The sequence below is a fragment of the Aliiglaciecola sp. NS0011-25 genome (assembly GCF_040370605.1).
GTDB classification, from domain to species: domain Bacteria; phylum Pseudomonadota; class Gammaproteobacteria; order Enterobacterales; family Alteromonadaceae; genus Aliiglaciecola; species Aliiglaciecola lipolytica_A.
The window spans coordinates 1-57,671 of record NZ_BAABWR010000006.1 but is presented as its reverse complement, the minus strand read 5'-3'; the positions used below and the strand labels follow the sequence as shown (position 1 = coordinate 57,671).

Here is a 57,671-nt window from a genome sequence, read left to right as displayed (position 1 = left end):
TAAACGAGTGCGTCCCCGTAGCTCTCTGAAACGACCTAACAATGACAACAACCGAGCTTGAACAATGGAGAGCTCTTGGGTTACACGGGAAAAACTGTGTTGTAAGGTAACAACTAACAAGTGACGTAATTCACGATTACTGGCAGCAATTTCACTAAGCTCATCAAATTGGAACATTTCCAATTCGCCCAATAACTCGGATACTTGCGATTGTGCCAACTGATTTTCACGGATCTTGGCATCAATGGAAGATACGTAACCAAACTCATTGTTGATTCGACTAAACAGCACTCTCACATTATTTTCCAGTGATTCGGTCAACGCATAAACATGCTCAGTTAAATCTGAAAGATGCGCATTGGCTTCGGTAAATCGTTGATGTTGTAACGCTTCTTTATAATGGTCAGCTAAAGTTTTAAGCCCCTTCAGCGCTGAGCCAATATTGGCGTCTATTTGACGATTTCGTTCATCATGTAAACTGCCTTCGAGTAATTGTCGTACCACATTTTTCAGACGCAAATCTGCGTCAGCGTCAGGACGCCATAAAATCCCCATTTGCACTAAACTGTCGATAACTTTCGGGCTGAATTTGGTTTCATCCACAGTTCCCGACAAATAAACCTGCATCAGAAGATCAGCATGTCTACTTAGCGCATTAAGCAGCTTTACTCCGGCCTGATGTAGATTTTGGTTCATATCAGGCTTCCCTGCTGCACTGCGCTTTCTGCCTGCTCAGACAACGACAATGATTCGGTTTCGTCGATAAATTTAATCACTTCATATAGGTATTCCACTTTACCAGTGGCAATGAAGATTTGTTTGTCTTGATTAGGTCGTAGCATATATCCCAAATCGGTTAGACGCTTAAACACCTGTTTAACCTGGCCATCGACCGATACGCTGGTAGAACCAAACAATTTGTAATGGGAAATTTTGGCTAATTGCTCAGCAAAAGCTGGGGTATCTTCAATGGTCAGTTGGATTTCAGCTAATCGAATAGCCGTTCCCTGCGTGACGGGCACATCAGTTCCACTGGCCTGCTGAACTAACAATAACCATTCAACCAAGGGCACTAAATGACTGGATATATCCTGAAATTGACCAGTTAGTACTTTGCGTTCATTATCGCCCAAGGTTTGATAAGCAGCGTAAAAAACATCTCCTTCTGCGGCGCTGGCCAACGTGCGGTTCAACATATTCAACTGGGTTTCAATTTTATCGCTATTGCCTGAGGTTTTTAGGAATCGCCAAGCATCTTCATCACTGACCTGACAGATAAACGCCCCAGATAACAAACTTTCTAGAATGCGGCCTTGTTCGCTAATCATGGGGTAACTCCTTGCTCAGTTTGTTTACGTTTTTGGATATGTTCGGCTATAGCACTGATTTTAGGTTGAACCACCTGTAGTTTTCGTGTGGTTTTATCAATCAAATAGCGATTATCAAACAGGGTTAATACTTCCGATTCAGGGTTAGGGAATGCGCCAACCACAGAGATGTTATTATTCTGGCAAGCATCAAAAATTTTCTTCACATTACTTTGGTGCAAAGTCCCCAATTCATCGATAGGCCAGTGAATAGTGGCATCTGCATCCCCCCGTAATAATCGAGTGAAGGCTAATAGGAATTTACATAAAATTAAGTACGCCATACCATGACTGGAAGACTCATTTAATTGACGGTCCGTTCGAATAACCAGATTGGAATTACCCTCTTTGATGTGCAACTCGATATCTAATAATTTACTGATCCCGCCACTTAATGCGGCGCGACCAAGAATATCCAAGACTTTACGCATGCTCAGCGCATATTCATCATCTGGCAGCTCAACGGCACCACTTTTCATCCAAGCCTGATAAAGCTTATTAAATTGGGCTAACTCAGGCCAAAACTCTAATTCTGAAATACGCGAGCGAATTTTTACGGCTGAATCAGAGACACCATCGAGAAACAATTCTTCATCGACTTCTTTACTAATTCGTTTACTTTGGCTGGCGATACGTTTATCGATATCTTCCAGCACATTATAATATTGGGTTAAGTCGGCACCAAATATTCGACCTTGTTCTCGTAATCCGTGGAGTTTTTGTGGAACCACTTCATTTAATAACTGGGCCAAATGCACCACCATTCTGCGGTGATCAATATTGCGAATTCCTTGGTCATTCACCACCGCACATTCATCTCTGGAGCGCTCCCAAATATCGGCTAAGCCGGTGCCCGATTGCGCAGCAATAAGCTGGTCAAAGTGTTCCACATACACCTTGATATCACCCAATAAACGATCTCTGGTTTGCAGTAATTCTTGTCCTTCAGATATACGCTGTCCAATATTTACCGTATCCGGTTTAGCCGACTTGCTTGATGGACTGTTTTGATCCGCTTTAACCAGTCTGAGTTTACCTAAACTGCGATTGATGCTCTGTACATCAATATGCTGCTCTCGTGCAGTTCGCAAATCTTGCTCTAGCTGAGCTTGTTGGTCTTTACTTTTCTGACGCTGTTGTTTGAAATCAGCTTGTTTCTGATTTAACAAACGTTCTGCTTTGCTTGCGGCTTTTTTGGCCGCTGTTAAGTTTTGCTGCCAAGTTACTTTATAGCCAACAAAATAAGTGTCGTACCAACGTTGGTAATCTTTCACTTTGTGACGGTGAGTGTCTGTGTAAGTGATATCTTTTTGCAATTGTTTGATACGTTTTTGCAAGGTGCCGATATCGTCAACATCAACGCCTCGGTTATTCAGCTCGTCTTCTTTCCACTGCTCAATTTTTTGTTTGTCTTCCGCGGCGACTTGTTTGGCTTTTTTGATATGGCTGTCGACAATAGATATTTTAGTTTGAATATCTTGGATAAGCTGTTGCCAATGGAATTGATGCTCAGTTTCGGCTTCTCGCTGCTGATCTTTGACTTCAGCAATGGCTTCAGCGTGTTGCGTCTTGCACTTTGATTGCTCAGTTTGGATATTGCTCAAGCGTTTCTTATTTTGTAACTTACGCTGGGATAAAGCATGAGCATATTCTTGCTGAACCTGATCTTTATCTTGTTGCGCCCGTCTGCGAGTCGCTTCAGCGGTTTTGCAGGCGCTTTCGGTTTTCGCTTGAGCCAGTTCTTTATTACGAACCTCTTCACTGGCCTTGGCTAAATCAAGTTCAGCTTCATTTTGATTAGCAATGGCTTGGTCAAGAATTTGTTGAACATCGCTGAGTTTTTGCTGAAGTTGAACTTCAGTTTCTGCAAATTCCGACATATCAACTGCATGTAAATCCAGTTTAATCCCAAAAATGCTAGTAGAGTCGTCGCCTACACTTGGTTTTAAATCTTTGCGTTTAAATAGCTCTGGATGCAAGACCTTACCAAGGTTATCTTGCCAATCTGGTCGCTCTTTGCGGAGAAATTCCAATAAACTGTTTTCACCTGGATAAAGAATACCTTCGATTTTGTCTAACTGGTGCTGCGCTTCTAATTGACTGCGACGGGTTTCTTCAAGGACTGCATTCGCTTTAACCCGCAATTGACTTGCCTGAACAAATTCTTGTTGTGCTTTTCGATGTTTCTCTCGAGCTGCATCCTCAGCGATACCGGCTTCTTTTAAGGTGGCATCAAGAATATCTAACTGACTTTGTTCAAACTCGTCGAACCCTGCATTTTTAAGGGCAGCAGTTATTTCGGTATACTGTGTTTTGAGCTCATCCGCTCTTTGTCGATACTCTGATTCAACACTGCTAAGCTGACCTTGATAGTCATCTCGGATCTGCTGTAATTTAAGCTGTTCCTGACTTTTTTGTTCAGACAACTTATCTTGTAAAAGGCTTTTCTCTTCAGAATACCCCTCAAGCTCTTCATTTAATTTTTCACTGATTTGCGCTACCCGTTTATTGAAACTGGCTTCAACATCTTGATGTTTCTCAGTCAGCAGGGTATATCGGGTTGATGATGTCTCTAATTCGCTTTCCCATTGCGGCAGTTGTTGTAAATTGCTCTGTAGGGTTTCAATATCCTGCGATTGCCAATCATCATATTCGCTTTCTATCTGCTCCAAATCGGATTCTAATTTTTCCGAGTCGGCCTTGGCCACTGAAAGCGCCTGATTCAACTCATCTCTTTGTTGAGTCCAATCTGATTCAAGTTTTTTACTGGATAGTTGAATTTCATCTAATTCGCGCTCAAAATCCAGCACATGGGCGGCTAACGCGCTGGTATCTACCGCGAACTGCTGTTGTAATTCTGAGAGACGATATTCCGTCTGATTAAGTTGATGGTCGGCTTGCTCCAATTTAGCAAACTCAGGGCGTATCGCATCAAACTCTTTAATCAGATGGCACTCTTTAATCCAATCTTCGACTCTATTTCTACTCAAACTGGAACTCGGTGGCTGCACACCATCTTCTTCTAGAATAGCGGCAATCATGGCTTTAATGGTTTCCATTTTGCCTTCTTTAGAATGCACAGCTTTGGCTAGTTTTTCGATGTGTCTAAGGTGATTAGCCTGTTCACATAAACTGAATATTCGAGCATATCCCAGTAACTCACGGCTATTGGTGCTGTCGTTTAAAACACCTCTATCATTTTGTAATACCGCTTTAAATTCTTTGGTATTGAGCAGGTTTGTAACTAAAATATTGGCGCGTTTTAAACTACGAGCCAGTTCATTCATAGTCACACTGCTATGCTCGCCAGCTTTGTTTTTATATAAATAGTCGTTTAATTCGAAAGGTTTTCCGATAAATCGGTAATTCACACCATTTCCAGAAGATGCCAAGACTGCTTGACACAAATCCCCTTCATTGCGAGCGTATTCGTAAACAATAAAGCTCGATTCTCTGGGTAAATACCACTTTTCGAAACTATCTCGTGTAGAGGGTACAACTCGGCTTGGATATTCTCCGTAAAACACAGGAATCAATCGTTGTAACGTGGTTTTGCCAGAGGCATTGGTTCCACAAATATTGGTATGACCGTTTAATTTTAATTCCACTACACCTGGAAGGTGTGTGTCGATGAGAATAATGCGATGTAACCCAGGCATAAACATCCTAATTTATAATTATGATTGAGACAGCTAACTCGGGATTCAAATGCTTAAATGAAGGTAACTTGGAGAAGCAGGTGTAGAATTCCGTACAGCCGCTGATTTTAGCGAGGTTTAATTCAATTTAACACCCTAAATATCAGTATTTATCGGCCAAACTAGGGTTATTATTCGCTAATCCTAAAAACCAATTTGTAAGTGCTTGATTTAGCGTCGTCATAAATAGTATTTTATAATTTTGCGGGTTGATTATTTACCGTCCAACCACTAAATAAAATTTTTTTAAATTATTTGAATATAAAAAGATGAAAATCTGGTCTTATCCTCTAGGCTTATAGAAACAGTATTAAAAGGATTTTAAGTTAACTATGTTTGGATTATTCAAAGCAAATCCGATTAAAAAGCTACGCAAGCAATACGATCAAAAATTAGCTCGAGCGATGCAAGCACAGCAGGAAGGAAATCTTCGAGATTACGCAAAATACAATAGCGAAGCTGAAGCTTTGTTTGAGAAAATTGAAGAATTTGAAATGAACTATAAATGAGTTTGAAAATATTCCATTCTTAAACTCAAAAAGATGAAAATAGGGTTGGCGCAAACAAGTTGATAACCGATTAAGCTTATGCGCCTTTATCGATTTTCTAATAGCACGATTTGCAGATAAACCTTATAGAGATAAATGCACCACTAAGGTTGAATGATTGATGCTAAAACCTCCCCCAGTCATCGTTGTAAAATTAACTTCTTATATTAAGCTCTGCGGCTAGCGAGTTGCCCAGAGCTTTCCCCTGACTCGCTTAGACTAAAGTGCAATCTCCACTTGGCAATAGACTGGTATAATGGCGGTGAAATTACATAGTTAAGTTATAATTTGTTGTAGCGATGCCAATTTAGAGGTTTTTATGATTAGAATAGTTTTTTGCTGGTTGTTACTAGCAATTTCAAGTACTGGCTTTGCTCAAGATGGCGATGCGAGTGCAGCAGCAGAACCCTTAGATCCGGCATATGAAGGTGTGCATGGCATGGTGGTATTTAATCATGCGTCCTCATTATATGTTTCTAATCTTCCAAGTTACAGAAAACCCCATAACGTCCAGTTGATTTATAAACTTATTCCCAAAGACTCCGCGCTAGTATATTTAGTCAGAGATGCAGATTTGGTTACCATCAAACCAGAATCGTTTAATATTGAAAGATTAATCCGTGGCGAATCTGTAAGTGTTAAAGCTGACGTTTATATCGGCAATTATAAACAAGGTGGGAGTTTAACTTATGAACAAATGGACTTAACCTTCAGTGAACAAAAGTACGTTAGAGTCCTAAAGGATTTAGGGGAACCCAATAACCGACAAAAGTACGATATTGTGGAACTAGGATACAATAGTCGTGCTTTGATCCACCAAATTCAAGGTGCTCCAAGCTACGATCATCTTATTTTGTTGTTCGAAAATATCAGTTGCATCACTGATGTGAACGCTAAAAGCAGTGTACCAGAGCAAGACATGCTAAATTATCGTTTGAGTTTTTGTGGCTCAATGAAACCCATTTATTACCATTCAGAACCCTTTTCAGAAAGCTCATCATCAGACCCCAAATAGGCTATTCGTAAAATTGTGCTCTGCAGCCGAGTTTATCGGCTCAGAGCACTATTTAAAAACTACAGGGCTGCGGCAGGATAATCGATATAACCCACACTATCGTGAGTGTAGAAGGTTTTGGGATCCGGTTCTGCTAAGGCGATACCATGTTTAAATCGATAAGGTAAATCTGGATTAGCAATAAAGGCTGAACCGAAGGCAACAGCGGCTAAATCACCTTGCTCCACTGCTTGCTCAGCCTCAGTGAAATCATACCCCATGTTACCAATTAAGTTGCCGTCATAAACTTTGCTCGCGGCTGCTATTACGTTACCTTGTTGTGCTTGCTGAAAGTCAGCGCGCATTACATGTAGATAAGCCAGGTTATAGTCATCTAATCGTTTTGCTAAATAAGCAGTCAGGCCTTCTGGATCGCTGTCGCGCATACTGTTAAAGCTGTTAATTGGTGAAATTCTTAAACCAACATTTCCACTTTCCCAAACATTGGTCACTGCATCTATCACTTCAAATAACAGGCGACTGCGATTTTCCATACTGCCGCCATATTGATCGGTGCGAGTGTTAGCACTGTCACGCAAAAATTCATCAATTAAATATCCATTTGCGCCATGTATTTCAACGCCGTCAAAACCAGCGGCCTTGGCGTTAATCGCCGCTTTAGCAAAACCTTCAACGATATTTGCGATTTCTTGCAAACTAAGTGCTTGGGGAAGGACGTAATCTTTTTTCCCTTGTGGGGTATGGACATAACCATCAATGGCTAATGCACTTGGTGCTACTGGCGTACGGCCATTGTTCAATACAGGATGACAAGCTCTGCCGCCGTGCCATAGTTGTAATACTATTTTGCCACCGTTTTGATGCACAGCATCAGTGACCTTTCTCCAGGCGACCACTTGCTCATCAGAATGTATTCCTGGCTCTCGGTAAAAAGCGGAGTTTCCAGACATTGCCATTGTTGCTTCGGCGATAATCAGTCCTGCTCCAGCTCGTTGGGCATAATAAGTAGCCATTAGCTCAGTCGGCACATTTTCTTCAGTCGCTCTGCATCTCGTCAGTGGCGCCATTACCACTCGATTTTCTAAACTAATATTGCCAAGTTTTAGTGGCTCAAATAATGCTGACATCATTTTTCCTTAATTGTTAACTACATATAGGAACGGGTTTTAACTAGTATTGGATTAAAAAAACTGAATTCAAGAGCATCATCTGAAGTTGTTTATACCCTAAGTATTTGCAATTTGATGTAATTGACTACACTGTTAATCTGTAACTTGAGGCGGCAAGAGTAATTAAATGAGTCGGGTAAACTATACAAAACACTTTGGCGACAAAACCCAAGGTCCTTTGCAACACACACTTTTATTGAGTCTTGTTGAAAAACCACTGCTCGATCCTCCCTTATCAGAACAGGATCGAGAGCAATCTTTGCTTGTGACCAGTATGGCTAAAAAGAACACACCAATGGTCTGTGGATTTTTAGGCAACTCAGAATTCAATAAAGGTTTATTGTTGGCTAATATTGCATATCAGACGAAAAACAAAGTGTTGTTGGTGACCCAAGAACTTTTCAACAATCTCTTTACCTCAGATTTAGCTAAACTTATCGCACAAACCCAGCAACAAAATGCCATTATTTATTTTGACCTCGCTGACGACTTGATCAATGACAACATTGATTACGCCGATACGGACGAACCAATTAACCTAGACTTACTGTTTAGCGTCATTGAAAAATACCAAGGCTTAGTGATATTTTCGTTAACCCAAATTGAAAGTGCAGAGCGCCTCAAGGCTAGGCATATCAGCGTATTAACTACACATTAACGTTTGTAACCCGGTGCCAAGGCGGTATTTTCTACGCCCATTAATGCTTCTGGATTGGCTAGTGCCAATTGGCACCCTTGACCAATAAATTTATGCCCTTGAGAGCAATCAACTTGCCACTGTCTTAATAGGTAGGCAGCCAATGCTGACCTCACTTTTACCCGTAACTTTCCTTCTACCATGGCATAGTCTAGTTGAATGGCTTTTGGATGTTTAATACTGGGGTGAGCCACTAACACTAACTCGATTTGATGATTCCACTGTTCATCAAATTTCCTAGCCTCTAAGGTATTGATGTCTTGTGCTAATGCATTAACAAAGGTAAATCGAGTACACACAAAATCTCTAAAACTTTGATGTTTCCGATCGTAGGCTCTTACATGCCATCGATGACCGTTATTAACAATAGCGTGAGGCACAATAACTCGGGTTGACTCGCCAGAACTGATTGAAACATAACCGCATTCAATAGGCTGCTTAATGTGAATTGCGCGCATCAAGGCGGCAATAATATTTTGATCAGGATGAATTAAACGCACGGCATCAAAACACTGTTCAGACGGTTGTACGCCATTCGAAATTCCATTGCCAAAGCCGCGACTCAAGGATGTTAAAATCACTTCAGGGTCATGTTTAAAAACGGGTTTAAATTGCTTTGTACGGTGATAACTTTTGGTTTGATGGACAAGAATAAGATTATTCGGAGCAAGGGCTTTGTAAGCACTAAAATCTCGTGTCGATGCCGCTAGACCCGTTTTAAAACGCTGAATTAAGTCAGTGCGCGCTACGTGTCCAAAATACTGTAAACTAAAATCAATAAAAGCTAAACGCTCTTTTTGACCATGATTCATAGTGTCTAATTCATTTTCCATCTTGTTAGTTCCGGTAACGTTTTTTTCAACTATAAGGACTTCCACAAAAGATTGCAATCAAATTGATGGCATCTTTTTGATTTTAATTTACTGATATTTACTTGAGAAAGGACTAAATAAAAAAAAGTTGAAAACTTTTTAAACTTTTTGGTGGTTTTGCGCGTCATACATAATGACAGCGTAGTGAACTGTTGAATCTCCCCGGGCCGTGAGCAGTAAATGCTAACGGCTTTTTTATTGGCCAATGACTTTTTTATTGCCCCTGTTTCATTGATTAGGCTTATCGGTTTAAGTTTACTGGTTAATATCAACAGGTTTTAGCGGACATTGAATTAAGACTGAAGTCGCTTGGAAACATAGGATAAACAAAGATTTAATTGCTCAGCGATTAAATCAAAATGAGCAAAGTCCTCTTCGCTGAAGTAACTTGCTTTGTCAAAAAATTGCGCACTTATCATCCCCACTACTTTCGAATTTACTTTTACTGGCGATAAACACAGTAAGCCATTTTCAATAAACTGTTCTGATTCAAAAGTCAGATAATCACGCCATTTAATATCCTGATAATTTTCGATAAACACAGTTTCGGCATGCTGAATGGCATAACTCATAATGTTCTGTGAGTCGGTTAAAGGAAATGAACAGTGGAATCGCACCGCCTCCCCTTCACTGTCGACACTCTGCCTACATTCAATTTGACGCTTATCTTGACTAAACACCCAAAAACCACAGCGATGAAAATGAAATATTTGTGATAATAATTGTAAGGTATGGGTAAGGAATTCATTGATGCTACGACTGGTTCTCGTCAGCGCATTTAATGATTTGATGCTGATGATTAATTGCTCTTCGATGGTCAAATTAGCAAGTTCTACAGGGGCTGGTAATCCGCCAAAATCCTTCTGCTTGGGCAAAGGTTTAATATAACTTTCCAAAGCAGATGCGTTGTAAGATGCAAGCAACTCAACTGCCAGTTTGCGTGTGGACTCAATCTTAAGTTTTAGTCTATGTTCATCCACATTGATCAGTGCACAAATGTCTTTGATTAGATGATCAAATTTCGCCCTATTCTTAGGCGGAGAACCAATCGCTTCACTGAGTTGATTGGATAAGCTAATGATATTCATCTCTTTGGTGCGACTTTGTGGCTGATTTAACGATTTGATCAGCAACTCCCCCAAGTTCCAGGTGCGAGCAAGCCCTACGCTCAAATCTTTAAATTTAATCCCTGCCGTGGATGCGCAATATTGCTCAAATGCTATTTTTGGCATACCCGCTTTTTGGATCAACTGACGTGTAAGAGGATTGCCGGTACTCCAAAATGACGTTTCGCCTATGTTGTACATCATGGCCGCTAAATACACTTCTTCTTGGGTACTTTCATCGTATTCAGGCACCATCATTTTAGCCAGCAATCCAGCAAAAAATGCATTTGCCATTAATTTCATTAGCCTTTCGTAGACCGCTGGCGAAAGATGTTTGCTATTCAACAAACCTTCCAACACCTTGGCAGTTAAACAAATGTTTTTAACTGATTGAATACCTAGAAATATTGCAGCACGAGAGACAGTAGTCACCCGTTTCACCGGCGAACGACTCGAACTGTTAGCCACTTTTAATAAGCTGGAAGATAACGCCTGATCGTGCAGTATGACTTTACTGAGGCTGGGAATAGATGATCTATCATCATTTGAGAACTTATCTAAAATTCCGGCAATGGATGTAATTGCTGGTAACTCTTCTTTGGCAAGTAACGCTACCCACTGATCTGACGTCAGCTTTGACTTTTCACGCATATATAGTTCCAAACAGCAAAACGAAGCGGAAACACCTTGTCCAAACGATTGCCAAATTAACCATTAAGTCATCAATAACTTAATTACATTTTTATTACACGCCCGAGTATATCAGTGAAATAACGATTGTCTGCACCTTTGTACAGCTTTGTTTTGAACGACTAACGCTTAATCTCATAGAACAAGCAATTTAGTTAGGCAAAATTACCACTTTTTAGTCAAAAAACATCGAATGCGAACATAATAAAAAACACATCCAATTGATTTCATTAACTTTTTTATTTGGAATAAATGTTGCTCTAATTGCTATTAAGCGAAATGACAAGTGTTAGAAAAATCAATAATGTAAATCCCCCCGTTACTGTGGTTGGGGTTAAAAGGAGAATATAGATGTTTACTTTTTTATGTGGCTTAATAATTTTTTGTTTATGGTTAATCCCCATTGTGGCCATTGCCACATCAAACCGCACCTGCGGAGGCGAAAAAGCTGCATGGTTATTAGCTGTTATATTTATTTCCTGGTTTGCGTGGATATTTTATCTATTGTTAGCACCACTCAAATCTCCCCGCTATGGTGCTTAATTCAGCTAACTAAATCATTACCATTGGCATAACGATACACCTCGACTGGCCCTCTGCGAACAATCCACGGCAGAAGGTTGGTCGAACCAAGCTTATCCAATTTGCACTTTCAATTGTCTTTCCACAAATTACATCCATTCTAAGCTCTTACCGAGATTCCTAATACGACAATATAAAAACGGATCCAATCGAACAACCACACATTGTCGACAATATTAAGATTTAATGTTGAATTAATGTCCATATAGGTCTATATTGTCGACATTACAGATAATATGAAGAAAAATTTTTGGTCAATTTTTTATCAGAATCACCGGTTACATCAGCGGATAAAACCTTTTTCCAACTTCGCAAAGATATTGTTGAAGGAGATATCCAACCTGGTAGCAAGCTGAGTGAAACAGAATTGTCGACAAAGTATGCGGTCAGTCGAGCTGTGGTTCGTGAAGCGATTAACCGCTTGGAAACCTGCCATTTAGTTGAACGCAAAGCAAATGTTGGTGCCAGGGTTGTTTCGTTGACGCCTGAAGGGTTAATTCAGTTGTATCAAGTACGAGAGTCTCTTGAAGGAATGGCAGCCCGCTTGGCTGCTACCAATATGACTGACCAAGAAGTGAACGAGCTCGAATCTTTACTTTCTGAACACTTTCAAGAAGTAAAAGAAGGACAGTCATATTATCAAGAAGCGGGTGACGTAGACTTCCATTACCGGATTATTGTTGGCAGCAAAAATGAACATCTAATTTCAATGCTCATCAATGGCATTTATCACCTGGTTCGCATGTATCGAGTGCAATTAGGTATGGCAGGACCAAGAGTCTCTACAGCGTTTGATGAACATAAACACATTGTTCAAGCGATAGCTAATCGCGATGGAGAATTAGCTGAAATGTTAATGCGCCGACACATTTTGTATTCCAAAAATAATATTGAAAAGAAATTGCAGTAACGTAACTAACCTGAACTCGGAATAAGACGTCGTAACTCAAAATATATTATTCCCACTTCAGGTTTACAAACTTCACCGATTGTTAAACAGAGGAAATTATGACTCCAGGCAAAAAATTCAGACAAGCATTGATTGACAACAAACCACTACAAATTGTTGGCACTATCAACGCGTATTCGGCCATGATGGCAAAGCAAATTGGTCATAAGGCTATTTATTTATCTGGTGGTGGTGTGGCAAACGCTTCTTACGGCCTACCCGACCTCGGCATGACGTCTCTTAACGATGTGATCGTTGATGTGCAACGCATTACTGCAGCCTGTGACCTACCACTATTGGTAGATATTGATACCGGTTGGGGTGGCGCATTCAACATCGCCAAAACCATAAGAGATATGGAAAAAGCTGGAGCAGCAGCGGTCCATATGGAAGATCAGGTCGCACAAAAACGTTGTGGACATAGACCAAACAAAGAGATTGTTTCCATTGAAGAAATGACTGATCGGATTATAGCAGCTGTAGATGCCCGTACCGACCCTGACTTTTTCATTATGGCTCGTACAGACTCTTTTGCACAGGAAGGTTTAGAGGCAGCAATCGAACGTGCTAAAGCCTATGTTGCGGCCGGAGCTGATGGCATTTTTGCAGAAGCAATTCAAACCGAAGAGCATTACCGCGCTTTCTCAGAAGCTTTAGACGTGCCTATTTTAGCCAACATCACAGAATTTGGTAAAACTGAGTTGTGGAATAAAGAGCAACTCGCGCAGTGGGGAGCCGATATGGTGCTTTACCCGTTGAGTGCCTTTAGAGCGATGAATAAAGCAGCAGAAACCGTCTACACTTCAATACTAAAAGATGGTGACCAAAAAGCCGTTGTAGATAGCATGCAAACTCGCATGGATCTTTATGATTATCTTGGTTATCACGATTATGAGCAGAAATTAGATAGTCTTTTCTCTCAAGGTAAAAATAAATAACCCTATATTTTTCATTTATAAAACAGGACTCTATCATGGTTGACAAAAAACTAAGTGGTGCGGGCCTTCGCGGTCAAAGCGCAGGAGAAACCGCATTGTGCACGGTAGGTAAATCAGGATCTGGTTTAACTTATCGCGGTTACGATGTATCTGATTTAGCAGATAACGCCACCTTTGAAGAAGTAGCTTATTTATTGTTTAAAGGGGAACTCCCCACTGAAACTCAACTGGCAGATTATAAAGCCAGATTGCTGTTAAAGCGTGATTTGCCTGACGCCTTAAAAGCAGTGTTAAAGTTAATCCCTGCTGATACTCATCCTATGGATGTGATGCGCACCGGTTGTTCATTTTTAGGTAACTTAGAGCCTGAAGATGATTTTAGTCAACAACAAGATAGTGCGGATCGTTTGTTAGCCGCCTTCCCTGCAATAATGTGTTATTGGTATCGCTACAGTCATGACAATGTGGAAATTGAATGTACCACTAATCAAGATTCAATCGCCGGTCATTTTTTGAAGTTATTAACAGATCAAGATCCGTCTGAACTTCATCGCCGAGTGATGGACGTGTCGCTAATTTTGTATGCAGAACATGAGTTTAATGCTTCTACCTTTACGGCTCGCGTCTGTGCATCAACCTTATCAGATATGTTCTCATGTATTACCGGCGCGATTGGCACATTGCGTGGTCCATTACATGGTGGTGCCAATGAAGCAGCCATGGATATGATTCAAAAATTCAGTTCGCCTGAAGATGCCAAAGCTAAAATGGCTGAAATGTTGGCCAACAAAGAAAAAATCATGGGCTTCGGTCATGCAATATATCGTGAATCCGATCCTCGTAATGTGATCATCAAATCTTGGTCTGAAAAACTCGGTAAAGAGTTTGGCGATTCCAGCTTGTACGACATCTCAGTAGCTTGTGAAGAGTTTATGTGGGATAGCAAAAAGCTGTTCTGTAATGCCGACTTCTTCCACGCTTCGGCCTATCATTTCATGGGGATCCCAACTAAATTGTTTACCCCGATTTTTGTATGCTCTCGCTTAACAGGTTGGGCTGCACATGTGATGGAACAAAGATCAAATAACCGCATCATTAGACCAAGTGCGGATTATATCGGCGAAGAGCCACGTAAAGTGACTCCGATTAAACAACGATAGAACTTTCCTTTTCCAGGCAATCAATAAGTGGGCATTCCTAATGCCCACTCTACTCACGCAATAGCAAGGTAGAAAAATATGAATACTCAATACAGAAAACGCCTTCCTGGTTCCAAACTTGATTTTTTTGACACCCGTGAAGCTGTAGACGCAATCAAACCAGGGGCGTATGACACCCTTCCCTACACTTCCCGTGTATTAGCAGAAAATTTAGTTCGTAGATGTGAGCCTGAAAAACTTAATGCTGCACTAGAACAGATAATCGAACGTAAACAAGATCTTGATTTCCCGTGGTATCCAGCGCGAGTAGTGTGTCACGATATCTTGGGTCAAACCGCATTGGTAGATTTAGCCGGACTCCGTGACGCTATTGCGTTAAAAGGTGGCGATCCTTCTAAAGTAAACCCTGTGGTCCCAACTCAATTGATAGTTGACCACTCTTTGGCTGTGGAGCATGCAGGTTTTGAACCTGACGCCTTTGAACAAAACCGCGCCATTGAAGATCGTAGAAACGAAGACCGCTTTCACTTTATTAACTGGACCAAAACAGCCTTTAAGAATATTGATGTGATTCCGCCAGGTAACGGCATTATGCACCAAATTAATTTGGAAAAAATGTCGCCTGTTGTGCATGCCAGAGACGGCGTAGCTTTCCCTGACACACTTGTTGGAACAGATAGCCACACTCCTCACGTTGATGCCTTAGGTGTAATTGCATTAGGTGTCGGCGGACTGGAAGCCGAAAGTGTGATGTTAGGCCGTGCATCTTACATGCGTCTGCCAGATATTATTGGCGTAGAGCTTACCGGTAAACGTCAACCTGGTATCACTGCCACCGATATTGTTTTAGCGATTACCGAATTCTTGCGTAAAGAGCGTGTGGTTTCCTCATACTTAGAGTTCTTCGGCGAAGGAGCATCGGATTTAACCCTTGGCGATCGTGCGACTATCTCTAATATGACCCCAGAATTTGGCGCATCTGCAGCGATGTTTTATATCGATGACAAAACCATCGATTATCTTAAACTAACAGGTCGGGACGATGCACAAGTACAACTTGTGGAAAACTATGCCAAACAAGCGGGTTTGTGGGCAGACACATTAAAAAATGCTAAATACGAACGTGTATTAACCTTTAACTTGTCCTCAGTTGGTCGCAATATTGCGGGCCCTTCTAATCCACACCGCCGTGTATCTACTGCTGATTTAGCGGCACAAGGAATATCAGGTATTGTTGAGCACGACGGTGACTTAATGCCTGATGGCGCTGTCATCATTGCTGCAATTACAAGTTGTACCAATACCAGTAATCCTCGCAATGTTATCGCAGCAGGACTGGTTGCCAGAAATGCCAACAAACTTGGACTCACTCGCAAGCCATGGGTAAAAACCTCTTTAGCACCGGGCTCAAAAGCGGTTCAGTTGTACTTGGAAGATGCCAAGCTACTGCCTGAACTTGAGCAGTTAGGCTTTGGTATTGTTGGTTTTGCATGTACAACTTGTAACGGTATGAGTGGAGCCTTGGATCCTAAAATTCAAAAAGAACTTATCGACCGTGATTTATATTCCACAGCGGTACTTTCTGGAAATCGTAACTTCGATGGCCGTATTCATCCTTATGCAAAACAAGCGTTCCTAGCGTCTCCGCCGCTAGTGGTAGCTTATGCTATTGCCGGTACGATTCGATTTGATATCGAAAAAGATGTGCTCGGAACTGATGCTCAAGGTAATCCGATTACCTTAAAAGATATTTGGCCAAGCGATGAAGAAATCGATGCCATTGTTGCCAGCAGCGTAAAACCAGAACAATTTAAGAAAGTGTATGATCCCATGTTTGATTTGACTGTGGATTATGGCGAAGATATTGATCCGCTATACGAATGGCGTCCTAAGAGTACTTATATCCGTCGCCCTCCATATTGGGAAGGTGCCTTGGCGGCAGAGCGCACAATGAAAGGCATGCGCGCTTTGGCAGTACTTGGTGACAACATAACAACAGATCACCTTTCACCTTCTAATGCGATTTTAGCAGACAGTGCAGCCGGAGAGTATTTGTTATCAATGGATGTTCCCGAAGTTGATTTTAACTCCTATGCTACTCACAGGGGCGACCATTTAACTGCGCAAAGAGCAACGTTTGCTAACCCTAAGTTGTTAAATGAAATGGTGATCGAAAACGGTGAAGTGAAACAAGGTTCGTTAACTCGTCTTGAGCCTGAAGGTCAAACCGTGCGGATGTGGGAAGCCATTGAAACCTACATGCAACGCAAACAACCATTAATTATTATTGCCGGAGCTGACTACGGGCAAGGCTCATCTCGAGACTGGGCTGCCAAAGGGGTGCGTTTAGCTGGTGTAGAAGTCATAGTGGCTGAAGGGTTTGAGCGTATTCACCGAACCAACTTAATTGGAATGGGTGTGTTACCGCTAGAATTCGAAGCTGGCACGACTCGTAAAACACTGAATATCGATGGCAGTGAGCTTTTCGATGTGAAAGGCGAGCGTCAACCTGGTGCTTCACTAACCTTGATAATAACCCGTACTAGCGGTGAAACCATAGAAGTCCCAGTAAATTGCCGTTTAGACACAGCAGAAGAAGTGTCTATTTATGAAGCCGGTGGCGTATTGCAACGTTTCGCTCAAGACTTTTTGGAGTCAGAAGGACAAGCTCAATGAGTGGCTTTGCTCAACAAATAAAGGTTGCCGCCACCTATATGCGCGGCGGAACGAGTAAAGGCGTGTTTTTTAACCTTGCAGATCTGCCTGAGCAAGCGCAAACAGCTGGCGCTTATCGCGACGCCTTGTTGCTACGTACTATTGGTAGCCCAGATCCCTACGGCAAACAAACCGATGGAATGGGGGGCGCGACCTCTAGTACCAGCAAGACCGTGATTGTGTCAAAAAGCCAACAAGCTGATCATGATGTTGACTATTTGTTTGGCCAAGTGGCAATCGACAAAGCCTTTGTAGATTGGTCTGGAAACTGCGGTAACTTGTCTGCAGCAGTAGGACCTTTCGCGATTCACGCTGGTTTAATACCTGCCGAGAAGCTGGTTAAAAACGGGTCTGTTACGATTAAAATTTGGCAGGTTAATATCCAAAAAACCATTATCGCTCATGTACCAATGTGTGATGGTCAAGTGCAAGAACTCGGAGATTTTGAGTTAGACGGGGTTACCTTCCCTGCCGCTGAAATACCTGTTGAGTTTATTGATCCTGCCGATGGTGAAGGTGACATGTTCCCTACCGGTAAGGTGTCTGAAATATTGGATGTTCCAGGTGTGGGTAAGCTCAATGCAACACTTATCAATGCTGGAATACCTACGATATTTTTGAATGCTCAAGAGTTAGGTTATCAAGGCACTGAATTGCAAGAGGTGATCAACAGCAATAGCGATGCATTGGTTAAGTTCGAAACAATTCGTGCTCACGGCGCACTTAAAATGGGCTTGATTGATTCCCTTGAACAAGCCGCACAACGGCAACATACGCCAAAGGTCGCTTTTGTGGCTCCAGCAGCTGATTATCTGGCCTCAAGTGGGAAAACAGTGGCAAAATCGGAAATCGATTTGTCGGTTCGAGCGCTTTCCATGGGCAAACTTCACCATGCGATGATGGGCACAGCCGCAGTAGCAATTGGCACGGCCGCAGCCATTCCTGGCACCTTAGTCAATCTTGCCGCTGGCGGCGGTGAGCTTGAATCTGTATGTTTTGGTCACCCATCAGGCACATTGCGCGTAGGTGCAAAAGCGGTGCTTAATCAGGGTAAATGGCAAGTTGAAAAAGCCGTTATGAGTCGCAGTGCTAGGATCTTAATGGAAGGCTGGATTAGAGTACCTGAACCAAGCCTTTAATTTACCTTAAACTAAAATCATAACTAAAATAAAAACGGTCAACTAAGTTGGCCGTTTTTTGTTATCTGGATATTAAAAAGTTAAACGCGTCTTGTAGTTCAATGTCAATTCTGAATTAATAGCAGCTTGTCAGATTTCAGCCACCAGCTTATAAATTGATTTTAATGATTGAATTATTTTCCTACACATTGAGTTACCAGCAACTTGGCTTGCTATTTTTAGTCGCATTTTTTATCGGTATGGCAAAAGCTGGTGTGCACGGAATTTCAATGTTCGCGGTGCCAATTCTAGCACTTATTTTTGGTGGCAAAGCCTCTTCGGGATTGATGTTACCGATGTTAATTATGGCCGATCTATTCGCCGTAAAATATTATCACCGCCACGCCAACTGGAGTTTCTTGATTAAGTTATTTCCTTCTGCGGCAATAGGCGTGCTCATCGCCACGCTAATCGGTAATAGCATTGATGACCAAGTGTTTAAGCAAGTCATGGGATTCATCATAATCGCCAGCCTTGGGATTATGCTTTGGATGGAAACCATTAATAAGGAAAAAATACCTGACTACTTATGGTTTGCAATTTTAATGGGCACCCTAGGTGGTATTACAACTATGATTGGCAATCTGGCCGGTTCAGTGATGGCGCTGTATTTATTGAGTATGCGTTTACCTAAAAATGAATATATTGGCACTGCCGCATGGTTCTTTTTGATCATCAACTTATTTAAAGTTCCCTTTCACATCTGGTCGTGGGAAACCATTAGCGTTAATTCGTTTGCATTAAATTTGCTTGGTTTGCCGTTCATCGCGCTAGGAATTTATTTGGGTATTCAAATCGTCAAACGAGTACCTGACAAACAATATCGCTGGTTGGTGATTGCCGTTACAGGATTAGCTGCTGGATTTATGCTGATTTAAATAAGCTAACGCCAATTCGGTTTGTTTCTGCATATACTCATTACGTTTGTAATGTTCAGTCGCCCAGCCACTCAAAAAGCGTTCAAAATCGGCCCATGCTAGCGGGTACAAGACCCGCCATTGCTCTTCGAGTAATCCAAAATTGCAATTTACTTGATAGTGAAGCAGCGCCTTTTTAAAGTGACTAAAATAATCATTTAAAAGAGTTTCGGCATGCTTAAATAAACCATCTTGATAAAAACAACTACCTAAGAAATACGCCAAATCCTTTACCCCAACGCCACGACCAACGTACTGGAAATCCACAGCAGCCAAGTCATCTTTGTGAGCAGAGAAACAAAAATTGGCCAGTTTAGCGTCACCATGTAGTAGCGTTTGGTAGCTAGCCGAGTTAAGTTGCTGATCGAGCCCAGTCGCTGCTTCTTTTAGTCGTCCTTCTGGCATTTTTTGATATTCATCAGGGCGCGTTTTAAGATGCCAATAGGTGCCAATAGGCCAAAGTTCAGGGGTGGCATTATTTAAAAATCGAGCATGGAAGTAGGCTAACCAACGCACACCTAGTTTCACCAAATCTAGCGGTGCATCATCACATCTATAGGTAAATCCACTGGCATCCAGATCTTCCATTATTAACCAACGTATCTGTTGATTTTGACCCGAGGCAATACACTTAGGAATGCGACTATATTGATCTGTTAGCCCGCTGTAGCTGTCATAAAAAATTTGTTCGTTTTGGTATGAATCTAATTTACGAAGATGAGAAATAGAGGTGTTCCAACCTCTTGGATGTGCAGATTCAGAGTTGGGATTTACGACCTTTACCACATAATTGCGCTGCCTAGTGGGGATATTGTAGCGTGCAATTTCACCATACCCACTCCATAGAGTTTGAATAGATTCTACTTTATGCAGGTTTTGGTCTTGAAAATACCCTTTCAATATTTCCAATAGCGCACTGTGATAACTTTGATCCATACTAGATTCAACACTTTAATTTTAGAGTAGACTTTAACCCATGCTGTATCGATGGTTGCACATCAGCAATATGCGTTCTACTCTTGGCGAATAAGAATTAAGGACAAAGATATGACAACACCCTCACTATTTCCACATTTATTAACCCCGTTAGATCTTGGTTTCACCACATTAAAAAATCGAACGTTAATGGGTTCAATGCACCTTGGACTTGAGGAAGAAAAAGGCGGTTTTGAGAAACTAGCGGCATTTTACGCCAAGCGCGCTGAGGGGGGAGTTGGATTAATAGTGACAGGCGGTGTGAGTCCTAACATAGCGGGTTGGCTCGCCCCATTTGCAGGACGGATGAGCAGCCGCCGGCACGCTAAAAAACATAAAGTCGTGACCGATGCTGTGCACGCCCACGGCGGAAAAATTTGTATGCAAATATTGCATTCAGGTCGTTATGGTTACCATCCGTTGAATGTATCGGCCTCAGCAGTGAAAGCCCCTATTTCACCATTCAAACCTCGCTCACTTTCCTCAAAAGGTGTGTACAACACCATTAAGGATTACGCCAATTGTGCCAGTTACGCGCAATTAGCAGGTTATGATGGCGTTGAGATTATGGGCTCTGAAGGATACCTGATAAACCAGTTTTTCTGTGAACGCACCAATCATCGCGACGATGAATGGGGTGGAAGTCTCGAAAATAGGGCCCGTTTGGCTATCGAGACCGTAAAGCAAACTCGTCAAAAAGTGGGTGAAAACTTCATCATAATATATCGACTTTCAATGATTGATTTAGTCGAAGGCGGGGCTCCTTGGGAAGAGGTGGTGTATTTAGCCAAGGAAATTGAAAAAGCCGGAGCAACACTAATCAATACCGGAATTGGTTGGCACGAAGCGCGAATCCCCACAATTTCAACTTCAGTTCCAAGAGCGGCATTCACTTGGGTGACAAAACGCCTAAAATCCGAGGTTAGCATCCCACTTATCACCACTAACAGGATCAATACACCAGAGGTTGCAGAAGCAGTGTTAGCCGATGGTGATGCAGATATGGTGTCCATGGCCAGACCATTTTTAGCCGATCCTGACTTTGTGGCTAAAGCTATGCGCAATGAATCCGATCAAATCAATACCTGTATAGCTTGCAACCAAGCTTGTTTGGACCATGCCTTTGCACAAAAAAGAGCTAGCTGCTTAGTTAATCCCCAAGCCTGCTATGAGACAGAACTGATTTTTAAAACCGTGGCAGAACCTAAAAAACTTGCAGTTATTGGAGCAGGACCTGCCGGCCTAGCCTTTGCCACTTATGCCGCAGAGCGCGGTCATCAGGTGCATTTATTTGAAAAATCCGCACAGATTGGCGGTCAATTCAATTACGCTAAACAAATTCCTGGTAAAGAAGAGTTTTACGAAACACTGCGCTATTACGCACGAAAAATTGAAGTTTTAGGGGTGAAATTGCACCTCAATACAACGGCTAATGCAGTGATGTTAAAGGAGCAAGGCTTTAATGAAATAATCATGGCTACTGGCATCAAACCCCGTCAGCTAGACATTCCCGGTATCGATCATCCTAGTGTCATGAGTTATTTAGATGTGCTGCGAGATCACAAATCGGTAGGCAAACGAGTGGCTATTGTTGGTGCTGGAGGTATTGGTTTTGATGTAGCTGAATACTTAGTAGAACACGAACATCTAACCACTGATTTGGATAAATGGCTGACTCACTGGGGAATTGATAAAAGTTATGCGAATCCGGGCGCGTTAATGCCGCCCCAGATCACGCCAACAGATAAGGAGGTTTATTTACTGCAACGTAAGGAATCAAAAGTTGGTGCGAATTTAGGTAAAACAACCGGATGGATCCACCGCACTTCCCTTGCCCATCACAACGTCAATATGATCAATTCAGTGAGCTATGAAAAAATTGACGACCAAGGGTTTCATATCAAGATTGGCGACAAACCTAAACTTTTGGCAGTCGACAACATTATAATTTGTGCTGGTCAGTTGCCATTCCGTGATTTAGAAGAAAGTTTGTTAGCAGCAGGAATGACAGTCCATGTGATTGGTGGTGCAGATGTTGCGGCAGAGCTCGATGCCAAACGTGCAATTAGACAAGGAGCAGAGCTAGCCGCTGCTATATAAATTCAGCATTTTCCCATGGGCAAAAGCCCATGCTACACACAGGCAATTGAATTGCTAACCTTGTAGGTGGGTGCTTTAGCCCCGCGCTATTGATATCCATGGGCTAAAGCCCATGCTACAAACAGGTAATTGAATTTCTAACCTTGTAGGTGGGCGCTTTAGCCCCGCGCTCTATTGATATCTAGGCCGTGCAACGGGAGCAAGAGCAGGCTCAATAAACTCCAGCGGCCTTGAATAACTGTAAATGCACTTTGACTAAGGCATCGATATCTCGCTGATATCCGCCGCCAATGACAGCGGCAACGGGAAGCCCTTTTTGTTCACACAGGTCGAAAACTAACTTATCTCGGGTATACACACCTTGGGTGCTGATACACAAATGCCCTAAATCATCGTTTTCATGCACATCCACCCCAGCGTCATAAATCACGGCATCAGGTTGGAAACTGTTAAGCGCAAGATTTAAAGCACAGTCGACAGTGTCTAAGTACTCAGCATCTGTTGTTCCTTTAGGCAATGGAAAATCGTAATCCGAAACTTGTTTTCGATGGGGAAAGTTCTTTTCGCCATGAATAGAGACAGTTTTAACATTGGCATTTCGTTCCGCCAATTTTGCCGTGCCATCGCCTTGGTGCACATCACAATCAAATATCAAAACCCGATCTACATCTGGATGTTGCAGCATATTTAGTGCACTTAGATACAAATCATTGACCATGCAGAAACCTGAGCCAAAATTGGCGAACGCGTGATGATAACCACCTGTTAGGTTTATTGCCTTGCCTGCGTCTAACGCAAGTTGACTGGTTAAGATAGTGCCGCCAACGGCGGTCAGAGTGCGTTTAATCAATTGTTCTGACCAAGGAAACCCAATTCGCCGCATTGCTTTAGCATCAAGGGTGCCGGTAGTTAGTTGCTGCACATATAAGGGGTTTAAAACCGATTTTAAACTTTCAACATTGACAGCTTGAGGTTGATGAAAGCAAGATTCAGATACACCAACTTGACGTAACGCTGTATAAATTTCCTGATACTTTTGAATCGGAAATCGGTGTCTAACCGGTAAATCTAGAATTGAATAAATAGGGTGGAATACCAGTGGGATCATAGACGTCCAATATATAAAGTTAACCTAAGCGCAGTTTGAATTTTACTGCTCAGTCTGCTTATTCACCATCACTCGATATACAATGAATAGAATAATGGCAGCAACAATTGATGTGGCGGCCAAGCCAGATGGCTCTTTCATCATCTGTAGCGCGCCCTCTCCAAAAAATACCGCACTTAAACCTAAAGGCATAATACCTACTGTAGAACCAAATGCGTACTTCCAGATATTGATATCTAAAGAGCCCCCAATGATACTTGTGACAGTAAACGGAGGAGTGGGTGCTAACCTTAGTGCAAGAACAGCCCAAGCACCTTTATCATCCATTTTATTTTTAACTTTGTCTAAACTATTACTGATTTTTTCGCCAAACACTTCCACACCGATAAATTTACCGACGCCATAGCCGCTCAAACTTGCCAATAAAAAACCCGGTATGCAAATCAATAAACTTATCCAAATATTAAAAACCAAACCAACCGCAAACGCCATTAGTGGGATTGGAATGAGTAAACTTCCACCAATAAAAAAGATCCCCAGAAAAATCAACGCAGTCGCGAAGTTTTGCGGCACACTACTGGTTAAATCAGTGATCTTGTCGATACTCAAATAGTCCCCTAAAGGTGTCAAAAAGTATGCTGCTGTAAGCGCGGCTAAAATAAAAACAACCGACGCTAATTTAATCCCATTACTTTTTTTCATCTTAGCAATCCTCTTTGTTGTTTGTATCTCTGGCCTGTTCAACTAGCCATTGGAAAATGCTTCTGTGCGCTTTCATATAAAACAAGTATTCCGGATGCCACTGCACCCCAAGCACCTTGTCACTATCTTTGCTTTCGATAACCTGATTAATGCCGGCTTTTTCTTTTGCTGTCACTTCCAAGCTATCCGCAGGCTCGGCAATCGCTTGAGAATGGATAGCGTTCACTTTGAGGGGATCATCGCCAGCAATGTCACTGATAAGGGAATTGTCTTTAGTATAAATAACTTTTTTGCGAGGAAATGGGCTTCGTATGCGCATTTTCTTCTGCAACAACGGCAGTGTTGATTGATACATGCTGCCACCTAGCTCTGCATTGAGCAGTTGGTGTCCCCTGCAAATTCCTAAGATAGGTTTGTCTTGCAGCATCGCATAATCAATAAACTCTTGCTCCATTGCATCGCGCTCTTTGTCGTACTTTGTTGCTGAGAAGCGGCTTAACCACTCCATCGGATACATCAAAGCTTCTTTTATTCTTAACCATCCTGAACGTTTGACTTTAGGAACTTGTTGAGCAACATAATTATCCGGGTGAATGTCTGATCCACCACCGATGATGATGCCGTCATAATCAATTTTTCCGCTGAATGTTGCCGGTGTAACTCGAACCGGTAAACCTCCCGCTAGACGTACGTTCAAAGCAGTGAATAGCCACGCAGTTAAACCAGAACTATTTGGCCCCGTTATCGCAATCGAAGGTTTGTTATCAGAAGCCATAAGTCCGTCCCCGGCTAAAAAAAGCAATTCGATAGGTTGTCAAACTAGGTATCAGGATTTTCAAAGTCATTTATTCCAATTTAAGTAGCACTTATTGAGAGTTAATCAGCAAAGACTGAACCACTTTCGCCTCCTCTGTTAAAGGCAAGCTAACCTCAGTAAAATCATGTAGTTAAAAAATAAACCCATTAAAAATATTGAACTGATTATTGATTTCCTTTGTTTGCAACGTGAATTAATTTCAAACGTAAATGTATTTTTTCTATGAATTGTAATGCTGCGCTATTGCGGAGTTTCTGGATGATTATTTAGGCTGTTCAACGATTAATGATTTAATTTAGATGGATTTATGGTTTTAATAGCAAGGTACGATCTAGGTGGCCTTTGGCCGCACACTTTAAATAACAAGAGGTTGACATGACCCTTTCTAGACTAGTTTTCTGTTTATTTTTATCAAGCCTAACTTCTGCATACGCCCATGGGAATGTGGAATATCAAGATCAACAAAAATTACATGACATTGCGGGACAAATATCCGCGCAAAATATCGAAAATGATATACGCACTTTGGTAAATTTTGGAACTCGCCATACGCTATCACAGACCCAATCAGATACTCGCGGAATCGGTGCAGCGAGGCGTTGGATAAAAGCTGAATTTGACAAAATTTCATCCCAATGCGGTGGCTGCTTGGAAGTTTATTTTCAGTCAAAAACCATAAGTGGCGAAAAACGCATTCCGAATGCCACAGAGGTAGTGAGTGTTATTGCCATTCAGCGCGGTCAAACAGATCCCGATAGGTACGTAATAATGTCTGGTGATATTGATTCAAGAGTCTCAGATGTGATGGATTTTACATCAGACTCCCCTGGTGCAAATGATAATGCGTCAGGCATTGCCGGAACCTTGGAAGCTGCTCGGGTATTATCCCAATACAAATTTAATGGCTCTATCGTTTATGCTGCGCTTGCAGGAGAAGAACAAGGGCTGTTTGGCGGTAAAATTCTAGCTGAGCATGCACAACAAAATGGTTGGCGAATAAAAGCAGTATTGAACAATGACATGATTGGCAATATTGCAGGAATCAATGGTGTCATTAACAACACCACAGCGCGAATTTTTGCAGAGGGCACGCGACAAACCGAAACCCCAAAAGAAGCAAGAACACGACGCTTCACTGGTGGCGAAGTCGACTCACCAAGCCGTAACTTAGCCCGATACATCGACTGGATGGCTGACCGTTACATTCCTAACTTAGATACTATGGTTATCTACCGCTTAGACAGATTTGCCCGCGGTGGACACCACCGTCCATTTAATGATTTAGGCTACCCTGGCGTGCGTATTATGGAAACGAATGAAAACTACCATCGCCAACACCAAGACCTACGTAGCCAAGATGGTATCAAGTATGGCGATACCATTGACGGAGTTAATTTTGCTTATGCCGCCAAATTAACCGCTTTAAATGCCGTTTCATTAGCAGGTATGGCGTGGGCGCCCACACCACCTGCCAAAGTCAATATAAAGGGCGCGGTGCAACCTAGTACTACCCTAAGTTGGCAGATTGCTTCAGCTGAACAGGCGCCCGATCTAGCGGGCTATAAGATTTATTGGCGATACACTGACGCACCTCAGTGGCAATTTAGTCGATATGTTGGCAAGGTGTCGGAATTCACATTGGCAAATGTGGTCATTGATAACTATTTTTTTGGGGTCAGTAGCGTAAATAAACAAGGCTTTGAAAGCCCTATCGTCTTCCCAGGTGCTGCTGGCGCATTTGGAGAGTAATTCGGCTAGCTAAGAAATTCTGCGTTAATCCAGGGGGCAAGTATTATCGCTCGCCCCCAAATCACATAAAAATGTGTCATCCATTTGTTGCTTCCAGAACAAAAACTCGGATTCATCCACATCAAATGCCCACACCTTCTGAATATGATAAAAACTTTCTTGGCCCTGCATCATTAAATGAATCATACGGGCAATCATCTTGCCGTTTACTTGGCAACGAGTCTGCCAATATTTGACTGAAACATCTTGGGTTTTAGGATGCGGCATGTCAATCGATTGAAACTCTTGGCAGTGCATTTTACCCGGCGCATCCAGCTCAATGCGTTTTTGCACTAAGTCTTCTTGTTGTTGATAATAAATGCTTACAGCAAAGGTATCCGCCCAACGCTGACCTTTTTTTTGCCACATATTAGAGCGATAAGTATGATCTTCCTTTTGAAATAATTGCCATGATTTAAGTAATTGAATAGAAGGTATGACTAGGTTTTCACCTTGGTATGGGGTGTTTTGACTGGCACACCCTGACAACCAAGAAACCAACAAAACACAACTCATAATGCGCATAGCTAAGCCCCCAGAAGAAGAAACATTTTCACTATATATCAACACGTCTATCAGTGTTCAAATTTGTATACTTGTTCAATTTCATTTGGCCACAACAATTGACATACAGTTAAAAAATCTGCATCGCAGCGACTGGAATAAAGCAGGGTTTTTGCATTTTGTTGATTACTATTTTTTACTCCACTGCGTTCTAAAACGGCCAAGGTTTGTCGAGCAATCGCATCGCTGGTGTTGATTAATTGAATTTTGTCACCTGCGATACGACTAATTTGCCGACTTAAAAAACCGTAATGAGTACAGCCTAAAACAATTTGATCGGCTCCCTCATTGATTAGCGGCAATAGGTATTGCTTAATTAATTCGTGAGTAGCGACGGTATCAAACTCTGCCGCTTCAATTTTTTCCACTAAACCATGACATGCTTGCGATAACACCTGGTTGTGGCTTTTCAAACGCGCAACTAATTGCTGATATTGCTGACTTTTGATGGTGTTGTGGGTGGCTAAAACGCCAATTGTGCCGGACTGACTTGCATTCAGCGCAGGTTTTATTCCAGGTTCTACACCTACAAATTCAATGGGATAAAGTGCTCTTAATTTGGATATGCAGGTAAGAGTTGCGGTGTTACAAGCAACCACAATGAGTTTCACTTGTTGCGCCATTAAAAACTCAACTATGGCTTGGCAACGCTGCAATACAAAGTGTTCAGCTTTGCCACCATAGGGAGCATTGGCACTATCAGCTACATAAATAATGTTTTCATGGGGCAATATTTTACGGATAGCTGCTGCGATGGATAATCCACCGACACCTGAGTCAAAAACGCCAATCGCAGCATTGCTTGCAATACTAAGCAAAAGTAACCCTCTCGATACAAAGACGAACCTATAGGTCGTCTAAAAAGTCTTCGAAGTTTTCGCTTTCAACTTCTGGGTCGGTGTTCAAATCAGATTGCGGCACTTTTCCGTCTGTTACCCGAAACTCCAAGTTTTGGAAGTAAGCGTTTTTCACGAATGCGTACGGGTCTAATGATTGATCTAACTGCCCTTCTTGCTCCATCAATTGAGCGCGAGCTTCAAGTACTTTAATGCCGGTTCGCACTGCCGCTACATAAAAGGATAAATCTTGCAGCGGAAAGTAGGATGAATCGACAAAGTCACCAGTTAACGAGCGAAGATCAGTTGGACCATAAGCCGGTAACATTAAATAAGTCCCAGTACCAACACCATACTTACCTAACACTTCACCAAACTCTTCTTCTTGCCTGTCTAAGCCAATTTCTTTAGCTACATCAAACAGACCCAAAACACCCACAGTTGAGTTCAGTACAAAGCGTCCTAAACTGGTTAAACTTCCACCGACTTTTCCTTGCAGTAAGTTATTCACTGAATTAGACGGTTCTTCTAGATTCAGAGCAGCGTTGTGCAGTCCTCGCCGAGCTGGCTGAGGCATATAGTCTACGTATACAACAGCTGTCGGTCGCAAAATATAAGCATCAAGCACATCATAGTTGAAGTCCCACATGGCGCGGTTGAACCCTTCGAATGAGTCTCGGGGATCATTGTATTCAACACTTTGTGCTTGTTCATTTGCTGCTTGCTTTGATGCACATCCACCTAGCAACAATGTTGCTAATAACAGCAAACAAAATTTTTGATTCATTACATCAATTCCTTATCGATCACTATCGATTGTGTCATTTGCTCACCGGCTTGAAGTGGTATGGTTACTTCTCCTTGTAACTCACCTTTAGCCTGTGCAACATTTTCATCTAACGAAATTCGCGCCACTAAGCGTGCGCTTTCAAGTTGCGACAACTTAAAACTTGGCATCATTGCATTGGCGTCAGATAACTCGACCTGTATTGGCAAAGCCGACAATCTATTTTTAACCACCGCAGCGGGCATTCTAACCGAGCCATTAGCATCTTGTGCAAATACAAAGATGAACGCATTTTCTGGTATTTTGGCAACAAGTTCGTCGGCGATAGACACCGTAATTAAAACTGACGTTGCGGCCCCTGTTGTATCTACTTGCGTTTCGGCTAACTCATCCATGGACTGTGCGCTTAATTGAGCGATGCGTCTATCAACTTCAGCGGTCATGGGATCATCAGCAGGCAGAATCAATTTCAATTGTTGCCAACTTTCTAACGCTTGCTGAGTATCACCTAATTGGCTCGATGCCACAGCTAGCATGCCTATCGCATTCATATCTTGCGGATTATTAATCACCATTGCTTTTAATAACCCTTGGGCTTTGCGAATATAATTCTCATCGCCTGTCATTACTAGTGTTTGAGTGTAACTAGATAATACACCGCTGTGTTGCGGTGCCAGTAAATAGGCCTTTTCAAAGGCCTGTAACGCTGATTCTGTACGATTTAGAGATGCGTGTAGCCTACCTAATAATAACCAACCAATATAGTCATCTGGCGCACTCACCAGCTTACTGCGCATGGCCAAACTAAAATCATTCAAATCGTCAACGGTCACATTAGGATCAGCTTCAATAACAATTCGCTTGGCTAACTCAGATGACTGTTGTTTCACGTCTTGCCAATGTTGTAAATCGCCAACCTCATTGCTTTTATAATACAAAGTTCCACACAAGATTACGCTAATAACAATGCCGATAAACAAGGGCCAAGAGCCCTCTTGCTTAGCGTCTGAGTCTGACACGGTTTCATCGACTAGCGCTAACTTTAATTCTTTCACAGCGATATCTTTGTCATCAGTAGATATTAATCCTTCATCTACTTCACGATTAAGTTCTTGCATCCGCTGTTTAATAATTTGCGTGTTAGTTAGCACATCTTGCTGATGTCTATTGCGTTTCAATAACCAAGGAACGATTAAAATCCCTACTGCTATGGCCGACAACATGGCAATACCCAGCCAGTAACTATTCATCTTCTTTCTCCAATAACGAATCAGCTTTGGCTAGCACATCTTCATCAAAATCATTAACTTGTTTTTTGCGTTGAGTAAATACAAACCACGCAGCACCTATTACAAAAATAACGGGCAACACCCATAGCCAAATAGTTAATGGAGTGACAGGTGGTTGGTAAGACACAAAATCGCCGTAGCGCGACTTCATAAAATCAACAATTTCGTCTCTACTTTTACCTTGATTAAGCAACTCATACACTTTTCGGCGTAAATCATGGGCAATCATGGCATCAGAATCCGCAATATTTTGATTCTGACATTGCGGACAACGGAGTTCTTGGGTCAAATCCAAAAACATTTTTTGTTTTACCGGATCATCAAATATGTAGGCTTCTTCCAGCGCCCAAAGTGGGCTGGTAAACAACACAAATAACAGGATTAATTTTTTCATTGGGCTATTAACTCATTGTATAGAGGTGCAATTTTATTTCGCCAAACCCGAGTATTGATGTCACCAATATGATGCATTCTAATTACACCTTGCTTATCAATAAGGAAAGTCTCGGGTGCACCGGTTACGCCTAAATCCAAGGAATAATCTCGTTTTACATCGAACACATTAAACTCATAAGGGTTGCCCAATTGCGCCAATTTAGCAGCCACTTCTTTTTGAATGGTAGGAATACTTTTAATCCCAAAATCTGGGTCGGTATCTTGGTCGTAGTACAAACCTATAATACGCACCCCCTGTTGACTTAATTCAGTTAAATAAGGGAGTTCAACAGCACAGGTTACGCACCAAACACCCCACACGTTCATCAAAGTCACTTGGCCTTCAAATATGCTAGGGTCGTATATCACATCCGGATTCATTAAATCAGGTAATGAAAAATTCGGTGCCGGTTTGTTTAAAACCGTGGAATCCAGTTGTCGAGGATCGCTGTACAGGCCTTTGAATAAAAAAACCGATAACAGCACAAACATGGTAACTGGAATTAAAAATAGTGATGCCTTTTTCATGCTTGTCCTTGTGTTTTGGTCGCGAGCACTTCAGGGGTATCAATTTTGGTTTTTTTAGCTGCCAAACGTCCCTTAACTTTGGCAACTTTAGCCATCCGATAGCGTTTATCTGAAATAGATAAAATGCCACCGAATCCCATAATCAATGAACCGGCCCATATCCAATTCACGAAGGGTTTTATGTAAATTCTCACCGCCCAGGCACCATCATTTAACTGTTCACCTAAGGCGACAAATAAATCCCTGGAAATACCGCTGTCAATTCCTGCTTCGGTCATGCTTGTTCGCTGTACAGGATAAAAGCGTTTTTCAGCTTCTAAGTGAGTGATTTTTTGGGTTAAGCTAGTATCCGTATAAACATCCACTATACCCACATGACCTACATAATTGGGGCCCTTTAAATCCCGAACACCGGTAAATTTGAAAACGTATCCACTAATTTCAATCACATCACCAGTGTGCATGCGCACATCTCTTTCTTGCTCGTAATTACTGACTAAAGTAATACCGATTAACGTCACAGCAAAACCTAGGTGTCCCATTACCATTCCCCAATGACTTGGAGTTAAACGGCGTAAGCGTTGCCAAGTTGTTGCAGATTGAGTTTTGTCGTTTTCCGATGAAACTCTCTGCATTATTTCTTGCACTGTGGAAACCAAAATCCAAACACTTAGAATTGAGCCTAAAGTGGCCATGTATGTCATTTGGTTATAACTAGCTTGAATCAAGAGCGCGCCACACACACTAATTAAAAAACCAATTATTAGCTGTTTTTGAATCGCTTTGGGTGACTGCTTTTTCCATCGAGACAACGGCCCCATCGCTAACAGCAAAACAAAAGGTACAATCAAGTAAGTGAACATTTGGTTAAAGAATGGCGCACCAATTGAGATAGATCCTAAGCCAATCTCTTTATGCACTAAAGGTAATAATGTCCCCATTAACACCACAATTGTGGCCGCAGTTAATAACAAATTATTGCCCATTAACATCACTTCACGGGAAAACCACTCGTATCGACCAACGCTTTTTAAATGAGGAGCTCTAATGGCGTACAATATTAATGAACCACCCACGACCACACCCAGAATAGCAAGGATGAACAAACCTCGAGTGGGATCACTAGCGAACGAATGCACAGACACCAGCACGCCAGAACGGACTAAGAATGTGCCTAACAAACTAAGAGAAAAAGCTGAAATAGCTAACAATACAGTCCAAGACTTAAAGATCTTACGCTTTTCAGTTACCGCTAAACTATGCACTAAAGCTGTGCCCACTAACCAAGGCATAAAAGAAGCATTTTCTACTGGATCCCAGAACCACCAGCCACCCCAGCCTAATTCGTAATATGCCCACCACGAACCCAATGCAATACCTACTGTCAGAAAACACCAAGCAGCTAATGTCCAAGGGCGAGACCAGCGGGCCCAAGTAGAATCTAGCTGGCCAGATATGAGCGCTGATATAGCGAAAGCAAAAGCAACCGAAAATCCTACATAACCCATGTACAACATAGGAGGATGGATAATCATTCCAAAATCTTGAAGAAGAGGGTTAAGATCCCGTCCATCTACAGGGTAAAAAGGTAAAAGACTTTCAAATGGATTAGAAGCGGTCAAAATAAACAAGTAAAACCCGACCGCAACCATTCCCAATATAGATAACACTCGCGCCACCATCGCCTGTGGAATACTGTTACTCAGCACAGCGACAGCGACAGTCCACACTGAGAAAATCAACACCCAAAGTAAGAATGAACCTTCATGTCCACCCCAAACTGCGGTTAGTTTGTAATACCAAGGCAGTAAGCTGTTGGAATGATTCGCCACATAAGCAATACTAAAATCATCGGTATAAAACGCATTCATTAATGCCGCAAAAGCGATGGCGGTGAAAACAAACATACCAATAGCCAATGGCTTTGCTAACGCCATGTATTGGCTTTGGTTTTTGTACGCTCCCCACATGGGGTAAATCGACAATAGCATTGACATGAGTAAGGCCAATACCAAGGAAAAATGTCCTAATTCTGCAAACATGTTTAATTAATCCTAATATCCAGATCCAGCTTTCTGATCTGTTTGTAAATTGTCGGGTTTTACATGCTTGATGCCTTTCATTTTTTCAGCCAATTCGGGCGGCATATATTCTTCATCATGTTTAGCTAAAACTTCATCGGCAACGATGAGGTTATTTTCAGTTAGTCTGCCCGTTGCCACTATGCCCTGACCTTCACGAAAAAGATCAGGTAAAATGCCGGCATAACGCACGGTTACTATGGGACCGGTATCGGCTAAATCAAAACTCACGGCCAAACTTTCCTGATCCCGTTTAACGCTCCCCGGAACCACCATTCCGCCAATACGCAGACGTTGACCAATAGTTGGCGTGACACCTTCTTTACCGTCGATGATTTCAGAGGGTGTGTAAAAGTGGTCAATATTTTCACTTAATGCGCTAAGCATCATCCATACTGCAGCGGCTACTAAGAGCACAACGGCTAATATTCCAAACAAACGTTTTTGACGTCTTGGATTCACGATAATTCACCTTTCTTTTCAGATGTTGACTGTGCTTCTTCACGTGCTGAATCAGCTGCTTTTTTCTGTTTAATTCGTTTTTTACGGGCAATTTGTGCGTTAACCGCTTTGATGAGTTGTTTTTTAGCCCAAATACTTTCGTAGACAACCAAAAAAACAGCCAAAAACGACACACCAAATGCCAACCAGACATAAAAACCATATCCGCCCATTTGCCAAAAAGCTTGCCAAGAATCGAATTGAAAATTCATGATTTGCCCTCTTTCAATAAGGTTTTAACAGCCCAAGGACGGTGTATTTCGCGACGCAACAATTCGTTTTGCAAACGCTTTAAGGTGATTGCACCAATTAATAAGACTGCTGCCAACAAATTAACCATTAACGGCCAAAACATTTCTGGCGCAATAGATGGCTTATCAAATTTGCTGATGGTTGCACCTTGATGCAAAGTATTCCACCACTCAACCGAGTAGTGAATAATGGGTAAATTAATCACACCGACAAGGGACATAACCCCGGCTGCTTTTCCTGCCTGTACTTTATCGTCGAAGGATTTGTATAACGAAATTACCCCAAGGTATAAAAATAACAACACCAGTTCAGACGTTAATCTGGCATCCCATACCCACCAAGTGCCCCACATAGGTTTACCCCATGCTGCCCCGGTAAATAACGCAATAAAGGTCATCATCGCCCCAACTGGTGCAATCGCAATCATCGCCATATAGGCTGTGCGGATTTGCCAAACTAAACCAATAAGCGCGGCAACTGCCATCGCTGCATAGGCACTCATCGATGTGATGGCACTAGGGACATGAATATAAATGATGCGAAAAGAATCACCCTGTTGGTAATCAGCTGGAGCAAACATCAACCCCAAAATCAGGCCAACGACGAGGGTAATTGCCGCACTGATTGAAAACCAAGGCAATAAGGTTTGACAGAGTTTGTAAGTAGACTCTGATTTAGCGTAGGGATGTAACCACTTCCACATTAGCTTTGACTCACTTTTAATGCATAGGCAATGGCCATAGGAGCCAATGCAAGAGCTAGTAATAACATTGCTCCAATTAAGCCTAAATGGGCTGAATAGGATATCTGCAACGATGCTGCATCTACCGCCGCGGTTGCAAATATCAATAAAGGTACAAAAACGGGTAACAATAACAGGGCGAGCAACACACCGCCTTTTTGAAGTCCAACGGTTAAGCCAACCGCTACAGCTCCAACTAAACTCAGCAACGGAGTCCCCACTAATAAGGTCGCTAGCAATGCCCAGTACATATCTAAACTAAGGTTTAAAAAAACCCCTAACAATGGAGACAATAAAATCAAAGGAACAATGCTGGCTAACCAATGCACCGCCACTTTCACCACGCAGACAAGGGGCATAGATGCGCCACTCAACATTATCTGCTCAAGGGTTCCATCCTGAAAATCGTCTCGAAATAACCTTTCCATACCTAACAATGAAGACAAAATTGCAGCTACCCAGATAACCCCTGGGCCAATTTTTTGTAAAATTTCAGGGCCAGGACCCACACCTAATGGAAATAAACTGATCACCAATACAAAAAACATCATGGGCTGCAGCAGCTCTGCCCGCTGACGAAACGCCAACGCTAAATCACGTTTAAATACCGCCAATAAAATAGACGTCATATGCGATATTCCAACAGCAACTCGGATGTGGGGTAATCCACCTCTAAGGTTTGGTGAGAGGTAATAATAATCGCCCCACCTACACTCAAATGTTGAATCATTTTGTCTCGCAACAAGGCAATCCCTTGGACATCTAAAGCTGTGAAGGGTTCATCTAAAATCCATAGTTTAGCGTCGGTTTTCAACCACAAACGCGCCAAAGCAACACGACGTTGCTGACCAGCAGAAAGCTGACTTACTGGCACATCTTCTAAGCCAACCAACCCTAAACTAGCTAACAATTCGAATAATTCTGACTCAGTGCAGTTAACTTGATTTAATTGACACCAAAATCGTAAATTTTCAATTCCGTTAAGATTGAGACTTAAGCCTAGTTTGTGTCCAAAATAGACTAAATCTTGAAAATAACTTTCACTGACATGCTGAATATCTTGATGCTTATACTCTATTGACCCTTCAGAAGGATCGGCTAAACCAACCAAAATTCTCAACAAACTGGTTTTTCCAGCGCCATTTTGGCCACGCACATAAAGTAATTCGGAAGGTTCGATTGAAAATTCAATGTTCTCAAACAAAGTTCGATCTTGCTTCACACATCCCAAATTTTGCCCACGTAACAATGCCAAGTTGAGTCATTCTCCAGTTAGGCTATATACAACAACGACTTAACTAATTAGCAAATCAAAGTCGTTTTAATTTACTGAAAAGCTACAAGCCGAAAAATCGGCGCAAATGATACCATAGCAAAAAGCCAAATCCAGCTATTAGATTCTATATCTACAACAGGTTATGCTTAGTCATTGTTAAATCTACTGACGCTTTGCCGATAACCTGTTTATGTCAGATATATCACTAAACGCTCAACAACTTGTGCAGGCTGCCGCTCAGCTTTCGAAGTTGTCATCAAACTCGCCAGTAGCAAAGCAGGCTGCGCAGGTTATTATTCAATTTTTAGCTAATAATCAAATTGCTTTAACGCTACCCAAACAGCAACAAACAGTGACCTTGCCACGACCGAATAACTTGCCACAGTCGTTAAACGCGACACAAGTGCAAGCGCAATTACAGAATCATACCAGTTCGTCGGGTAATCAAAATACTACTTCAGCACTATTGTTATACAGTCCGTCAACCAAAACAGACGTTCAATCGGTAATTGCCAGCCTCAATCAAAAACAACTCGCAACCATTTTAAATGCCATTAGCAGCAAGGCTTCACCAGCAGCACAAACTAACAATGTCGCTGTGGATGCAAAAGTGATTAGTAGCAATGGCAACACAGCCAATTTAGCAACCTCGATTAATGCTAAATCACAAATAATCAGTGTGAATTTACCGGCGTCAGCAAAAGTGTTGCCAAGCAATCAAAATGTCCAATTGCAGATAACCCCAAAGGGTAACCAATGGCAGGTTAGGCTGATAGTAGACAGCCCAAACATCTCCCAGAGTGTTGCAAAAACGGATGGGAATAACCTGAATCCTGCCGCACCCAAAGAGGCTATTCAATCGGGAAAGTCAGAACAGATAAACCAACAAGTAACGGCTGACAAATATTCCCAAAACATCCAATTACAGAAACGTCCCGAGCAAATTCAACACAGCAACCAAAGCAATATTGCGCAAAAAGTAATTATGCTTAATTTGACTAAGCCAGATATCGTTAAATTGTTACAATCTGATTCTGCGCGGCTAAATAATCCATCTCACAACATTTCATTAGCGGTTCCTCGTCAAATATTGATCGACACACTGACCCAACAGCCACAATTACGTTTAGACAATGCAATCCCTAAACTTTTAAATGTTGATGTTAGTGTGAAAAATGTCAGTATCGATTTACTCGCAGCTGGTAAAGGAGAAATTAAAGGTCCGGTTAAAACTCCTCTTGCGCAGCTGCCGCTCACTGAAGCCCAAGTGCAACAAGTTAAAAATGCACTGTTTTTGCCAAGTGATGCAAAACAAGGAACTGCGCAATCCACTGAAACGTCGATTATGCGTCCAGATGGGGGAACCAATAAACCCGAATTAAATCTCAAGGTTCAAGCCGACGGCCAGTCTCCTAGTGCCGATAAACGCGCCGCTGAAGCCAACTTAAATCAGCTAACTCCCAAAGAAGCTGCGGCTAAGGCAATCCAATCAGATAACACGACGATTGAAAAAAACCTGCAAACCTTAACCCAAAAGTTAGACTCGATACCTGCAGCTCAAAAACAACAAGTACTTGAACAAATAAGCGATTTAATGCGACGGGTTTTACCCCAAGCTGCCAGTCCAAGCGAAACCTTACAGAATATAGAAATGGCACTGCGCGATCCCATTTTAGCCAAATCGCCAGAAACTAAAGCGCTTGCCGAAGCGATATTGAAACAGCTGCAACAAGGCACACCGCAAGGCAAAGAGGCTGACGCTGAAAACATCAAACAACTCATCACTCAAGCGCCCCTTAATTTGTCACCCATTCAACTCACTCAAGCCATTTCCTCACAAGGAATTGTTGCAGGTCTGATGACGATGTTACAAATTAGCTTAGCTTCTAGATTGAATAGAAACCAACCGCAAAACAGTGAAAAAATCGCGCAGATAGTGAGTAGCATCATATCGAGTTCCGGCAAAGCAGCGGCTCCGCAAACCCAGCGCAGCCTGAATGATCTGAACCAAATGGAACAGAAGCATCAGTTACTTAAACAGTTAGGGCGTATGTTTGCGCAACACCAATCGAGTAAATTAAGTAACGCCGAACAAGCCTTGCAAGGACAAGAAACATTTTATTATGTTTTACCCAGCGGTGTAGGCGAACAGAAAAAAGACATCGAGTTATTAATAAAACGCGAACCAGAAAAACACGCTAGCGCTGAAAAACAACACAACAAGTCAGCGATTTGGCATTTAACGATGAAAATGGACATTGGCGAAATCGGCCAGATACTCACCAAAGCCAAATTACAACAAGATGAATTGGAGCTAGATTTATACACATCCAACGAAGCTGTAAAAGAACTGGTTTATAACTATCTTCCGTTGTTCAAAAAACGATTGAAAAGCTTAGGTATTGAAGTGGCAAAAGCGCAATGCCAGCTAGGTAAAATACCCGAGCATTTGCACACTCGTCCTTATCAAATTTTTCAAACTCAGGCTTAATAAGTAACGATTATGACCGACCCAAAAAAATCAAAAAAGACCAAGAGCGCTGTAGGTATTCAATACCAAGAAGGAGAGAAACAAGCGCCCAAAATTATTGCCAAGGGTTTTGGTGACTTAGCAGAAGAAATAGTCTCCCTAGCCAAACAAAGTGGTGTGTTAGTGCATGAAGATCCCTATCTCAGTGATTTTCTCGCCAGAATGGATTTAGGCCAGGAAATCCCCGAACAATTGTACCATGTGATTGCAGAACTCATCGCCTTTTCATACGTTTTGCAAGGCAAGTTTCCTGAAAGCTGGGCGGCAAGTCACCACAAATTATCGACCAAAGCCTAATGGCTTACTTATTGTTTACCAATGACTTGCGTATTGTTTTCTACACCTAGTTGTTTTTAAAAAGATTTGTTGTACCAAGCTGACAGGTTAATCTGGTTGCAATATGTTGAATGGGAATAATTTAATGACGCTGCACGTATTTAAAAAAGTGTCCAGAACCTGCATTGCGCTTGGCACACTGCTGATGACTAACAATGTGTATGCGATTGGCGAACAAGTACTGGCGCAATCCGCAGATAACATTGAATACGGATTAATTGCTATTGCTGCCATCTTCGTTGTGCTGTTTGTGCTAACGATATTTTTTAAAATCAATCAAAAAAGAGCGCTTAATCAGCTCGCCGAAAATCAACTTATTCTCAAGCAAAACACCCAGTATTTAGACAATTTCCACGTTGGCATGGTTCAAGTTAATCATGCAGGCGAAATACAGTATTGCAATAAATTAGCGGCATATTATTTAGGAAATAGAGCAGAAAACTTGCAAGATAAAGGCTTGAACACGCTATTTGATCAACAATATAGTGCGCAAATTGAAAACGGAATCAAGGCTAAAATTCAATGCAAAGAGCAACTTATCGGACCGGTTAAAGATCGAAATTTAGTGCTCGAATTTGCACCACAAAAAGACAATCAACAACAGATCGCTTCAATTATATCAATTGTCGACGTTTCGGCTTCTCAGACTCAAATAGATTCCCTAAACGATGCCTTAAGCTTAAATAACCAATTATTAGATAGCACCCAAATTGGCCAATTAGAAATCGACTTGTCAGAAAAAACATTCAGCACAAATAGCGTTTTTTCCAACATGCTGACAAACACTGACAAACAGCTTAGCGGTGACATAAAACAGTTTGAACAATACGTTTCACAAGATACACAGTTTGCTTGGAATCAAGGATATAAAGATTTAGAACGAGGCCAACAGATTGATTTAGAATGTAAATTGGATGCGCATGAAGGTGATCTATTTGTCAGATTTATCGGTTTCCCGTTAGCCTTGGATGAAAAAGGTAAGGCGTTAAAAGCCCATATAACTGTCACCAATATCAGTCCGCAAGTTGTTTTGAAGCATCAACTAACCGCTAACAAACAAATTGTTAAGGGCATGCTCAGCTCCATTAGTCACCCGACTCTGCTACTAGATGAAAATAGTTTAGTGGTTGCATGTAACACAGCATTTGAATTGTTTTTTAATACTTCTGTGGACAATTTACGCAATCAACCGGCTAAACAACTATCTATTTTGCCTGCTGATATTCAAGCTATCATGCCCCAAGGTCAATCCCCCAGCATGGCATACTCTGCCAGTGTCGGCAGTGCCAAAGAAATAACTTTAGAGCTATCTTCGGGTGATAAAAAAACCTTAAAAGTGAAAATTCAATCTTTCCGAGATGAAACCGGCAACCCCGCAGGCTCCATATGTTTAATGGAAGATATTACAGAGCTGCAACACACTAAAGCGCTACTTGAACATGAGCGCCAACATTTCTCTAATATCATTGATAAAGCGCCCCTAGGCATAGCCATGATTGATGACGATGATCGCATTGTGCAGGCTAATAAAGCATTAACACAGCGCTTGGATCTGACCGAGAAAGAACTGATGAAAGGCTCGTTTTATCAACTATTTAATGATCCCAAAAACTCTGGAAAAGCCGCCAAGAAATTACATAAAAATGGCAGCCTAGAAGGATTTCATGCAGACTTAAAAGGCAAACAACAGCAACTCCATCCAAGTGAACTGAACATCGAACTGTTTGACCGCGAAAAACAGCACTTTTTGTGCTGGATATCCGACATTAGTGATGAGCAATATCAACAAGATAAATTCGAGAGTTTGTTGCTACACAGCAGCATGCCAATGGCCGTATTAACCGAAAATGGCTTCAATAAACTAAACCCTGCGGCCTGTGAGTTTTTCTCTGTGGAAGACGAAGAAGACCTATTTGGACACTACCCATACTCTAAAAAACTGAATGATAGTGAAGCTGATCTCGAAAACTTCCAGAACAAAATTGAGCAAATAAAACAAGACGGAAAAGCGTTATCAATGACCTGGCAACATAGCCGAGGTAGCAACAAACTGCCCTGTCAGGCCACATTTGTACCTATGTTTAAAGGCCAAGATTTTGATTCAATCTTGTGTATTTGGACGGATCTTAGAGCGATCAAAAAAGCCGACCAAGAACGCTTAGAAGCAATTAACTTACATCAGGCGGCCGAGCGATTAATTGTTGAGAAGCAACAGTTGTTAGAAAGCAGTCAAGACCAACTTGCCAGCAAAGTAAGGTCGTTATCAGCTACCCAATCGAAGTTAAAAGCGGCGGAAGACGATATATCCGATAAAACCTCAGAGCTAACTACTTTGCAGCAAGCACATGACAATGTCACTGCACATTTAACTCAATTGCAGCAAGACTATCAACAAAGTCGAGAATCACTGGCCAACAGTGAAAAAGCCAACCAAGATTTAGCCGATCAACTTGAACAAACCAGTAAACGAATTCATGGCTTGGAAAAACAACGAAATCAAATTGCCGATGAACTCCAGTACAGTAATAAAAAGTATAAAGATGCGCAAAAAGAGCTAGCTGAAAGTGAAAAAACCGCCAGTAATTTAGAACTTGAACGACAAGAACAACAACAAAAAATGGCAGCTTTTGAGGGGCAAATTAGTGATCTCAAGTCGTCTATTTATCAAAAAGACAAACAAATTTCAGATGTAAACGGTCAGATTAGCGCCTTGCAATCGAAGTTATCGAGCTCCAGCCAAGCCAGTGAGAAATTACGCCAACTGTTAATTAACCAACGAAAAGCCAGCGAACTAGCTGAAAAACAACGTCGCGACTTAGAACAATCCTGTTTTGTTGCACAATCTGAACTATCCAATAAAGCTCGCCACATTGATCATTTGCAACATGAAATGGACAAGTTTGAAGAAATGTCTAATCAGCAAAAAGGCGACATGGAAAAACAACAGGCATTGTTACAACAAGAGCTTGAAAATAAACAACGCCAGTTGCAAAAAACCCAAGGTATTTTAAACGAAACCAAACGCCAATCAGAACAAGATAAAGCTGAAAAACAACTTCAACAACAGCGGTTACAACAATTACAAGAAGACTTAAAAGAAGTAGAACGCCGCAGTAAACAGCAGCAACAAAAAATAGCTGAAGCCGATAAACACTGGGCTCAGCAACAGCAAAAACTGCAACAAGAGCTACACAGTAAACAACAAAAACTGCAAGAAACTCAACGTATTTTGCAGCAACAAGAGCAACAGTTCGAAGCAGAAAAATCAGCCAAAGCTCAGCAGCAAAAAGTGTTTGAAAAGTTACAACAAGAATTAGCTGAAATGGAAAGACGCAGCGAATTGCAGCAGCAACAAAAAAATGATGAAGCAGAATTAAGACTGCAAGAACAGCAACGCCAATGGCAACAAGAGCGGGAACAGCAACAGCAAAAGCTGAAACAAGCGGAACAGAACTTAAATCAAGCCAAGCAACAAACTGAGGCAGAAAAAGCACAACAACGTGAATTAATGCAGCGTTTACAATCTGAATTAGTCGATATGGAAAAACGCAGTGAACAGCAGCAAAAACAGATTATCGAAGAAGCAAATCGTCGCTGGAAAGATAAACAAGATGCGTTGCAAAAAGAACTGCAAATTAAACAACAGAAATTATTTGAAACCGAACAAGCTTTGCAACAAACCGCACGCCAAACTGAAGCAGAAAAAGAAGCTAAGCAGCAACAGCAAAAGATTTTTGAGCAGCTGCAATCTGAATTGCTAGAAATGGAGCAACGCAGCTCTGAGCAGCAACGGGAAATGCAAGAAAGTGATCAACAGTGGCAACAACGTCAAGAAGCCTTGAAAAAAGAAGTACAAGCAAAACAATCACAACTGCAGTTGACCCAGAAACAATTAGACGAAAATCAGCGCCAAACTGACAAAGAAAAACGTCAACGTCTTGAACAGCAACAGAAGCTAGATCAGTTAAAACTAGAATTATCAGACGTGGAAAACCGCGCTACTAAACAAAAAGAAATGTTGCAAGGAAGTGATGAACAGTGGCGTCAACACCATGCAGAAATCGAGCAACAGAAAAAACAATTGCAACAATCATTACTTGAAGCTGAGCGTCAAAACCAACAAATGCAGGAGAAACTGCAACAAAGTCTACAAGAATTACAACGTGCAGAATCACAGGTCAGTGATACTCAATCTGGTGAACAGAAATTGCAGTCTGAATTAGAGCAAGCAAAACGAGAAGCTCAAGAATTGCAAGACAGACTAAAACAACAGGAACAGCAGGAATTGAAGCTGCAGCAACAACTGGCTGAACAGCAAAAAGCATTGCAAAACAGCGAACAAAATGTGCAAAAAATGCAAAATGAGCAACAACAGTTGGCTACTGAATTACAGGCAATCCAAGCTGAATACGACAACACAAAAGCCAGTTTAAGCGCGCAAGATAACAATCAGTCAGAATTAAGTGAAAAATTAAAGCAGCTAGAACAAGAGTTAATTAGCAATAAGAGTCAAATTGCCAATAAAGAAACTGAGCTGCAGCAAGCACAAAAGCAACTTGAATCCAGTCAGGCCAAATTGCAAGTTAAAGAAAAAGCCCTTGTCGCAGCCCACAAAGAGGAATTGAAACAAGCGCAGGAACAACGCCCTACTCCTGAAGTTCAAGAAACCCCTGAATTTGCCAAGCTAGATATGCCAAGGGATCCTCATATTTGGTTCGATTTATTGCCATTCTTGCAAAAGAATCCACCTAAACAATCGCTGGCAATTGATCTTGGTGCGTTAATGAGTGAATTAGAAAGTGCCATGCAAAATATGGATAATGCAGTGATGGAAGACAACAACAGCGCAATACTGACACAAGCACGCAAGCTTGCACATATTGCTCGCAAAGTTAACTCTAATCCATTAGACGATGTTGCGACTCGATTAGAAGCAGACTTCCGGCAAGGACAAGTTGATAGCATTTCCATTTTCTGGCCTAGCGTAAAAGAATCCATCATGACCACGCTCAGAGTGATTTATTCCCATTTAAACAAATAAGATTCAAGAATATAGGCTTAGCATTGCAAATTTGCTAAGCCTCACTCTTGCTAATTAAACAGTGAACATGCACTATTCAAAAAATTCTTCAATTTCGTCTAAACATGCAAAATCAAATAATTTATCAATTCCCCAGCGGTCAAGTAGCCAACCGCTTTTTAAATGATGTGAATTCCGAACAACGGCCGAATATCAAAGCAAAACTTTATCGCGGCTCGTTGAAGGTACAAGTTACATATCATTACTCAGACTCAGGGTTCGACAGCACGAGCGCAGAACTAGATGATCTAGCTAGCAAGTACGAAGGTGAAGAAGTAAGTTAGTGGACAAAGTTATAGACCCTTAAACTTTGAGCTGACAGTCAGCTGCCTACCAGGTGAGGTTCTAACCTATTCATCGAAACTTTAAGATCAGATATGAACGACTACAGTTAAGCCATTTAATCAGCTAAGCGCGTTAATCTGCATCCAACGAATATCAAGTGCTTTGTTTTTTACTGTTTGTTTTCTCAGCAGCATTTTTCAGAGCCTCTAAATTCAGACAATAAACCTAAACACGCACTTAATCGATTAACTAATAATTAATCAAATTTTATTTTAAATCTTATAAATTTAACTTAATTAACATTTTTTTAGCATTAAGTGACTATTCCGGCTATTCTTAGTTAACTTAATCGTGTTAGTTTATTGGCGTTTTTCAGACTTTAATACTGAGAGTCGAAGAAGTTAATACTGAGAGTCGAAGAAGTTAATACTGGCAGTAATAAACAGCTATAAGATGAAATAGGTAGGTTTAGCGACTTATATTTGCTGAAATTTGGAGATAAACAAATGACTACGTCAAAAAACTCTTTGTCAAAGAAATGGTGGAAGGAACAAATTATTTATCAAATTTACCCTCGCAGTTTCTTTGATAGCGATGGTGATGGTATCGGTGATTTAAACGGCATTATTGAAAAACTTGATTATATCAAGAGTCTCGGCGTGACCGCTGTGTGGGTTAACCCATTTTACGCTTCTCCAAATGATGACAATGGCTATGACATAAGTGACTACCGTAAAATTATGGACGAATTTGGAGACATGAATGATTTCGATGAGATGATAAAAGGTTTTCACCAACGCGGTATCAAATTCATCATGGATCTTGTGGTAAACCATTCGAGTGATGAACATGAGTGGTTCAAGCAGTCTCGTAGTTCTCGCTACAATTTATACCGTGATTATTATCACTGGTGGCCGGCAGAAAAAGGCAAACCGAACCATAGGTTCAGCTATTTTGACGAAAAAGGCGACGCTTGGAAGTACGATCAGCAAACGGACTCGTATTACCTACATTATTTTTCAGCTAAACAGCCAGATTTAAACTGGGAAAACCCTGAACTACGCCGAGAGATATACGACATCATGCATTTTTGGGCGAAAAAAGGAGTTGATGGCTTTCGACTCGATGCATTCCAATTTATCTCTAAAGACACCACTTTCCCGGCTTTTCCTGAGGGCTATCAAGATGACGTGGTGGATGTAATAAAACACCATGGCATGGGACCCACCTTGCACAATCACATTCGTGAAATGAACCAAGAAGTGCTAAGTAAATATGAAGTATTTGCCGTAAGTGAGGGAGCAGGCAGTAGTTTTGAAGATGCCCATTCACTCGTTGACGAAGATCGCAATGAATTGCATATGGTCTATCATTTTGAAGGCGTCGAAATAGGGAATGGATTGGATGATCCTCACACTTTAGCCGATTTCAAAGAAGTCCACTCTAAGTGGGAAGAAGCATTCAAAGACAAGGGTTGGATTTCGATATTCTTAGCGAATCACGATGTCCCGCGCATGGTATCGAGATTCGGCAATGATAGTGATGAATTTAGAGCCGTATCGAGCAAAATGCTTAACACTTTCATACTGACTATGCGTGGCACCCCCTATTGCTATTTTGGTGATGAATTAGGGATGAAGAATATTTATTTTGAGGATATCAACGAGTATCAAGATATTGCCGCCATAAATGGCTATAAAAAAGCCTTGAGTGAAGGCAAAGACATGCAGAAATTCATGCAAAACCTTCGGTTTTACTCGCGGGATAATAGCCGCACGCCAATGCAATGGGATAACACTGAAAATGCTGGCTTCACCTCAGGCTCACCTTGGATATCGGTAAACAGTGACTATAAAGAGGTCAATGTTGCAAGCCAAGAGAACCGTGCTGATTCAGTATTAAATCACTTTCGAACGCTAACTAAACTTAGAACCGAGAATGACATTTTAGTATACGGCGTTTACCAACAAGTAGAGCCGGATCATCCGCATATTTATGCTTATACCAGAAGCCTTGATAACCAAACTTGGTTAGTAATACTCAGTTTTGTTGAAACTGATGCAAACTTGAAATTACCAAACAATATGCAAACTTTTGAAATTCAAGCTAACAACTATTCACAATTGAGTATCGATGATGGCTGGCTAAAATTAAAACCTTATCAGGCAGTGGTTTTATCTCAAAAAGAGTAATCTGAATTTACATAGTACTATTTAGGCTAGATGACAAACTAATGATAAAACCAAAATGGATTAATAATTAGTTTGTCGCTAAGCAAGCTTTAAAGTCGTTACAAAAACAAAATTGTAACCTTTGATATTAATTCCATGTTAATGCTTTTTGATAAGCCCTCAATTCAAGCCTTAATTAGCATCAAAAAAGCTCAAAAACTTAAATCATTTAGTGAAAAAATTTGCTCTCTTAGTATTCTGTAAACAAAAGTCATTTTTGCTACTTCAACATCTACATTTAAAATTTTTATCGTGCTAGTGCATTCCAAATTACTTTAATTTGGTTTAACGAATCTTCGCAAAAACAAGGTAATAAACTGATATTAAAAGAAAATTTTAAAAGCACCATAGAGCTTAATCTAGATAATATTAAGCTTATATATTAGTTACAAAGAGGTTATGCAAAAGAGTCAATGTGATAAAAAATAACACCAACTACAGAAATAACCTTAATCGTTTAAGAAAAATATTGATCTTATTTACATTTGATAGTACTTTTAACATTGCAGTAACAATATTGACTATAAAAAACGCACTGAGCGGGGCACACACATGAAAACGAGCACATATTTTAAACCAGCGTTATTATCAGCTGCTATCTCTGCAGCTTTGATATCAGGCCAACCACTAGCACAAGAAGCCAATGCCGTAGCAGAAGATGTAGAAGTCATCTCGGTCAGCGGGATACGCGGCTCCCTAATTCGAGCGCAAGCTGTCAAAATGGACAACTCCTCGATCGTAGAAGCTATTTCAGCAGAAGATATTGGTAAATTACCAGATTCATCAATTGCCGAATCGTTAGCTCGCTTACCAGGAATGTCTGGTGAACGTGTGGGTGGCCGAACTTCTGGTATTTCAATACGTGGATTTAAAGAAGATTTTACTGGTACATCGTTAAACGGTAGAGAGTTGATCGGGATTGGCGATAACCGCGGTGTTGAATACGATTTATATCCATCAGAGATTATGACAGGCGCTACCGTTTATAAAACCACTGATGCATCGTTGATGGTTCAAGGTATTGGCGGAACTGTAGACTTACAAACGGTACGACCTTTACAAGCTCAAGAAACATTGACAGTTACTGGCGTATACGAAATAAGTGGCCGTGAATCTGACAACCCTGAATACGACAACAAAGGTCACCGTTATTCGTTATCTTTCGTAGAGAAGTTTGCTGACGATACTATTGGTTTGGCTGTCGCCTTAGCCACAACTGAATCGCCTAACAACCAACGTAAATTTGGTGTGTGGGGCTATAATCCAGCTAACGAAGATGGTCAGATTTTACCATCAGGCCTAGATACAAATGTGCAAAGTACAGTATTAGAAAGAGATACCATTTCAGCGGTATTGCAATTCCAGCCTAATGATGACCTTGATATCGTTATTGATGCATTGGATATCAGTTTCTCTGATTCGGGTATTATTCGTGGTTTCGTTGAACCTTTTGAAGCCGCAAATGTGACGGGTTCAGGTTTCAACACTACAGGTACGCAAGTTAACGCCAACTCTGTTTTGATTAATAATCCTAAGCAAAAAGACGGCGATTTGAACGTGTATGGTTTGAACATTGAATATCACGTTAATGACAATTGGTCGGTTGAATTGGATGTGGCTCGAAGCAAATCAACTAAACGTGATTTACAAGGTGAGTCTTACTCAGGTTTAGCACGTAACGGTGCACTTGACGCCTCTGACCCTTCTTTGTTTGGTACTCGTGAATTCGTGATGAGTCAAAATGGTATCGACTTTACAAGTACTTCTGGGCTCGACGCATTCTCTGATCCAAACGCTTTGCAATTAACTGGACCTCAAGCATGGGGTGGCGGTTTAGCTAACTTAGCTGACAACTTTGATGATCATTCTGAATTGCAAGCAAATGGCCAACCATTTAGTTATGTTCAAGCTCAAGATGGTTTCTTAAATTATGCAGACTTCAAAGAAGAATTAACCACAGTGCGCTTTGAAGTGGTGGGTAATTTGGATGGTGACATCTTCCATACCCTCACAGCAGGTATTAACTACAGTGATCGTTATAAGGATAAAGACAACAAAGGTTTCTTCGCTACTGCGTCTGCCTACCCTTTATCTGATTCGATTCCTTCTAAATATTTGTACGACGGGTTAGCTGATTTAACTTGGGCTGGTCTTGGTATGGTTGTGGCTTATGACGGTTTTGCCCCTTATCAAGATGGCGAATACACCTTAAATGACGCGGGTCTACTTGAACCTGACCGTTTAGGTGATACCTATGTGGTTGAAGAAGAAGTCACTACGCTATACGCTAAAGTAGACTTTGCCACTGAACTAGGCGACTTCCCAGTTATGGGTAACGTGGGTGTTCAATACGTTCAAACAGACCAAACTTCATCTGGTTTCAACGGCATTGTAGGCTCTAACTTTGCAGTCTGTGATGACAACAATGATCAGCAAATTGATGATAGCTGCCGTGTTTCTGGTGGTGCTGATTACAGCCATGTTCTTCCAAGTGTCAATATCAGCATGGAAGTGGGCGACAATCAATTTGTTCGATTTGCAGCCAATAAAGCCATTAGTCGCGCTCGTATAGACCAAATGAAAGCCTCTAGTTTTGTGAAATTTGATCAAAACATCACGCTGATTGCAATCCCAAATACAGTTGAGGCAGTTAACCAGTACGGTTCTCCTTGGTCTAAATTTGCGGGTAACCCTGAACTACGCCCCTTAGAATCAAATAATTTTGACGTTTCTTACGAGTATTATTTTGAAGATGAAGGGTATTTATCTGCGGTTTTATTCTATAAAGACTTAGTCAATTTAACCCAAGAAAGTAGTGGTGATAGCTCACTTATTAACTTCAGAAATGATGAAACAAATAATGGCGCGGATTACTACATTCCAGGCTTCCATGATCGTCTAGCGTTATTTACTGGGCCCCATGAACCAGCAGGTGTGGTTTATAACGAAGGCGACTTAATCACGCCTCCAGACTACGGCACATACTCCTTCTTTGAAGATGGCTTAAAAGGTGACGTACAAGGTTTAGAGCTTACTGCAAACGTACCATTTGGCATGTTTAGTGATACCTTAGACGGCTTTGGTGTGGCTGCTTCAGCTATTTTCATTGATGCCGAGTTAGATGATGGATCACCTCTTGTTGGTCAATCAGACTCGACTTACTCGTTGACAGCATACTATGCAATGGGTGGTTTTGAAGTGCGCGTAGCCGGAACTGACCGTGGTGAATATTATACATACCAACGTGGTGGCTCAAACAAAATTGATACTGTTCAACGTAACGGTGTGACTTTGGTGGATGCTCAAATTAGCTATGACTTTTCTGAATCTGAGCATGACTATTTGCAAGGTCTACGGGTTTCTTTACAAGGCACAAACTTAACTGATGTAGACGATGAAATAGTTGATGCGAATGGTATTGTTACCACACGCCGTCAATTTGGACCATCGTATATGCTGAACGTTAACTATTCTTTCTACTAAACAGTTATACGCTAATATTAACTGATGAAAAGCCTCAAAGTTGAAAGACTGTTGAGGCTTTTTTACGTTTATACTGGAAAACATTATTGTAACCTGTCGCTTATTATAAAAATTAAGGAGCATGTAGATGCAAAAGCCGGTCAGAAAAGTAGTTATAGCTGGCGGAGGCACCGCGGGTTGGATGACGGCGGCCTTACTTAAAAAAGTATTGCAAGAACAGGTCGAGATTGAGTTAGTTGAATCAGAAGATATCGGTATTGTTGGCGTTGGTGAAGCAACTATTCCTCCTATTCAACTATTCAATCAATACCTTGGTGTAGATGAAAAGCAGTTTCTTCGCGAAACCAAGGCATCAATTAAGCTTGCGATTAAATTCGAAAACTGGCGAGTGCCCGGTGAAAGCTATTACCATACTTTCGGTGCCCCAGGTGCAAACATTGGATTTTGTAGTTTTCAGCATTTTTGGTTGCACGCTAAACAAGCCGGTGCAACAGCATCATTGTGGGATTACGATCTTAATTACTTAAGTTGTGAACGGGGCTTATTTAACAAAATTAATACGCAAAATCCTGTTTACGAAATGCAATATGCCTATCATTTCGATTCTGGTTTGTACGGCAAGTTTTTGCGTAAATTAGCAGAAAATTTAGGGGTAAAACGCACTGAAGGACTAATTGAACATATAGTTCAAGATAAAAATAGCGGCTTTATTACCCAGTTGCACCTCAAAGATGGCAATAAAATCAGTGGTGATTTATTTATAGATTGCACGGGGATGCGAAAACTTCTGATTGGTAAAACCTTGGGCGTAAACTTTCAAAGCTGGGAAAGTTTACTGCCTGCCGATACTGCTATCGCGATCCCAACCGAACGATTTGCAACAACATTGCCGTACACCCGCAGTATTGCCCATAAGAAGGGCTGGCAATGGCGCATTCCCCTCACCCATCGAAATGGTAATGGTATCGTCTACAGTTCTAAGTACATGTCGGACGACGAAGCCCATGACACCTTGATGAGCAACCTAGATAGCAAGCCCTTGGATGATCCAAGAAAAATCAGTTTTGAAACGGGTCGCACTGAACAACAATGGCATAAAAACGTGATTGCTATTGGCTTATCCAGTGGTTTTTTAGAACCACTGGAGTCAACGAGTATCCATTTGATTCAAGCAGCCATAGTGCGTCTACTAAAAATGTTTCCAAATAACGGAATTTCAGAGGCAATGACACATATGTATAACGCTGAGTCAAAACGGGAATTCGAAACCATCGCTGACTTTATTATTCTTCATTATCATGTGAATGAGCGAGATGACTCTGATTTTTGGAAGGACATGCGTAACATGGCGATACCTGAAAGGTTGCAAGAAAAGATTGCAGCTTTCCGTTCATCAGCAGCCATTTTTAATGACAACAACGATATTTTTAGAGATGCGTCATGGTTACAAGTGATGTTAGGGCAAGGAATACACCCACAAGACTATCATCCAGTTGCCAAAAAGTATGGAGATCATGTACTGTTAGATGTGATGCAAAAAGTGTTAGCAGAAAAGCAAAAGCCATTATCTAGCCTGCTTCCCCATGATCAATTTATTGCTCAGTTCATAGGTCAGTAAACATGCAGCCTAGTAAAAAAATTGCGATTGTTGGCGGCGGCACTGCAGGTTGGTTAGCGGCAAACCTGATGGCTAAACAGTGGCAACAAAAAAATATAGAAGTCAGCGTTATCGAGGCCCCTGATATTGCCACTATTGGTGTGGGGGAAGGTTCGACTCCGACCTTAAAACGTTTTTTTGAAATCATGGATATACCTGAGTCACAGTGGATGCCTGCATGTCATGCGACTTATAAAGTCAATATCAGGTTCGAGCACTGGAGTCCAGAATCGAATATTGAATCCTATAGCCACCCCTTTATCTCGCAACTAGATACATTTAGTGAGCGTCCGTTTTATGCCAACTGTTTTGGTCGATGAATGGGCCAGGATGTGACTACATCGGCCGATAAGTTTCTGTTCAATGGTTGGTTGGCAAAACATAATTTAAGCCCAGTTACGCCGGAAAACTTTCCATTTAAAATTGAATACGGTTATCACTTTGACTCGGCGTGCTTGGGGCGATTTTTACAACAACATGCAATGAATTTGGGAGTCCGACACCAAGCATTAAAAGTACAGAACGTAGAACTCCACCCCGATGGCAGCATTGCTCGACTTCACACCGATAAAGGTCAGGTAATTGAAGCTGATTTTTTTGTGGACTGTAGTGGTTTTAGCTCTTTACTGCTGCAAGGTGCTCTAGGGGTCAAGTTCAAGGACTTTAGCAACAACTTATTTAATGACTCTGCGCTAGTAATAGGCACTAAACCACTTGCGCAAGTGCCTGTTGAAACCGTATCCACAGCTCTTTCCAGCGGCTGGGCTTGGCGTATCCCCTTGCGCAATAGGACGGGTAATGGCTATGTTTATAGCGCCCAACATATAACAAAGAATGATGCCGAAACAGAGCTACGACAACACCTCGGTTTATTAGACACCGACATTGAATGCCGGCATTTAAAAATGCGTGTAGGTCAGGTAACTAAACACTGGAGTAAAAACTGTATCGCCATCGGACTGGCTCAAGGATTTATTGAACCGCTAGAAGCTACTGCGTTGCATTTAACACAAATATCAACTGAGATGTTTATTGATTGTTTTGAAAAAGGCCATTTTTCTAACCAGTTTCAAAATGACTACAATAATGAAATGAACGAACGTTTTGAACGAATAAGAGATTATATTGTTGCCCATTACAAACTCAATACCCGCCAAGACAGCGAATATTGGAAAGCGAATCGCAACAATATGGCATTATCTGAGTCGCTATTACAGATACTCGATACTTGGTATAAGAAAAATGATTTGAGCAAAGAACTAGCTCGCCAAGGCATAAATCAACATTTTGGTGCGATCTCTTGGCATTGTTTATTGGCCGGATACGGCGTGTTTCCACAGCTTAATCAACGCGCAACAAATAAAGCTACAGCCCCTGTGATTGATTACTTTAAAGACAATCAAATACAACAATTATTTGCAGGCTGTATCCTAAACTTTAAACCTCAGATGTAATGATATATAAATAATAACCGAGCGTTTAAAAGCCCCTGAATGCTAATCAATTTAGGGGCTTTGTATCCGTTTACTCAGAATGATTTAAACTTCGGCGTTCAGTAAGTTCTTTCTCTATACGAGTTAAAAGCGGTCTATCTATCTTGTAGAACAACATCAATAACCCTCCTAGCGCAAACAACACCGCTGGCAGTAATGTTGCCATTACCCTAATTCCTTCCAATGCATAAGCAGACACAGTTTGATTGGCGACAAAACCGACATAAGCAAGAATAAATCCCGGCAGAGCGCCACCAACAGCCGAGCCAAATTTTAAGGCAAACATAGATGCTGACACAGTTAAACCTGACGTTCTTTTACCGGTTTGCCATTCTCCAAATTCAGCGCAATCAGTAAACATAGCAAACAACAAAGTAATCACCACACCAAACGAAGTTATCCCTAAAAAGTGCAGGAACACAGCAGTCCAGAACATATCAGGTGGAATGAAATAACTCATCACTAGGAAAACTGTGTGCAATAAACACATCACTAACACAATAGTATGTTTGTTGAATAATCGAGTTAACGTGGGTGTCCATAAAGAACCGACAATTTGTCCAAAAAGACCAATTGATGAAAACAATGCCACGCGGTCAAAGATAAGGAAAATGGCTTCTCCATCATCCCCCATGTAGTATTTTACGTAGAAAATAATAGATGAGAAACGAGCCACTAATGCCACAACAAGCAAAACACAAGAGATAGCTAAAACCACCCAAGATGTATTTTTAATCAACACTTTCATATCTTTTCTAGCAGATGAGTCGTGTTTAGGTAATTTTATTCTTTCTTTTGTTACCGCAAAGGTGAACCAAAAAAGCGCAATAGATAACACAGCAAAAACACTAATGGTTAAACGAAACCCAAGTACGTCATCACCACCACCTAATAAACTGACTAACGGTGTGGCAAAAGCTGCGATTAATAAACCGCCAAGACCAGCACAAATAAAGCGGTACATGGTAGCCTTGGTTCGCTCTTCTGCGACGGGCGAAATCACGGCAAGTAGAGCCGAATAAGGTACATTCATCGCAGTAAACGCGATCATCACCCCAATGTAAGTCACGTACGCATAAATCAACTTACCAGTATCGGAAAAGTTTGGACCGAAAAATATCGCAAAACCCAACAACCCATAAGGAATAGCTCCCCACAAGAGGTATGGTCGATATTTCCCCCAGCGAGACTCTGTTCTATCGGCGATAAGTCCCATGACAGGATCGCTAACAGCATCGGTAATTTTCGAAATCAATAACATCAAGCCAACAGCAGCTGGGGCAAGACCGTAAACATCTGTGTAGTAGTAAAGTAAATATAAACCGAAGAAACCCAAATAAAAGTTTGAAGCCATATCACCGACGCCATACCCTATTTTTTCTTTAAAGCTCAATGGCGCTCTGCTTGAATCAGTAGACATGAATTCTCCAAACCGGTTTCTAGTTAATGACATTAAGACAAACTGAATAACGATGCGCATTAACGGTTGCTTTACATTTATTTAACTTAAACGATTAAGTTAAATAAATCAACAATATTTTCGAATAGGGTTGAGCTGGAAAGGGAAATACTTGGTATACCTATTTACATAGTTATTAGTGGAAGGTAATTGCCTGCTCTTTACGCTGTGGATTGAATGGGCTTTTTATCAGACGTCAGCACAAACATAGAAACAATGACAAAAAAAGGTCACAACCATTCCAATTAGTTTGTAGGCAGCGGCAAAGCCAATTTCATCGTACAAAATCTCAGTCACTATTGATAACCCACTCGCTGCAAATTGCGACATAAATTGAAAACCAACAATATAAATAGTCGCAGACAATCGTCCGTCAAAAGTCGCGGAAATATACTTAAAAATAGCAATAAGCATGATTGGCAGTTCCACGGCATGAAGTAGCTTCATAGCAGAAATAGAATAGGGATCATCGGCATACCCTGAGCCAATAATACGTATGGCCATTACTACGCCACTAAGCACTAAGCCATTTTTAGCGCCAATCTTATTCACTAAAAAAGGAGCTAAAAACATACCACCTGCTTCGAGGAACACTTGCAACGAATTTAAATAGCCGAACATTGCATTACCTTCGGCTTTTAATTTGGTTTGAGCGCTCATACCTGCAAAATCACCCAATACCCGAGAAACGGTTTTAATTGACACATTTGCTTTTGCTGCAACATCTTTAATTGAAGACATAAAAACCCTGTTGATTAGCCAACGGTTGGCAAACCGAAGTGCTAACTTGCCAACATTAAGTTGACATTTATTTCAAACTCGCCATCATTATGACCATCGATAGACATTCCCTCGAGTGTTTTTTAATTCTTCTAGAGGTGCATATGCAGCAGTTAGATAACCAAAACCGTCCAAGTACGAATCGTACTTGGACGCCTCATTATCACTTTTTTAAACAGGGTTTTTGGATCAACGATCCTAACGGATTATTTTATTTGGACGGTAAATACCATTTATTTTTCCAACTCAATCCTGATGACGTGGTTTGGGGGAATATGCACTGGGGCTACGCGACTTCAGAGGATTTGATTCATTGGCAACATCAACCCATTGCGCTTCATGCCGAGCCAGAAGGCTTAGGTTATATTTTTTCTGGTGGCGCTGTAGTGGATATAAATAATACCGCAGGTTTTGCCAGCTCGGATTATCCTGCGGTAATCGCGACATTTACACATCATTCAGAAAATGAAGTGCAAGTTCAAAGCATTGCATATTCAGTTGATGGCGGAAAAAGTTTCACTAAGTATGCGCATAATCCGGTTATTCCAAACCCTGGCTTAAAAGATTTTAGAGATCCAAAAGTTGTCTGGTACGCAGAAAAAAAATACTGGGTAAAAGCCGTGGTTGCGGGTCAATGTGTCTATTTTTATCAGTCCAACGATCTTAAAAGTTGGCACAAACTCTCCGAATTTGGACATAACCACGGAGCTCATGGTGGCGTATGGGAATGCCCGGATCTGTTTCCATTAATTTGTAGCGAAACTGGAATCGAGCGTTGGGTTTTATTAATTAGCATTAATCCTGGTGGCCCCAATGGTGGCTCAGCCACACAATATTTCATTGGCGACTTCGATGGTGTTGAATTTACCCCTCAAGACTCTCTACCTACAAATAGCCCAACCCATTGGTTAGACTATGGCACTGACTGTTATGCCGGTATTACTTGGGACAATACCCCAGAGATATTGAAAAGTCGGACTTACATCGCTTGGATGAGTAACTGGGATTATGCGCGAGACACGCCCGATAATACGTGGCGAGGCGCGATGACCTTGCCACGAAAAATCAGCTTAGTGAAAAACCAATCCGGTTACCAACTCGCGACCCCGCCCGCGATTGAATTCAATGCTGAAAATTCATTAAGTACAATCGAAGTGCTTAGGCAACAGCCGTTAAACATACCCGAAGCATACAAGCTATCCTTTACTCTTAGCTCACAGAGCCGTAAAACCGTTCTGCAATGGCAAAGTGCGAATAAAGAAACCTTTGTTTTGACACTCGATTTTGCAAACAAACGAATTTTGGCGGATAGAACTCACAGTGGCTTTGCTGAAAAAGGATTTGATTCAATCGTTGAAATGCCTATTGATGTTCTGCAGCACCAACTTGTTGAAATTGAAATTTACGCAGACACTTGTTCGTTCGAACTATTTTTCAATGGTGCTCGGCAATGTATTACTATGCTGACCTTCCCTACTGCGCCGTTTAGCGAACTTTGTATTGCCCACGATAGTGAAGAAAATAAAATTGAAAAAGTTAAGTTAAGCACTTTTGCTATAACTACAGTTTGATTTAATTTGCAGCCTCAAGGGATTGAAGAGGTTGGCAGCGGGTAGAACACTCAAAAACAAAAGGTCGCAAGAAGCGACCTTTTACAACTGCAATTACGTAAAAAACATAAGCTTACTACTTCTCCATTTTAGACATGTCATCTAACGGTTTAGGCATTACATTTGAATAAATCTGTATATACTTGATGATGCTAGTACCGACTCGCGACAAAGCTTATTCCTCTTTTTAAGACAGCCACAAACTAGACTAGCACTTTGACACTATCAACTAAGCTATAGGTATAAGGTTCATAAGGAAGAACAATGCCCTTAGCAAGGAAGCGTCAAATCTGTTTGACAGATACACCCTACTACCACTGCGTTTCTCGCTGTGTACGCCGTGCT

At 41.4% G+C, this 57,671-nt stretch carries 43 protein-coding genes and 1 pseudogene (1 of these 44 running past the window's edge); 20 read left to right on the top strand and 24 right to left on the bottom strand.

What is annotated here, in order from left to right; genetic code table 11:
- The 3 genes in view from ABWV72_RS06780 to ABWV72_RS06770 are tightly spaced (each overlapping or abutting the next) and all read right to left on the bottom strand, a layout consistent with a single transcriptional unit that may run on beyond the window.
- Positions 1-696 carry the 5' portion of a phosphoenolpyruvate carboxylase gene (locus ABWV72_RS06780; RefSeq protein WP_353369501.1) on the bottom strand. It extends 525 nt beyond the left edge of the window, so only the first 696 of its 1,221 coding nucleotides appear in the window; it begins with the start codon at positions 694-696; its stop codon lies beyond the left edge, outside the window.
- Positions 693-1,328: a hypothetical protein gene (locus ABWV72_RS06775; protein WP_353369499.1), complete on the bottom strand. Its 636-nt coding sequence runs from the start codon at positions 1,326-1,328 to the stop codon at positions 693-695. Before ABWV72_RS06775 ends, ABWV72_RS06780 begins: the two co-directional genes overlap by 4 nt.
- Positions 1,325-5,026: an ATP-binding protein gene (locus ABWV72_RS06770; protein WP_353369497.1), complete on the bottom strand. Its 3,702-nt coding sequence runs from the start codon at positions 5,024-5,026 to the stop codon at positions 1,325-1,327. The genes ABWV72_RS06775 and ABWV72_RS06770 overlap by 4 nt, the downstream gene beginning before the upstream one ends.
- A gap of 371 nt (positions 5,027-5,397) precedes the next feature.
- On the opposite strand from ABWV72_RS06770, the gene ABWV72_RS06765 reads away from it, so the two are divergent.
- A complete protein-coding gene (locus ABWV72_RS06765; protein WP_342807144.1) occupies positions 5,398-5,574 on the top strand; it encodes a DUF6435 family protein in 177 nt (58 codons plus the stop codon).
- 358 nt (positions 5,575-5,932) lie between these two features.
- Entirely contained in the window at positions 5,933-6,628 is a 696-nt protein-coding gene (locus ABWV72_RS06760) for a hypothetical protein (RefSeq protein ID WP_353369495.1), read from the top strand.
- A 59-nt stretch (positions 6,629-6,687) separates the two neighbouring features.
- On the opposite strand, the gene ABWV72_RS06755 is transcribed toward ABWV72_RS06760, so the two are convergent.
- Positions 6,688-7,758 carry an alkene reductase gene (locus ABWV72_RS06755; protein WP_353369493.1) on the bottom strand — a complete coding sequence of 357 codons (1,071 nt, stop codon included), beginning with the start codon at positions 7,756-7,758 and terminating at the stop codon, positions 6,688-6,690.
- 166 nt (positions 7,759-7,924) lie between these two features.
- Here ABWV72_RS06755 and ABWV72_RS06750 point away from each other — a divergent pair, with 166 nt between their 5' ends.
- Positions 7,925-8,455: a hypothetical protein gene (locus ABWV72_RS06750; protein ID WP_353369491.1), complete on the top strand. Its 531-nt coding sequence runs from the start codon at positions 7,925-7,927 to the stop codon at positions 8,453-8,455.
- Here ABWV72_RS06750 and ABWV72_RS06745 read toward each other — a convergent pair.
- Together ABWV72_RS06745 and ABWV72_RS06740 are read right to left on the bottom strand one after the other, a co-directional pair.
- Positions 8,452-9,327 (bottom strand): WYL domain-containing protein, encoded by an 876-nt coding sequence (locus ABWV72_RS06745; RefSeq protein WP_353369675.1) that lies wholly within the window; start codon positions 9,325-9,327, stop codon positions 8,452-8,454. The two genes, ABWV72_RS06750 and ABWV72_RS06745, sit on opposite strands and share 4 nt — an antisense overlap.
- 332 nt (positions 9,328-9,659) lie before the next feature.
- On the bottom strand, positions 9,660-11,123 hold the full coding sequence (locus ABWV72_RS06740) for an HDOD domain-containing protein (protein WP_342807136.1): 1,464 nt from the start codon (positions 11,121-11,123) through the stop codon (positions 9,660-9,662).
- 871 nt (positions 11,124-11,994) lie between these two features.
- Here ABWV72_RS06740 and ABWV72_RS06735 point away from each other — a divergent pair.
- The 6 genes from ABWV72_RS06735 (at position 11,995) to ABWV72_RS06710 (ending at position 19,562) form a co-directional block, all read left to right on the top strand.
- On the top strand, positions 11,995-12,654 hold the full coding sequence (locus ABWV72_RS06735) for a GntR family transcriptional regulator (protein ID WP_216049881.1): 660 nt from the start codon (positions 11,995-11,997) through the stop codon (positions 12,652-12,654).
- A gap of 98 nt (positions 12,655-12,752) precedes the next feature.
- On the top strand, positions 12,753-13,631 hold the full coding sequence (gene prpB / locus ABWV72_RS06730) for a methylisocitrate lyase (RefSeq protein WP_216049880.1): 879 nt from the start codon (positions 12,753-12,755) through the stop codon (positions 13,629-13,631).
- A gap of 35 nt (positions 13,632-13,666) precedes the next feature.
- Complete coding sequence (prpC, locus tag ABWV72_RS06725; protein ID WP_216049879.1) at positions 13,667-14,791, top strand: bifunctional 2-methylcitrate synthase/citrate synthase; 1,125 nt, start codon at positions 13,667-13,669, stop codon at positions 14,789-14,791.
- Between the two features lie 78 nt (positions 14,792-14,869).
- Entirely contained in the window at positions 14,870-17,467 is a 2,598-nt protein-coding gene (acnD, locus tag ABWV72_RS06720; protein ID WP_216049878.1) for a Fe/S-dependent 2-methylisocitrate dehydratase AcnD, read from the top strand.
- A complete protein-coding gene (gene prpF, locus ABWV72_RS06715; protein ID WP_353369488.1) occupies positions 17,464-18,645 on the top strand; it encodes a 2-methylaconitate cis-trans isomerase PrpF in 1,182 nt (393 codons plus the stop codon). The genes acnD and prpF overlap by 4 nt, the downstream gene beginning before the upstream one ends.
- 164 nt (positions 18,646-18,809) lie before the next feature.
- On the top strand, positions 18,810-19,562 hold the full coding sequence (locus tag ABWV72_RS06710; protein ID WP_216049876.1) for a sulfite exporter TauE/SafE family protein: 753 nt from the start codon (positions 18,810-18,812) through the stop codon (positions 19,560-19,562).
- Here ABWV72_RS06710 and ABWV72_RS06705 read toward each other — a convergent pair.
- Positions 19,536-20,537, bottom strand: coding sequence for a phosphotransferase (locus tag ABWV72_RS06705; RefSeq protein ID WP_342807130.1), 1,002 nt, complete (start codon positions 20,535-20,537; stop codon positions 19,536-19,538). The genes ABWV72_RS06710 and ABWV72_RS06705 overlap by 27 nt on opposite strands.
- 111 nt (positions 20,538-20,648) lie before the next feature.
- Between ABWV72_RS06705 and ABWV72_RS06700 the strand changes: the two genes are divergently transcribed.
- Entirely contained in the window at positions 20,649-22,676 is a 2,028-nt protein-coding gene (locus tag ABWV72_RS06700) for an oxidoreductase (protein ID WP_353369485.1), read from the top strand.
- 211 nt (positions 22,677-22,887) lie between these two features.
- Here the strand turns inward: ABWV72_RS06700 and ABWV72_RS06695 are convergent, their stop codons facing one another.
- From ABWV72_RS06695 to ABWV72_RS06685, 3 genes are read right to left on the bottom strand one after another with little or no spacing between them, the layout of a single operon-like run.
- A complete protein-coding gene (locus tag ABWV72_RS06695; protein WP_216049873.1) occupies positions 22,888-23,784 on the bottom strand; it encodes a histone deacetylase family protein in 897 nt (298 codons plus the stop codon).
- Positions 23,785-23,826: 42 nt separating this feature from the next.
- A complete protein-coding gene (locus tag ABWV72_RS06690; protein WP_216049872.1) occupies positions 23,827-24,486 on the bottom strand; it encodes a TVP38/TMEM64 family protein in 660 nt (219 codons plus the stop codon).
- A gap of 1 nt (position 24,487) precedes the next feature.
- A complete protein-coding gene (locus ABWV72_RS06685; RefSeq protein WP_353369482.1) occupies positions 24,488-25,261 on the bottom strand; it encodes a gamma-glutamyl-gamma-aminobutyrate hydrolase family protein in 774 nt (257 codons plus the stop codon).
- Between the two features lie 417 nt (positions 25,262-25,678).
- Between ABWV72_RS06685 and ABWV72_RS06680 the strand changes: the two genes are divergently transcribed.
- The gene (locus tag ABWV72_RS06680) at positions 25,679-27,052 is read left to right on the top strand and encodes a M28 family peptidase (protein ID WP_353369480.1); all 1,374 of its coding nucleotides are present in this window, start codon (positions 25,679-25,681) and stop codon (positions 27,050-27,052) included.
- A 24-nt stretch (positions 27,053-27,076) separates the two neighbouring features.
- Here ABWV72_RS06680 and ABWV72_RS06675 read toward each other — a convergent pair whose 3' ends face one another.
- The 12 genes from ABWV72_RS06675 to ccmA are packed head-to-tail and all read right to left on the bottom strand — an operon-like array spanning position 27,077 to position 36,361.
- Positions 27,077-27,616, bottom strand: coding sequence for a hypothetical protein (locus ABWV72_RS06675; protein ID WP_353369478.1), 540 nt, complete (start codon positions 27,614-27,616; stop codon positions 27,077-27,079).
- Positions 27,617-27,666: 50 nt separating this feature from the next.
- Positions 27,667-28,473, bottom strand: coding sequence for a glutamate racemase (murI, locus tag ABWV72_RS06670; protein ID WP_303499613.1), 807 nt, complete (start codon positions 28,471-28,473; stop codon positions 27,667-27,669).
- Between the two features lie 28 nt (positions 28,474-28,501).
- Entirely contained in the window at positions 28,502-29,278 is a 777-nt protein-coding gene (locus tag ABWV72_RS06665) for an MlaA family lipoprotein (RefSeq protein ID WP_216049867.1), read from the bottom strand.
- On the bottom strand, positions 29,278-30,528 hold the full coding sequence (ccmI, locus tag ABWV72_RS06660; RefSeq protein WP_353369476.1) for a c-type cytochrome biogenesis protein CcmI: 1,251 nt from the start codon (positions 30,526-30,528) through the stop codon (positions 29,278-29,280). The genes ABWV72_RS06665 and ccmI overlap by 1 nt, the downstream gene beginning before the upstream one ends.
- Positions 30,521-30,961 carry a cytochrome c-type biogenesis protein gene (locus tag ABWV72_RS06655; RefSeq protein WP_216049865.1) on the bottom strand — a complete coding sequence of 147 codons (441 nt, stop codon included), beginning with the start codon at positions 30,959-30,961 and terminating at the stop codon, positions 30,521-30,523. The genes ccmI and ABWV72_RS06655 overlap by 8 nt, the downstream gene beginning before the upstream one ends.
- Entirely contained in the window at positions 30,958-31,530 is a 573-nt protein-coding gene (locus ABWV72_RS06650) for a DsbE family thiol:disulfide interchange protein (RefSeq protein WP_216049864.1), read from the bottom strand. The genes ABWV72_RS06655 and ABWV72_RS06650 overlap by 4 nt, the downstream gene beginning before the upstream one ends.
- A complete protein-coding gene (locus ABWV72_RS06645) occupies positions 31,527-33,572 on the bottom strand; it encodes a heme lyase CcmF/NrfE family subunit (RefSeq protein WP_353369473.1) in 2,046 nt (681 codons plus the stop codon). The genes ABWV72_RS06650 and ABWV72_RS06645 overlap by 4 nt, the downstream gene beginning before the upstream one ends.
- A 12-nt stretch (positions 33,573-33,584) precedes the next feature.
- Positions 33,585-34,073, bottom strand: a complete 489-nt coding sequence (gene ccmE, locus ABWV72_RS06640; protein ID WP_216049862.1) for a cytochrome c maturation protein CcmE — start codon at positions 34,071-34,073, stop codon at positions 33,585-33,587.
- Positions 34,070-34,324 carry a heme exporter protein CcmD gene (ccmD, locus tag ABWV72_RS06635; protein WP_216049861.1) on the bottom strand — a complete coding sequence of 85 codons (255 nt, stop codon included), beginning with the start codon at positions 34,322-34,324 and terminating at the stop codon, positions 34,070-34,072. Before ccmD ends, ccmE begins: the two co-directional genes overlap by 4 nt.
- On the bottom strand, positions 34,321-35,067 hold the full coding sequence (locus ABWV72_RS06630; RefSeq protein ID WP_216049860.1) for a heme ABC transporter permease: 747 nt from the start codon (positions 35,065-35,067) through the stop codon (positions 34,321-34,323). Before ABWV72_RS06630 ends, ccmD begins: the two co-directional genes overlap by 4 nt.
- Positions 35,067-35,735: a heme exporter protein CcmB gene (gene ccmB, locus ABWV72_RS06625; RefSeq protein WP_216049859.1), complete on the bottom strand. Its 669-nt coding sequence runs from the start codon at positions 35,733-35,735 to the stop codon at positions 35,067-35,069. Before ccmB ends, ABWV72_RS06630 begins: the two co-directional genes overlap by 1 nt.
- Entirely contained in the window at positions 35,732-36,361 is a 630-nt protein-coding gene (gene ccmA / locus ABWV72_RS06620) for a cytochrome c biogenesis heme-transporting ATPase CcmA (protein ID WP_216049858.1), read from the bottom strand. The genes ccmB and ccmA overlap by 4 nt, the downstream gene beginning before the upstream one ends.
- Before the next feature lie 211 nt (positions 36,362-36,572).
- Here ccmA and ABWV72_RS06615 point away from each other — a divergent pair, with 211 nt between their 5' ends.
- The 8 genes and pseudogenes from ABWV72_RS06615 (at position 36,573) to ABWV72_RS06580 (ending at position 53,438) form a co-directional block, all read left to right on the top strand.
- On the top strand, positions 36,573-38,873 hold the full coding sequence (locus ABWV72_RS06615) for a flagellar hook-length control protein FliK (protein WP_353369469.1): 2,301 nt from the start codon (positions 36,573-36,575) through the stop codon (positions 38,871-38,873).
- Between the two features lie 12 nt (positions 38,874-38,885).
- Positions 38,886-39,209, top strand: a complete 324-nt coding sequence (locus tag ABWV72_RS06610; RefSeq protein WP_342807112.1) for an EscU/YscU/HrcU family type III secretion system export apparatus switch protein — start codon at positions 38,886-38,888, stop codon at positions 39,207-39,209.
- Between the two features lie 124 nt (positions 39,210-39,333).
- Positions 39,334-44,289: a PAS domain-containing protein gene (locus ABWV72_RS06605; RefSeq protein ID WP_353369467.1), complete on the top strand. Its 4,956-nt coding sequence runs from the start codon at positions 39,334-39,336 to the stop codon at positions 44,287-44,289.
- A gap of 104 nt (positions 44,290-44,393) precedes the next feature.
- Complete coding sequence (locus ABWV72_RS06600; protein ID WP_216049854.1) at positions 44,394-44,612, top strand: hypothetical protein; 219 nt, start codon at positions 44,394-44,396, stop codon at positions 44,610-44,612.
- Between the two features lie 507 nt (positions 44,613-45,119).
- Positions 45,120-46,805, top strand: coding sequence for a glycoside hydrolase family 13 protein (locus ABWV72_RS06595; protein ID WP_353369464.1), 1,686 nt, complete (start codon positions 45,120-45,122; stop codon positions 46,803-46,805).
- A 591-nt stretch (positions 46,806-47,396) separates the two neighbouring features.
- Positions 47,397-50,327 carry a TonB-dependent receptor gene (locus tag ABWV72_RS06590; protein WP_216049847.1) on the top strand — a complete coding sequence of 977 codons (2,931 nt, stop codon included), beginning with the start codon at positions 47,397-47,399 and terminating at the stop codon, positions 50,325-50,327.
- A gap of 127 nt (positions 50,328-50,454) precedes the next feature.
- Positions 50,455-51,945: a tryptophan halogenase family protein gene (locus tag ABWV72_RS06585; protein WP_353369462.1), complete on the top strand. Its 1,491-nt coding sequence runs from the start codon at positions 50,455-50,457 to the stop codon at positions 51,943-51,945.
- Between the two features lie 2 nt (positions 51,946-51,947).
- Positions 51,948-53,438 (top strand): annotated as a pseudogene (locus ABWV72_RS06580) (tryptophan halogenase family protein).
- A gap of 70 nt (positions 53,439-53,508) precedes the next feature.
- Here ABWV72_RS06580 and ABWV72_RS06575 read toward each other — a convergent pair.
- Together ABWV72_RS06575 and ABWV72_RS06570 are read right to left on the bottom strand one after the other, a co-directional pair.
- Positions 53,509-54,897 carry an MFS transporter gene (locus tag ABWV72_RS06575; protein WP_353369460.1) on the bottom strand — a complete coding sequence of 463 codons (1,389 nt, stop codon included), beginning with the start codon at positions 54,895-54,897 and terminating at the stop codon, positions 53,509-53,511.
- A gap of 228 nt (positions 54,898-55,125) precedes the next feature.
- Complete coding sequence (locus ABWV72_RS06570; RefSeq protein WP_353369458.1) at positions 55,126-55,677, bottom strand: MFS transporter; 552 nt, start codon at positions 55,675-55,677, stop codon at positions 55,126-55,128.
- 143 nt (positions 55,678-55,820) lie between these two features.
- Between ABWV72_RS06570 and ABWV72_RS06565 the strand changes: the two genes are divergently transcribed.
- Entirely contained in the window at positions 55,821-57,287 is a 1,467-nt protein-coding gene (locus ABWV72_RS06565) for a glycoside hydrolase family 32 protein (RefSeq protein WP_353369456.1), read from the top strand.
- The last annotated feature ends 384 nt before the right edge of the window (positions 57,288-57,671 follow it).

What these genes read in the sequence shown, in the direction of transcription:
- ABWV72_RS06750 (WP_353369491.1), top strand. Translation starts at nt 7,925, where the DNA reads ATGAGTCGGGTAAACTATACAAAACACTTTGGCGACAAAACCCAAGGT.
- ABWV72_RS06615 (WP_353369469.1), top strand. Translation starts at nt 36,573, where the DNA reads ATGTCAGATATATCACTAAACGCTCAACAACTTGTGCAGGCTGCCGCT.
- ABWV72_RS06675 (WP_353369478.1), bottom strand. Translation starts at nt 27,616, where the DNA reads ATGCGCATTATGAGTTGTGTTTTGTTGGTTTCTTGGTTGTCAGGGTGT.
- ABWV72_RS06690 (WP_216049872.1), bottom strand. Translation starts at nt 24,486, where the DNA reads ATGAAAAAAAGTAATGGGATTAAATTAGCGTCGGTTGTTTTTATTTTA.
- prpF (WP_353369488.1), top strand. Translation starts at nt 17,464, where the DNA reads ATGAGTGGCTTTGCTCAACAAATAAAGGTTGCCGCCACCTATATGCGC.
- ABWV72_RS06645 (WP_353369473.1), bottom strand. Translation starts at nt 33,572, where the DNA reads ATGTTTGCAGAATTAGGACATTTTTCCTTGGTATTGGCCTTACTCATG.
- ABWV72_RS06770 (WP_353369497.1), bottom strand. Translation starts at nt 5,026, where the DNA reads ATGCCTGGGTTACATCGCATTATTCTCATCGACACACACCTTCCAGGT.
- prpB (WP_216049880.1), top strand. Translation starts at nt 12,753, where the DNA reads ATGACTCCAGGCAAAAAATTCAGACAAGCATTGATTGACAACAAACCA.
- ABWV72_RS06685 (WP_353369482.1), bottom strand. Translation starts at nt 25,261, where the DNA reads ATGGCTTCTGATAACAAACCTTCGATTGCGATAACGGGGCCAAATAGT.
- ABWV72_RS06695 (WP_216049873.1), bottom strand. Translation starts at nt 23,784, where the DNA reads ATGATCCCACTGGTATTCCACCCTATTTATTCAATTCTAGATTTACCG.
- ABWV72_RS06740 (WP_342807136.1), bottom strand. Translation starts at nt 11,123, where the DNA reads ATGCGTGAAAAGTCAAAGCTGACGTCAGATCAGTGGGTAGCGTTACTT.
- ABWV72_RS06565 (WP_353369456.1), top strand. Translation starts at nt 55,821, where the DNA reads ATGCAGCAGTTAGATAACCAAAACCGTCCAAGTACGAATCGTACTTGG.
- ABWV72_RS06575 (WP_353369460.1), bottom strand. Translation starts at nt 54,897, where the DNA reads ATGTCTACTGATTCAAGCAGAGCGCCATTGAGCTTTAAAGAAAAAATA.
- ABWV72_RS06605 (WP_353369467.1), top strand. Translation starts at nt 39,334, where the DNA reads ATGACGCTGCACGTATTTAAAAAAGTGTCCAGAACCTGCATTGCGCTT.
- ABWV72_RS06655 (WP_216049865.1), bottom strand. Translation starts at nt 30,961, where the DNA reads ATGAAAAAATTAATCCTGTTATTTGTGTTGTTTACCAGCCCACTTTGG.
- ABWV72_RS06765 (WP_342807144.1), top strand. Translation starts at nt 5,398, where the DNA reads ATGTTTGGATTATTCAAAGCAAATCCGATTAAAAAGCTACGCAAGCAA.
- ABWV72_RS06650 (WP_216049864.1), bottom strand. Translation starts at nt 31,530, where the DNA reads ATGAAAAAGGCATCACTATTTTTAATTCCAGTTACCATGTTTGTGCTG.
- ABWV72_RS06590 (WP_216049847.1), top strand. Translation starts at nt 47,397, where the DNA reads ATGAAAACGAGCACATATTTTAAACCAGCGTTATTATCAGCTGCTATC.
- ABWV72_RS06755 (WP_353369493.1), bottom strand. Translation starts at nt 7,758, where the DNA reads ATGATGTCAGCATTATTTGAGCCACTAAAACTTGGCAATATTAGTTTA.
- ABWV72_RS06600 (WP_216049854.1), top strand. Translation starts at nt 44,394, where the DNA reads ATGCAAAATCAAATAATTTATCAATTCCCCAGCGGTCAAGTAGCCAAC.
- prpC (WP_216049879.1), top strand. Translation starts at nt 13,667, where the DNA reads ATGGTTGACAAAAAACTAAGTGGTGCGGGCCTTCGCGGTCAAAGCGCA.
- ABWV72_RS06585 (WP_353369462.1), top strand. Translation starts at nt 50,455, where the DNA reads ATGCAAAAGCCGGTCAGAAAAGTAGTTATAGCTGGCGGAGGCACCGCG.
- ABWV72_RS06700 (WP_353369485.1), top strand. Translation starts at nt 20,649, where the DNA reads ATGACAACACCCTCACTATTTCCACATTTATTAACCCCGTTAGATCTT.
- ABWV72_RS06595 (WP_353369464.1), top strand. Translation starts at nt 45,120, where the DNA reads ATGACTACGTCAAAAAACTCTTTGTCAAAGAAATGGTGGAAGGAACAA.
- ABWV72_RS06570 (WP_353369458.1), bottom strand. Translation starts at nt 55,677, where the DNA reads ATGTCTTCAATTAAAGATGTTGCAGCAAAAGCAAATGTGTCAATTAAA.
- ABWV72_RS06665 (WP_216049867.1), bottom strand. Translation starts at nt 29,278, where the DNA reads ATGAATCAAAAATTTTGTTTGCTGTTATTAGCAACATTGTTGCTAGGT.
- ABWV72_RS06760 (WP_353369495.1), top strand. Translation starts at nt 5,933, where the DNA reads ATGATTAGAATAGTTTTTTGCTGGTTGTTACTAGCAATTTCAAGTACT.
- ABWV72_RS06775 (WP_353369499.1), bottom strand. Translation starts at nt 1,328, where the DNA reads ATGATTAGCGAACAAGGCCGCATTCTAGAAAGTTTGTTATCTGGGGCG.
- ABWV72_RS06610 (WP_342807112.1), top strand. Translation starts at nt 38,886, where the DNA reads ATGACCGACCCAAAAAAATCAAAAAAGACCAAGAGCGCTGTAGGTATT.
- ccmI (WP_353369476.1), bottom strand. Translation starts at nt 30,528, where the DNA reads ATGAATAGTTACTGGCTGGGTATTGCCATGTTGTCGGCCATAGCAGTA.
- ABWV72_RS06710 (WP_216049876.1), top strand. Translation starts at nt 18,810, where the DNA reads ATGATTGAATTATTTTCCTACACATTGAGTTACCAGCAACTTGGCTTG.
- ABWV72_RS06630 (WP_216049860.1), bottom strand. Translation starts at nt 35,067, where the DNA reads ATGTGGAAGTGGTTACATCCCTACGCTAAATCAGAGTCTACTTACAAA.
- ABWV72_RS06745 (WP_353369675.1), bottom strand. Translation starts at nt 9,327, where the DNA reads ATGGAAAATGAATTAGACACTATGAATCATGGTCAAAAAGAGCGTTTA.
- ABWV72_RS06680 (WP_353369480.1), top strand. Translation starts at nt 25,679, where the DNA reads ATGACCCTTTCTAGACTAGTTTTCTGTTTATTTTTATCAAGCCTAACT.
- ccmD (WP_216049861.1), bottom strand. Translation starts at nt 34,324, where the DNA reads ATGAATTTTCAATTCGATTCTTGGCAAGCTTTTTGGCAAATGGGCGGA.
- ccmB (WP_216049859.1), bottom strand. Translation starts at nt 35,735, where the DNA reads ATGACGTCTATTTTATTGGCGGTATTTAAACGTGATTTAGCGTTGGCG.
- acnD (WP_216049878.1), top strand. Translation starts at nt 14,870, where the DNA reads ATGAATACTCAATACAGAAAACGCCTTCCTGGTTCCAAACTTGATTTT.
- ABWV72_RS06705 (WP_342807130.1), bottom strand. Translation starts at nt 20,537, where the DNA reads ATGGATCAAAGTTATCACAGTGCGCTATTGGAAATATTGAAAGGGTAT.